The 57,671-nt window shown below is 39.6% G+C and carries 57 protein-coding genes (2 of these 57 cut by a window edge); 28 read left to right on the plus strand and 29 right to left on the minus strand.

Annotation, left to right across the window (positions count from 1 at the left end; all coding sequences use genetic code 11):
* The 3 genes in view from tyrS to ACST15_RS11355 are tightly spaced (at most 59 nt apart) and all read right to left on the minus strand, a layout consistent with a single transcriptional unit that may run on beyond the window.
* On the minus strand, positions 1-670 hold the 5' portion of the coding sequence (gene tyrS, locus ACST15_RS11345) for a tyrosine--tRNA ligase (RefSeq protein ID WP_459454771.1). Its footprint begins 623 nt before the window's first position; 670 of the gene's 1,293 nt are visible here — the first part of the coding sequence; the start codon lies at positions 668-670; its stop codon lies beyond the left edge, outside the window.
* A gap of 59 nt (positions 671-729) precedes the next feature.
* Positions 730-1,953: an S-adenosylmethionine:tRNA ribosyltransferase-isomerase gene (locus ACST15_RS11350; RefSeq protein WP_459454772.1), complete on the minus strand. Its 1,224-nt coding sequence runs from the start codon at positions 1,951-1,953 to the stop codon at positions 730-732.
* On the minus strand, positions 1,953-2,459 hold the full coding sequence (locus ACST15_RS11355; protein ID WP_459454773.1) for a hypothetical protein: 507 nt from the start codon (positions 2,457-2,459) through the stop codon (positions 1,953-1,955). The genes ACST15_RS11350 and ACST15_RS11355 overlap by 1 nt, the downstream gene beginning before the upstream one ends.
* Before the next feature lie 146 nt (positions 2,460-2,605).
* Between ACST15_RS11355 and ACST15_RS11360 the strand changes: the two genes are divergently transcribed.
* Positions 2,606-3,160: a cob(I)yrinic acid a,c-diamide adenosyltransferase gene (locus ACST15_RS11360; protein WP_459454774.1), complete on the plus strand. Its 555-nt coding sequence runs from the start codon at positions 2,606-2,608 to the stop codon at positions 3,158-3,160.
* Between the two features lie 15 nt (positions 3,161-3,175).
* Positions 3,176-4,231, plus strand: coding sequence for a branched-chain amino acid aminotransferase (locus ACST15_RS11365; protein WP_459454775.1), 1,056 nt, complete (start codon positions 3,176-3,178; stop codon positions 4,229-4,231).
* Here the strand turns inward: ACST15_RS11365 and ACST15_RS11370 are convergent.
* The 4 genes from ACST15_RS11370 to ACST15_RS11385 all read right to left on the minus strand — a co-directional run bounded on the left by ACST15_RS11370 (position 4,228) and on the right by ACST15_RS11385 (position 8,932).
* A complete protein-coding gene (locus ACST15_RS11370) occupies positions 4,228-4,749 on the minus strand; it encodes a hypothetical protein (protein WP_459454776.1) in 522 nt (173 codons plus the stop codon). The genes ACST15_RS11365 and ACST15_RS11370 overlap by 4 nt on opposite strands.
* Before the next feature lie 256 nt (positions 4,750-5,005).
* Entirely contained in the window at positions 5,006-6,412 is a 1,407-nt protein-coding gene (locus ACST15_RS11375; protein ID WP_459454777.1) for a BamA/TamA family outer membrane protein, read from the minus strand.
* Positions 6,413-6,460: 48 nt separating this feature from the next.
* The gene (locus tag ACST15_RS11380) at positions 6,461-8,122 is read right to left on the minus strand and encodes an AMP-binding protein (protein ID WP_459454778.1); all 1,662 of its coding nucleotides are present in this window, start codon (positions 8,120-8,122) and stop codon (positions 6,461-6,463) included.
* A 21-nt stretch (positions 8,123-8,143) separates the two neighbouring features.
* On the minus strand, positions 8,144-8,932 hold the full coding sequence (locus ACST15_RS11385; protein ID WP_459454779.1) for a biotin--[acetyl-CoA-carboxylase] ligase: 789 nt from the start codon (positions 8,930-8,932) through the stop codon (positions 8,144-8,146).
* Positions 8,933-9,021: 89 nt separating this feature from the next.
* Here ACST15_RS11385 and rsfS point away from each other — a divergent pair, with 89 nt between their 5' ends.
* From rsfS to ACST15_RS11440, 11 genes are all read left to right on the plus strand, one after another.
* Entirely contained in the window at positions 9,022-9,408 is a 387-nt protein-coding gene (gene rsfS, locus ACST15_RS11390; RefSeq protein ID WP_459454780.1) for a ribosome silencing factor, read from the plus strand.
* A 78-nt stretch (positions 9,409-9,486) separates the two neighbouring features.
* Positions 9,487-11,622: an ATP-dependent zinc metalloprotease FtsH gene (gene ftsH / locus ACST15_RS11395; protein ID WP_459454781.1), complete on the plus strand. Its 2,136-nt coding sequence runs from the start codon at positions 9,487-9,489 to the stop codon at positions 11,620-11,622.
* Positions 11,623-11,656: 34 nt separating this feature from the next.
* Positions 11,657-12,469 carry a UDP-2,3-diacylglucosamine diphosphatase gene (locus ACST15_RS11400; RefSeq protein WP_459454782.1) on the plus strand — a complete coding sequence of 271 codons (813 nt, stop codon included), beginning with the start codon at positions 11,657-11,659 and terminating at the stop codon, positions 12,467-12,469.
* On the plus strand, positions 12,435-13,949 hold the full coding sequence (locus ACST15_RS11405; RefSeq protein WP_459454783.1) for a glycoside hydrolase family 32 protein: 1,515 nt from the start codon (positions 12,435-12,437) through the stop codon (positions 13,947-13,949). Before ACST15_RS11400 ends, ACST15_RS11405 begins: the two co-directional genes overlap by 35 nt.
* 66 nt (positions 13,950-14,015) lie before the next feature.
* Positions 14,016-14,996, plus strand: a complete 981-nt coding sequence (locus ACST15_RS11410) for an acyl-ACP desaturase (RefSeq protein WP_459454784.1) — start codon at positions 14,016-14,018, stop codon at positions 14,994-14,996.
* 15 nt (positions 14,997-15,011) lie between these two features.
* Positions 15,012-15,548 carry a TrmH family RNA methyltransferase gene (locus ACST15_RS11415; protein WP_459454785.1) on the plus strand — a complete coding sequence of 179 codons (537 nt, stop codon included), beginning with the start codon at positions 15,012-15,014 and terminating at the stop codon, positions 15,546-15,548.
* Between the two features lie 99 nt (positions 15,549-15,647).
* Complete coding sequence (locus tag ACST15_RS11420; RefSeq protein ID WP_459454786.1) at positions 15,648-16,061, plus strand: hypothetical protein; 414 nt, start codon at positions 15,648-15,650, stop codon at positions 16,059-16,061.
* 98 nt (positions 16,062-16,159) lie between these two features.
* On the plus strand, positions 16,160-17,068 hold the full coding sequence (locus ACST15_RS11425) for an ABC transporter ATP-binding protein (RefSeq protein ID WP_459454787.1): 909 nt from the start codon (positions 16,160-16,162) through the stop codon (positions 17,066-17,068).
* Positions 17,069-17,078: 10 nt separating this feature from the next.
* Positions 17,079-18,398, plus strand: a complete 1,320-nt coding sequence (locus ACST15_RS11430; RefSeq protein WP_459454788.1) for an ABC transporter permease — start codon at positions 17,079-17,081, stop codon at positions 18,396-18,398.
* A 352-nt stretch (positions 18,399-18,750) separates the two neighbouring features.
* Positions 18,751-19,023, plus strand: a complete 273-nt coding sequence (locus tag ACST15_RS11435) for a DUF4242 domain-containing protein (RefSeq protein WP_459454789.1) — start codon at positions 18,751-18,753, stop codon at positions 19,021-19,023.
* 135 nt (positions 19,024-19,158) lie between these two features.
* Positions 19,159-19,788 carry a trimeric intracellular cation channel family protein gene (locus ACST15_RS11440; protein ID WP_459454790.1) on the plus strand — a complete coding sequence of 210 codons (630 nt, stop codon included), beginning with the start codon at positions 19,159-19,161 and terminating at the stop codon, positions 19,786-19,788.
* 28 nt (positions 19,789-19,816) lie between these two features.
* Here ACST15_RS11440 and ACST15_RS11445 read toward each other — a convergent pair whose 3' ends face one another.
* Positions 19,817-20,167, minus strand: a complete 351-nt coding sequence (locus tag ACST15_RS11445) for a Spx/MgsR family RNA polymerase-binding regulatory protein (RefSeq protein ID WP_459454791.1) — start codon at positions 20,165-20,167, stop codon at positions 19,817-19,819.
* Positions 20,168-20,256: 89 nt separating this feature from the next.
* Between ACST15_RS11445 and fumC the strand changes: the two genes are divergently transcribed.
* Entirely contained in the window at positions 20,257-21,660 is a 1,404-nt protein-coding gene (fumC, locus tag ACST15_RS11450) for a class II fumarate hydratase (protein WP_459454792.1), read from the plus strand.
* 79 nt (positions 21,661-21,739) lie between these two features.
* Here the strand turns inward: fumC and ACST15_RS11455 are convergent, their stop codons facing one another.
* From ACST15_RS11455 to ACST15_RS11470, 4 genes are all read right to left on the minus strand, one after another.
* The gene (locus ACST15_RS11455; RefSeq protein WP_459454793.1) at positions 21,740-22,075 is read right to left on the minus strand and encodes a hypothetical protein; all 336 of its coding nucleotides are present in this window, start codon (positions 22,073-22,075) and stop codon (positions 21,740-21,742) included.
* Positions 22,076-22,096: 21 nt separating this feature from the next.
* Complete coding sequence (locus ACST15_RS11460) at positions 22,097-22,459, minus strand: ArsR/SmtB family transcription factor (RefSeq protein ID WP_459454794.1); 363 nt, start codon at positions 22,457-22,459, stop codon at positions 22,097-22,099.
* A gap of 385 nt (positions 22,460-22,844) precedes the next feature.
* On the minus strand, positions 22,845-25,301 hold the full coding sequence (locus tag ACST15_RS11465; protein WP_459454795.1) for a bifunctional UDP-N-acetylmuramoyl-tripeptide:D-alanyl-D-alanine ligase/alanine racemase: 2,457 nt from the start codon (positions 25,299-25,301) through the stop codon (positions 22,845-22,847).
* Between the two features lie 92 nt (positions 25,302-25,393).
* The gene (locus ACST15_RS11470; RefSeq protein ID WP_459454796.1) at positions 25,394-26,584 is read right to left on the minus strand and encodes a phosphoglycerate kinase; all 1,191 of its coding nucleotides are present in this window, start codon (positions 26,582-26,584) and stop codon (positions 25,394-25,396) included.
* Positions 26,585-26,746: 162 nt separating this feature from the next.
* On the opposite strand from ACST15_RS11470, the gene ACST15_RS11475 reads away from it, so the two are divergent.
* The gene (locus ACST15_RS11475) at positions 26,747-28,423 is read left to right on the plus strand and encodes a VRR-NUC domain-containing protein (protein ID WP_459454797.1); all 1,677 of its coding nucleotides are present in this window, start codon (positions 26,747-26,749) and stop codon (positions 28,421-28,423) included.
* Positions 28,424-28,607: 184 nt separating this feature from the next.
* Positions 28,608-28,943 (plus strand): HPF/RaiA family ribosome-associated protein, encoded by a 336-nt coding sequence (locus tag ACST15_RS11480; protein WP_459454798.1) that lies wholly within the window; start codon positions 28,608-28,610, stop codon positions 28,941-28,943.
* Between the two features lie 64 nt (positions 28,944-29,007).
* Here ACST15_RS11480 and metK read toward each other — a convergent pair whose 3' ends face one another.
* From metK to ytxJ, 5 genes are all read right to left on the minus strand, one after another.
* On the minus strand, positions 29,008-30,264 hold the full coding sequence (metK, locus tag ACST15_RS11485) for a methionine adenosyltransferase (RefSeq protein WP_459454799.1): 1,257 nt from the start codon (positions 30,262-30,264) through the stop codon (positions 29,008-29,010).
* A 92-nt stretch (positions 30,265-30,356) separates the two neighbouring features.
* On the minus strand, positions 30,357-31,538 hold the full coding sequence (locus ACST15_RS11490) for a lycopene cyclase family protein (protein WP_459454800.1): 1,182 nt from the start codon (positions 31,536-31,538) through the stop codon (positions 30,357-30,359).
* A 6-nt stretch (positions 31,539-31,544) separates the two neighbouring features.
* Positions 31,545-32,414, minus strand: a complete 870-nt coding sequence (lipA, locus tag ACST15_RS11495) for a lipoyl synthase (protein ID WP_459454801.1) — start codon at positions 32,412-32,414, stop codon at positions 31,545-31,547.
* A gap of 6 nt (positions 32,415-32,420) precedes the next feature.
* Positions 32,421-33,254, minus strand: a complete 834-nt coding sequence (locus ACST15_RS11500; protein ID WP_459454802.1) for a hypothetical protein — start codon at positions 33,252-33,254, stop codon at positions 32,421-32,423.
* A 1-nt stretch (position 33,255) separates the two neighbouring features.
* Positions 33,256-33,588 carry a bacillithiol system redox-active protein YtxJ gene (gene ytxJ / locus ACST15_RS11505; protein ID WP_459454803.1) on the minus strand — a complete coding sequence of 111 codons (333 nt, stop codon included), beginning with the start codon at positions 33,586-33,588 and terminating at the stop codon, positions 33,256-33,258.
* A 123-nt stretch (positions 33,589-33,711) separates the two neighbouring features.
* Between ytxJ and ACST15_RS11510 the strand changes: the two genes are divergently transcribed.
* From ACST15_RS11510 to ACST15_RS11520, 3 genes are read left to right on the plus strand one after another with little or no spacing between them, the layout of a single operon-like run.
* The gene (locus ACST15_RS11510) at positions 33,712-34,905 is read left to right on the plus strand and encodes a 3-deoxy-D-manno-octulosonic acid transferase (RefSeq protein WP_459454804.1); all 1,194 of its coding nucleotides are present in this window, start codon (positions 33,712-33,714) and stop codon (positions 34,903-34,905) included.
* Positions 34,898-35,836, plus strand: coding sequence for a ribosome small subunit-dependent GTPase A (gene rsgA, locus ACST15_RS11515; RefSeq protein WP_459454805.1), 939 nt, complete (start codon positions 34,898-34,900; stop codon positions 35,834-35,836). The genes ACST15_RS11510 and rsgA overlap by 8 nt, the downstream gene beginning before the upstream one ends.
* A 12-nt stretch (positions 35,837-35,848) precedes the next feature.
* Positions 35,849-36,766, plus strand: coding sequence for an ROK family protein (locus ACST15_RS11520; RefSeq protein WP_459454806.1), 918 nt, complete (start codon positions 35,849-35,851; stop codon positions 36,764-36,766).
* A gap of 72 nt (positions 36,767-36,838) precedes the next feature.
* On the opposite strand, the gene ACST15_RS11525 is transcribed toward ACST15_RS11520, so the two are convergent.
* A complete protein-coding gene (locus tag ACST15_RS11525; RefSeq protein ID WP_459454807.1) occupies positions 36,839-37,945 on the minus strand; it encodes an acyltransferase family protein in 1,107 nt (368 codons plus the stop codon).
* A gap of 6 nt (positions 37,946-37,951) precedes the next feature.
* Complete coding sequence (locus ACST15_RS11530) at positions 37,952-39,562, minus strand: S8 family serine peptidase (protein ID WP_459454808.1); 1,611 nt, start codon at positions 39,560-39,562, stop codon at positions 37,952-37,954.
* A 104-nt stretch (positions 39,563-39,666) separates the two neighbouring features.
* On the opposite strand from ACST15_RS11530, the gene ACST15_RS11535 reads away from it, so the two are divergent.
* From ACST15_RS11535 to ACST15_RS11550, 4 genes are read left to right on the plus strand one after another with little or no spacing between them, the layout of a single operon-like run.
* Positions 39,667-40,074: a hypothetical protein gene (locus tag ACST15_RS11535; protein ID WP_459454809.1), complete on the plus strand. Its 408-nt coding sequence runs from the start codon at positions 39,667-39,669 to the stop codon at positions 40,072-40,074.
* A 50-nt stretch (positions 40,075-40,124) separates the two neighbouring features.
* On the plus strand, positions 40,125-42,359 hold the full coding sequence (locus ACST15_RS11540) for a TonB-dependent receptor (RefSeq protein WP_459454810.1): 2,235 nt from the start codon (positions 40,125-40,127) through the stop codon (positions 42,357-42,359).
* Positions 42,360-42,370: 11 nt separating this feature from the next.
* A complete protein-coding gene (locus tag ACST15_RS11545) occupies positions 42,371-42,589 on the plus strand; it encodes a heavy metal-binding domain-containing protein (RefSeq protein WP_459454811.1) in 219 nt (72 codons plus the stop codon).
* Positions 42,589-42,927: a heavy-metal-associated domain-containing protein gene (locus ACST15_RS11550; protein WP_459454812.1), complete on the plus strand. Its 339-nt coding sequence runs from the start codon at positions 42,589-42,591 to the stop codon at positions 42,925-42,927. The genes ACST15_RS11545 and ACST15_RS11550 overlap by 1 nt, the downstream gene beginning before the upstream one ends.
* Positions 42,928-43,052: 125 nt before the next feature.
* On the opposite strand, the gene ACST15_RS11555 is transcribed toward ACST15_RS11550, so the two are convergent.
* Positions 43,053-45,179, minus strand: coding sequence for a Tex family protein (locus tag ACST15_RS11555; protein WP_459454813.1), 2,127 nt, complete (start codon positions 45,177-45,179; stop codon positions 43,053-43,055).
* 26 nt (positions 45,180-45,205) lie between these two features.
* A complete protein-coding gene (locus ACST15_RS11560) occupies positions 45,206-45,910 on the minus strand; it encodes an XRE family transcriptional regulator (protein WP_459454814.1) in 705 nt (234 codons plus the stop codon).
* 108 nt (positions 45,911-46,018) lie between these two features.
* Here ACST15_RS11560 and dinB point away from each other — a divergent pair, with 108 nt between their 5' ends.
* Positions 46,019-47,206 (plus strand): DNA polymerase IV, encoded by a 1,188-nt coding sequence (dinB, locus tag ACST15_RS11565; protein WP_459454815.1) that lies wholly within the window; start codon positions 46,019-46,021, stop codon positions 47,204-47,206.
* Positions 47,206-50,124 carry a DNA polymerase III subunit alpha gene (locus ACST15_RS11570; RefSeq protein ID WP_459454816.1) on the plus strand — a complete coding sequence of 973 codons (2,919 nt, stop codon included), beginning with the start codon at positions 47,206-47,208 and terminating at the stop codon, positions 50,122-50,124. Before dinB ends, ACST15_RS11570 begins: the two co-directional genes overlap by 1 nt.
* Positions 50,125-50,260: 136 nt before the next feature.
* Here the strand turns inward: ACST15_RS11570 and ACST15_RS11575 are convergent, their stop codons facing one another.
* From ACST15_RS11575 to ACST15_RS11585, 3 genes are all read right to left on the minus strand, one after another.
* The gene (locus ACST15_RS11575; RefSeq protein ID WP_459454817.1) at positions 50,261-51,073 is read right to left on the minus strand and encodes an SMP-30/gluconolactonase/LRE family protein; all 813 of its coding nucleotides are present in this window, start codon (positions 51,071-51,073) and stop codon (positions 50,261-50,263) included.
* Positions 51,074-51,166: 93 nt separating this feature from the next.
* On the minus strand, positions 51,167-51,523 hold the full coding sequence (locus ACST15_RS11580; RefSeq protein ID WP_459454818.1) for a bleomycin resistance protein: 357 nt from the start codon (positions 51,521-51,523) through the stop codon (positions 51,167-51,169).
* A gap of 87 nt (positions 51,524-51,610) precedes the next feature.
* Complete coding sequence (locus ACST15_RS11585) at positions 51,611-52,276, minus strand: SOS response-associated peptidase (protein ID WP_459454819.1); 666 nt, start codon at positions 52,274-52,276, stop codon at positions 51,611-51,613.
* A gap of 214 nt (positions 52,277-52,490) precedes the next feature.
* Between ACST15_RS11585 and msrB the strand changes: the two genes are divergently transcribed.
* The gene (msrB, locus tag ACST15_RS11590; RefSeq protein ID WP_459454820.1) at positions 52,491-52,976 is read left to right on the plus strand and encodes a peptide-methionine (R)-S-oxide reductase MsrB; all 486 of its coding nucleotides are present in this window, start codon (positions 52,491-52,493) and stop codon (positions 52,974-52,976) included.
* Between the two features lie 53 nt (positions 52,977-53,029).
* On the opposite strand, the gene ACST15_RS11595 is transcribed toward msrB, so the two are convergent.
* The 4 genes from ACST15_RS11595 to ACST15_RS11610 form a co-directional block, all read right to left on the minus strand.
* Positions 53,030-53,734: a thioredoxin domain-containing protein gene (locus ACST15_RS11595; protein WP_459454821.1), complete on the minus strand. Its 705-nt coding sequence runs from the start codon at positions 53,732-53,734 to the stop codon at positions 53,030-53,032.
* A gap of 192 nt (positions 53,735-53,926) precedes the next feature.
* On the minus strand, positions 53,927-54,223 hold the full coding sequence (gene trxA / locus ACST15_RS11600; RefSeq protein ID WP_459454822.1) for a thioredoxin: 297 nt from the start codon (positions 54,221-54,223) through the stop codon (positions 53,927-53,929).
* Positions 54,224-54,248: 25 nt separating this feature from the next.
* Positions 54,249-54,551 (minus strand): rhodanese-like domain-containing protein, encoded by a 303-nt coding sequence (locus ACST15_RS11605; RefSeq protein WP_459454823.1) that lies wholly within the window; start codon positions 54,549-54,551, stop codon positions 54,249-54,251.
* A gap of 75 nt (positions 54,552-54,626) precedes the next feature.
* On the minus strand, positions 54,627-55,229 hold the full coding sequence (locus tag ACST15_RS11610) for a class I SAM-dependent methyltransferase (protein WP_459454824.1): 603 nt from the start codon (positions 55,227-55,229) through the stop codon (positions 54,627-54,629).
* Positions 55,230-55,263: 34 nt separating this feature from the next.
* Between ACST15_RS11610 and ACST15_RS11615 the strand changes: the two genes are divergently transcribed.
* Positions 55,264-55,674, plus strand: coding sequence for a DsrE family protein (locus ACST15_RS11615; protein WP_459454825.1), 411 nt, complete (start codon positions 55,264-55,266; stop codon positions 55,672-55,674).
* Between the two features lie 50 nt (positions 55,675-55,724).
* On the opposite strand, the gene ACST15_RS11620 is transcribed toward ACST15_RS11615, so the two are convergent.
* Positions 55,725-56,918 carry an NAD(P)/FAD-dependent oxidoreductase gene (locus tag ACST15_RS11620; RefSeq protein ID WP_459454826.1) on the minus strand — a complete coding sequence of 398 codons (1,194 nt, stop codon included), beginning with the start codon at positions 56,916-56,918 and terminating at the stop codon, positions 55,725-55,727.
* A 118-nt stretch (positions 56,919-57,036) separates the two neighbouring features.
* Between ACST15_RS11620 and ACST15_RS11625 the strand changes: the two genes are divergently transcribed.
* Positions 57,037-57,671: the 5' portion of a c-type cytochrome gene (locus ACST15_RS11625; RefSeq protein ID WP_459454827.1), read on the plus strand. It continues 421 nt past the right edge of the window; only the first 635 of its 1,056 coding nucleotides appear in the window; the start codon lies at positions 57,037-57,039; its stop codon lies beyond the right edge, outside the window.

Genomic DNA, 57,671 nt, shown 5'->3' on the forward strand with positions numbered 1-57,671 from the left:
TAAGGGCAAAAGCACGATCTGCCTCATCTTCTCCGCTTCCTTCTTTCCGACGAATGATTTCTGTACCTGTGGTGATATTACCCCATTGATCAGAACCTCCCATTTGTAAACGAACATTCTTTGTTTTGTACAAATGGTAGAAGTCATAACCCTGTAAGAGTTGATAGGAAAATTCTGTAAATGATAAGCCCGTTTCCAATCGGTTTTTCACCGAATCTTTGGACATCATGTAATTCACCGTTAAAAACTTACCCGCTTCCCGTAAAAATCCTAAAAAACTGAATTCTTTGAACCAATCGTAATTATTGACTACCTCTGCCGAATTTGCTCCTCCATGAAAATCAAGAAACTTCTCCAATTGCTTTTGAATCCCAATTTGATTTTCACGCAAGGTATCTTCCGATAAAAACTCTCTTTCGGCATTCTTGCCTGAAGGGTCTCCAATCATACCCGTAGCTCCTCCCACCAAGGCAATGGGCTTATGGCCAGCTAATTGGAAATGTTTTAACAACATTATGGCGGCTAAATTCCCTATGTGCAAACTAGGTGCCGTAGGGTCAAAGCCAATGTAGGCTGTAGTCATTTCTTTCGCTAATTGCTCTTCTAAGCCGGGAATCATGTCGTGTAACATGCCTCTCCATCTCAATTCCTCGATAAAATTACCTTGCATTTTCTTGGGGTGTATTAAATAAAATGGTCGCAAAAATAAGCATATTTGCTTGAATTCGTCTACTGTTTGAATAACAAAGACGTATCTCCATAACTTAAAAAGCGATAGCCCTCTTGTAGCGCCTTGGTATATACCTCTTTCCAATGCTCACCAATTAAGGCAGCTATCAATACCAATAGGGTCGATTTAGGTTGATGAAAATTGGTCATTAAGGCATCACACAGGTGTAGGGTATAACCCGGCATGATCAGCAGTTCAGTTTCTGCTATCCATTGTTCCTGCTGATTTTCTTGTAAAAACTGGATTACTTTTTCCAAAGACTCGCTAACGCTGTAGGTTTTTTCTCTAGCTTGATAGGCAAATTCTTTCGGCAACACAAAGCCTTCTTTCGGGATTTTTCCTCCTTCTATTAAATATACGCCTGACCAATACAAGCTCTCTAATGCTCTTAAAGCGGTGGTTCCTACGGGAACAATGGGTCCTTTATGTTTTAAAATGGCTTCCATCATGGGAATAGAAAAAATCAGCTGTTCCCGGTGCATGGGATGGTTGGCTACATTTTCCTCTTTGACAGGAAGAAAAGTGCCTGCTCCCACATGTAAGGTGATGAAAGTACTTTGATGTCCTTTGCTAGGAATTTGATCCAATAATTCCTGCGTAAAATGAAGGCTGGCCGTGGGTGCAGCCACTGCGCCTAATTCTTTGGAAAAAATGGTTTGATATCTTTCCTGATCTTCTTGATCTAAATCTCTTCCTAAATAGGGTGGGAGGGGGATTTGACCTAAAGCATTCAATATTTCTGCAAATAAATGGGCGCTATTCCACGTTATTCTCACCCAATTTTGATCGCGGTCAATCCATTCTAAGGCCAAATGGATTTCTTCTCCCTCTATTTGAATGCTTTGTTTTAGGCTTTCACCTGCTTTCCAACGTTTTTTATTTCCAATCAAGCATTCCCATTCTACCTGGTGCTTGGATTCCATGGTTAGTTGGGTTGCTACTCGAGAAGCCAAGGGCTTTAATAAAAATAGCTCAATGGTGGCTCCCGTTGACTTTTTGAGGTGAATTCTAGCTGGTATAACCCGTGTATTATTAAAAACAAGTAAACTGTTTGTCGGTAATAAATCTAGAATTTGGTAAAAATGATGGTGGGTGATTTGGCCATTTCTAGAAACCAATAAACGTGAAGCATCTCTGGCTGGACTAGGATGTAAGGCAATGAATGCTTCAGGTAAGTGGTAATCAAATGCCTGAATGGATAAAGGGGCTATGGCAAGCTTCATTATTCTTCCAAATAATCCGAATATGACATTAAACGAAGAGGGAAATAGGCAATCCAAATAAATAAGATGATGATTCCTGCTAATGGATAATATGAAAAGTCTTGATTGTATGTTCTTTCGTCATTCAATAATAACAAGGCTCTTAATACCAAAATCATGAAGGTATTGACCAAAGCAGGTAACATGTGTAGCCAATTAACCAAGGTTTCTTTGATCTTACTTCCTCCTTTTTTCTTGAAGGTTGAAAATAAGCTAGTGAATTGATTATCAGGTATTTTCTGAATATTCTTAATCAATAATAAGGCTAACATATTAATCAAGGTCATGATTCCTGCCGTTAGGTAGAAAATTTCTTCTTTGGGTAGAAATCCATCTCCACGACCCGTTTCACCGAAATGCACCGCCGTAGGGTCAGGCAGTCCACGGTAGATAAATAGGAGAGAAACGCCAAATCCAATGATGGAAATGATGCGCCATACTCGAGAAAAGAAATGATCGATCGACATACGTTGATTAAAATGTCCACAAAATTAGGTCTGAAAATCTAACTGACCTAATCTTTGTATTCTTTACATTAGGAAAATGATAATTATGCCTCATTCTTGTAATTCAAGCTTGAAAAAAGTAGATTTGTACCTTATATAAAATAGCCATGGCAATCTACACGAAATACGGAGATAAGGGTTTCACTCGTCTTGCTGATGGCATTGGCATACCGAAATCGAATTTAAGAATTGATGCCATTGGTGATATTGATGAGTTGAACTCCTATTTGGGTTTATTGAATACCAAGCTTTCTGACAAGTTGAATGCCAAAGTATTGGGAATTCAAACCAGTTTGTTTGTACTAGGCGCACATGTGGCTAGTGATTCATCCGATTTTTTAGGAAACATGAAACTCATTGAGCTTCATGATATTGTGGCATTGGAAGGATTAATTGATGAAATGGATGAGGTATTAACCCCCATGCGAGTCTTTATTCTGCCCGGTGGTCATGAGACAATTGCCTTGGCGCAAGTTTGCCGCACTGTTTGCCGCCGTGCAGAACGCAGCCTTATTCGATGGGTTCAAGCTGAAGAAAAAGAAGAAGCTTTTCAAATATCCATCGCTTATTTAAATAGATTATCGGATTATTTATTCATGATGTGCCGCTACCTACATCATTCCTTGGGAATCCCTGAGATTCCATGGAACTCTGGCAGGTAGCCTTTACGATTTAATATGATGCAAATAGAAATAAAACCCATAGCCCAATCTCGAATCAATGAGGTTGATTTTGATCACTTAGTTTTTGGTCGCAGTTTTGCTGACCACATGTTAGTAGCGGATTATGCGGATGGAGCTTGGCAACAAGTTAGTATTCAGCCTTATGGCCCCCTAAGCTACCAGCCAGCCATGATGTCCTTGCATTATGGACAAGCCATTTTCGAAGGAATGAAGGCCTATCGTTCCAAACAAGATGAAATCTTGGTTTTTCGTCCAGAAGAAAATTTCAAACGTTTCAATAAATCGGCTGTGCGTATGTGCATGCCGGAAGTACCAGAAGAGATTTTCATGGGTGGTTTGAGGCAATTATTACAATTGGATAAGGCTTGGGTTCCAGCCAAGGAAGGTTGTTCTTTATACATTCGTCCTTTCATGTTTTCAACGGATGAATATGTAGGCGTGTCTCCTTCGAATACCTATAAGTTTATCATTTTCCTTTGTCCGGTGGGTTCCTATTATGCCAAGCCTTTGCGCGTTCGTGTGGAAACACAATACATTCGTGCGGCTAAAGGTGGCGTAGGTTTCTCCAAGAATGCAGGAAATTATGGAGGTTCTTTGTTCCCTACTCAAGAAGCTAACAAAGCAGGATATGATCAGATTATTTGGACCGATGCAGCAACACATCAATATGTAGAAGAAGCGGGTACCATGAATTTGATGTTCGTGGTGAATGGGGCTCTAGTAACCGCTCCTACGGGGGATACCATTTTAGATGGGGTTACTAGAAAGTCAGTCTTACAAATCGCCAAAGACTGGGGAATGAAAGTGGAAGAAAGACCGCTTTCGGTTAAGGAATTAATCGAAGGAATACAATCAGGTGCCGTAACAGAAGCTTTTGGTGCCGGTACTGCCGCCGTGATTGCTCCTATTCAGGTGATTGCTTTTGAAGGTAAGGACTATGAATTACCAGCTAGAAAAGAGAGCGATTTCTCATCTAAAGTATTTCATGAAATCAACCACATTCGTTTAGGTGAGGTAGCAGACACTCGCCATTGGGTTTGGAAAGTCTAATTTATTTTAGAAAATACTACTTGAATACCCGGGTCTTTGGATGTACCAACATCTTCCAAAATGACCTGGGTATTTTCATTTTTCCAAACAAACTTTTTGGCATTTCCTCGCCCATTTCCGTAAATGCTTCCCAGGTATTCTTTGAAATTGGCAGTTAAGTCCAAGACCTCATCTTGCTCTTCCAAAAAGATATTTAATATGATGCCTTTTACTCGGTTGTTTTCATCGGGTAAATAAGTGATATCTACAAAGTTTAAATCCGTATCATCGAAGAATTGGGTATACGATTTTCCTAGGCTCGGTTGGGTTTCAGATAATTCCACTTTTTCTGCAATGGTCGACATATCTTGGCCCCAAGATACATTTCTAATGATTCCTTCTGATCCCAGGGTGATTCGCTGCAGTAGGGGAGTACTCGCATCCCAAGCTTTTTGCTTAGCTTGTTTTTTGGAGTCCACATTTTCCTGATTGGCTTCCTGTTTATCGCTGGTAGTTTGACATGCATATGTAATTATCAAGAAACTGATAATGAAGGAAGATGCAAGAATGTTTCGTATTAGGCTTATTTTAGGGTTCATTTGCTTGTTAATCAACAAAGTGATGTTATCGAATGGCTAAATTTAAAAAATTTCAAATTTGATATATTCTGTTTTTAGAAAAATAGTGTTATTTTTGTTCAACGATTTTTACGTTTGATGTTTCAAACTAACAATATTTAAGATTATTAGTGGTTAGGTATTTTAAAAAGGAGCCGGTCTTTGACTGGCTTTTTTTTTAGAATTCACGTCCCAATCCCACCACAAAGCCATATTTTCCTCCATTATTAAACGGTAAAGCCATCTTCAAAACGAAGTTGTAATAGGTCACGATATCGAGTCCTACGCCATAACCGTATAACCATTTATTGGCATAAACACTTTTTGTTTCTTCCCGATTCTCTTGATTCACATAAGCCAAATCAAAGAATGCTGTCGGAAAAATGGACAATGGCATCTGATTGAATTGCTTGTAGGGAATAAAGGATAATGGGATAATTTGTTTATACAGTTGGTATTTCAAGGTGTTTTTGGACAAGAAATAATCTGTCCCATCCACTACCTTTAATTCAAAGCCGCGCACCACTTCATTCCGATACCCCAGGCCTCTTTGGTTGGCATAAGGGACCGTCGCTCCTTCTTGCGTGATTTTTCCCTTAAATTGACTACTGAAATAAAACTTTTTACCCAAATCGAAATAATAGGAAAGTCCAGCATTCAATTCCCAAAAATTTATTTCATCTTGGGCTAATACGCCATATTTCTGAAAACTGATATCAATTTTTTTGCCCACCAAAGGATACACCACAAAATCCCTGAAATCATAGGAGAAGGTATAGCCCAATTGCATGAAATTTTGCTCATTGGATTTACCTTGAAAATAGCGGGGATTTAATTGGGTGATGGTGTCAGAAACTAGATTATGGCTATACTTGATTTCTAATGTCTGGAAATCATAGAACCGAAAACGCTTTCTAAAGCTTATCCCACCACTCCATTTTTCTCTTAAAATATTGTCAGAACCTAAAAAAACTAAGGTGTCAGCTTGGGTTTTATAAGCGATGTTTTTACTCGTTAAATAGTCCAAATTAAAGCCAATTCCCAAGGTCTTTTTACGGTCCACGTAGGGGTTATTGTAGGAAAATTCTACACGTTGCGAAAAGCCAGTTTCAGCTTTTAGCATCAATCTTTCTGCCCTTCCCCTAAAATTGGTATGCAATAAATGTATTCCATAAACCGCTCTATCAAATGGGTGACCTCTTGCCCACCACTCGTTTAAATTACGGTCGGCTAATTGGAAAACGGGATATGCTAGAAAATACCACTGTTCTAGCATGTCAAAATTGATGATTAATTTGCCTTGGCTGCTTAGGTGGTACTCAGAACGAACCCAAATAAACAAATTGGTATTCATGAGTTTTCGTCTGCTGAATTCCAATTTTTGGTCAATTTCATTTAAATCCAGCTGGTCGCCTTCCTTAAAATCTAATTCCCTTCGTAGTATACTTCTTTTGCTCCGCTCATTACCTTTGAAATGTATGCTATCAACCGTTACCATTTGCCCCCAAGCAAGGTTCGACAAACCTAGTCCAAGGAAAATGAAAACACTGAAAATGAAAACATTAGGCGGTAAAAAACGTCTCATGCCTCTAAATTAGTCAAAAGCACAGCTATTATTTTACCCCTGGATGAATTATTCAAAAAGGATGCTTGCCGGATGCTGGTTCCAAGCTTCCATTTTATCTTGGAATTTTTTCTCAATGGCTTGTCTTCGAATTTTTAAAGTAGGGGTGATGCAGTTGTTTTCGATGGTCCAATCCTCTTTCAAAACAACCATTTTAGACAAATGTTCGTAATTTTTAAAATGAGGTTTTATGCTTGTTTTTATACCATCTAAGGCCATTTCAATCGCCGTTTTGTCGGCCTTCTTGCCTTCTGAATTTAAAATAATTAAGGCGATGGGTTGCGGTAAATTGGTGCCAACCACGCAAGCTTGCTCAATCCATTCATGAGACAAAATCATATTTTCAATGGGTGCTGGTGCCACATATTGCCCCTTACTCGTCTTGAAATTATCTTTCACTCGACCAATAATGGAAATAAATCCTTCGGAATCCAATTCGGCCATGTCGCCTGTTTTTAGCCAAGGGCCATCAAATAGTTCTTGGCTTAAGGTGGGTTCTTTATAATATCCGGTGGTGTTATAGGGTGCCTTCATGAGTAGCTCATGCGTCTCTGGGTCTAATTTGACTTCACAGGTAGGCCATGGTTTTCCAACAGTCCCTAATCGAATTTGATCTCGAGGCATTAAGGAATTGAAACCCATGTTTTCGGTCATTCCATAGGCTTCCTGGATGCGTATTCCTAACTTTTGAAACCATATCAATAGTTCCGTAGGCATGGGAGCCGCCCCAGTCACATTCATTTTGGTTTGATCTAAACCTAAACCGGATTTGATTTTCTTTTGAATGAGCTGTCGAATAATGGGTATGGATAACAATATATCCAAGCGTTTTTGTCCCCCGATTTTCTGTAAAATCCCCTCCCGGAATTTTGCCCAAATGCGTGGAACGGCTAAAAAGTGGGTCGGCCGACAAGCCGCTAGGTTTTCTTTAAAACTATCTAGGGTTTCCACAAAATAGATTGTACCTCCAGAGGCCGTGGCGGCAAATTCCACAAAATTCCGCTCGGCGATATGACACAAGGGTAGGTAAGAGATAAATCGATTATTGGGTTCTTGCAAAAAGGCCGCTTCCTTGGCAAGATTGATGGCTTGCATGATTCCCTTATGCTTGAGCATGACACCTTTGGGAGAGCCTGTTGTACCCGAAGTATAAACGATGGTGCACAATTCATCTCCATCAGCCTGATACATGGCATCCAAGGGTTTTGTTTGAGCTTCTATACTGGTCCAATGTGATTCTGACAAAGGGCTCTGATGTTCTGGTGTGAATATCAAAGTGATGTGCGATGGTATTCCTGCTCGAATACTTTCCCATTGATCTAATTTTCCAATAAAAAGAATTTGGCAGTCGGAATGCACCAAAACTTGGTTTAACTGCTCAGCGCTTAGCGTGGGGTAAAATGGAACAGAAACGCCTCCAGCAGCCGAAATAGCTAAATCTGCCATGATCCAATGAGCACAGTTTTTGGATAATATTCCAATGTGCTTCGGACGATTGGGGTCTAATTTTTGTTGCAGGTAATGGGCAATTTTACTGATTTGTAAAGCCACTTCTCCATAGGTGTAATCTAGGTAATTGGGTCCTACAGGCTGTTTTAGATAAACGGCTTCAGGCTGATGTTCTGCCCAATAAAGAAAATTCTCTAGGTTGCTGTGGTAGTGGTCAATCATGGATTGGCTTTATTTCTAAGGTTAGTCCTTAAAAATAAAACTTAATTCTTTTATTTCATAGGCTTGTTCACCCCCAGGTTTTTCCATGATTAAAAGGCCTTGCGCGTTGACTCTTAGAATTTTACCAACAAAATCATGTTGGTTGTCTTGGTATGGGTGCCACTCTTGGAATCTAAATAGTTTTTGGTGGTAGCTTTCATCTAGCAAATAAAACTTTTGCGCTAAAAAATGTAAATATTCTTGTTCAATTCCAGCGGAAATATGCTTGTAGATGTCGTGCAAGTCGAAGGATTGGGGCGATTTCATCCAAGATTTTAGGGAGCACGCTCGTAAATCTGCGAAATTAGTTTGGTTGATGTTGAGGCCAATTCCTACAATGGCAAAGGTCCATTGGCCAGATTGGAAATTGTTTTCAATCAAAATGCCGCCTAATTTTCTTCCATCCAAATAGATATCGTTGGGCCATTTGATGCTTAAGGGTAATTTTTCACCATAATTTTCGACAGCCCAGGTTTGAATGCCATGCACAATGCCAATGGCCACCGCTTTACTCAGGTAAAATTGGTTTTCCATCAAGGAATGTGGTGGCTTAAGCAGGTAGGATAGTAATAAATTTTGATCTGGCTCGGCATGCCAAGTATTTCCTCTTTGGCCTCTTCCTGCACTTTGATGTCCGGCTACCCAAGCAAAACCTTCGGGAAGGTTCCCTTCCAAAGACTCCTGAAATGCCATGGAATTGGTAGAGGGGCAGCTGGGAATGTATTTCGCCAATTTGCCTACGAACCGGGTTGTTGCGTGGTAATTGTTCAAATTTATTTGTAATTTTAAGCTTGGTAGAACAAATTTAAATCTTTAATCGTTAAGAAAGTTCTCTATAAACATTTAGATCAAAACAATATATGCGTAAAAGTTCCATTAAGTCCCCCAAAGAAGATATCTCGGAAGAAATTGTGAATTGGGTAGTCAAGGGGATGCAAGAAAAGAAGGCACAGGAAATCATGGTATTGGACTTACGCGGTGTACAAAATGCATTCACGGATTTCTTTGTGATTTGTTCTGGTACTTCTGATACCCAAATTGATGCGATTACTGATTCGGTCGACAAAGAAATTTGGGAGGCGGGTAAATTACATGCACATTCCATTGAAGGAAAAGCAAATCGTGAGTGGATATTGATGGATTATTACGATGTCATTGTGCATGTATTTTTGAAAGAAAAACGCTCCTTTTTCAAGTTGGAAGAACTTTGGGGAGATGCTAAATTCACCATCATTCCAGAATTATAATCTGGAAAATTCAGAAATTTTCCTAGAAAAGAAACTTATTCACTCCGCTACATTGTTACAAGCCCAAATAGATAACCAATGGCAAAACAAGTAAACAATTCAAAGAATACTAAGAGGTCAGGAATTCCTCCTCGATTACCTAAAAAACCGGTTGGAGGCATGCAAAGCTGGATGGTCATTGGTTTGATGATCGCCGTGGTAAGTATGTTCTTTTTTACCAAACAGCGTACCCTTCAAGAAATTTCTCAGAAGCAGTTTGAGTCGATGTTGATTCAAAAAGAAGTGGAAGGTGTGACGATTGTGAATGATAAATTGGTGGAGGTGAATCTAAAGCCCAATTTCGTTGCCAAGTATTTTAAAAACTCTCCTCAAGGGCTTATTTCAGTGAAACAAGGCCCACATTTTGAATTTCAAATTATTTCAAAAGAAGGTTTTGAGCGTTTTTTAGAAGATAGACAAAAGGCTTTTCCGCGCAATGAGCAGATCATGGCGAAGCCAGAAACTCGTACGGGACCTTTGGATTGGTTGGGTACTTGGGGCTTCTTTATTCTAATGGGCCTAAGTTTTTATTTCCTTTTCTTCCGCATGGGCGGAGGTGGTGGTGCCGGTGGACAAATCTTCAATATTGGTCGTAGTAAGGCTACGCTGATCGAAGGGGAGTCGAAAGTACGGGTTACCTTCAATGATGTAGCTGGTTTGGATGAGGCGAAGGAAGAGATACAGGAGATTGTGGAGTTTTTAAAATTCCCAAAGAAATTTACAGACTTAGGTGGTAAAATACCCAAGGGTGCTTTGTTAGTAGGCCCTCCAGGTACAGGTAAAACCTTATTGGCGAAAGCCGTGGCGGGTGAGGCCGGTGTTCCATTTTTCTCTCTTTCAGGTTCTGATTTTGTGGAAATGTTTGTGGGTGTAGGTGCTGCCCGTGTGCGTGATTTATTCAAGCAGGCCAAAGAAAAAGCGCCTTGTATCATCTTTATTGATGAGATTGATGCGGTTGGCCGTTCACGTGGACGTGGTTCTATGCCTGGAGCCAACGATGAACGTGAAAACACTTTAAACTCTCTTTTGGTGGAGATGGACGGTTTTGCCACGGATTCAGGAATTATCATCATGGCGGCTACAAACCGTCCAGATGTTTTGGATTCTGCCTTATTGCGTCCGGGTCGTTTTGACCGTACCATTAGCATTGATAAACCCGATATCATTGGTCGTGAAGCTATTTTTAAAGTGCATATTAAGCCCCTTAAATTGGCGAATGGCGTAGATGTAAAGGAATTAGCCGCACAAACACCTGGATTTGCCGGAGCGGAAATTGCCAACGTATGTAATGAAGCAGCCTTAATTGCTGCTAGAAGAAATAAAGTAGCGGTGGAAATGACTGATTTCCAGGAAGCTATGGACCGTGTGATTGGTGGATTGGAAAAGAAAAACAAATTGATTTCCCCTGAGGAGAAAAATATTGTTGCTCACCATGAGGCAGGTCATGCCATTGCAGGTTGGTTTTTAGAACATGCCAATCCCTTGGTAAAAGTGTCCATTGTACCTCGTGGAGTGGCGGCATTGGGTTATGCTCAATACTTACCTAAAGAGCAGTTCCTTTATCGTACTGAACAATTGATGGATGAGATGTGTGTTACCCTAGGGGGACGTGCTGCTGAGGAAATCATTTTTGGAAAGGTTTCTACGGGGGCTCAAAATGACTTGGAGCGTATTACCAAGTTGGCTTATTCCATGGTGACCGTCTATGGTATGAATGATAAATTGGGTAACATCTCCTATTATGATTCCAAAGGAACAGAATACCAATTCAATAAGCCATATTCGGAGACTACAGCGCGTGAAATCGATGAAGAGGTGCGTAAGATTATAGCTGAAGCTTACAAGAGAACCTTAGCTTTACTGCGTTCAAAAAAGGATAAGCTGATTATTTTAGCGGAACAATTGTTGAAAAAAGAAGTCTTATTCCAAAGTGATTTAGAAGCTTTGGTGGGGCCTCGTCCGTTTGAGCAATTAACTTCTTATCAGGAGTATATCAAAGGCGAAACAGAAAAGAAGCGCAAGGAAGCCAAGGATGAACGAGATTTAGCTGAAAAAGCAGAATCGGCACCTCAGGTAGCAGAAGTTAAGAAAACGATTAGAAAGCCAAGAGCGAAAGCGGAAAAAAAGGAAGAGATACCAACTTCCGATGACGCTTCCAGCGAATCGGCCGTTTAACTAATTTTGGGGTGGCTTGGCCACCCCTTTTTTTATGAAACATATTCAAGTAGCTGCTGGTAAAAAAGTCTATTTCGCCTCTGATTTTCATTTGGGTTTTCCGAATGAAAAGGAAAGCCGAGCGCGAGAAGCTTATTTATTGGATTGGCTAAATCAAATCAAACAAGATGCCCAAGCTGTGTTTTTATTGGGTGATTTGTTTGATTTTTGGTTTGAATACCGAAAAGCTGTTCCCAAAGGCTTTGTTCGATTTTTAGGTAAACTCGCCGATTTATCTGATGCGGGTATTGAACTTCATATTTTTGTGGGTAATCATGATTTGTGGATGTATGATTATTTGCAAGATGAACTATCGGCCAAGATTTATCGACAACCTGAGCGCTTTCATTTAGCATTTAGCGACGCTTCAGTAAAATCGATATTCATAGGGCATGGTGATGGATTGGGGCCGGGAGATTACGGATATAAGGCATTGAAACAGGTATTCACGAATAAATTGGCTCAGTTTTTATTTCGTTGGTTGCATCCAGATTTGGGGATTCGTTTAGCCCATGCTTGGTCAAATACGCGAAAAACCCAGGCGATAAGCCAAGGAGAAGTGCCCTTTCATCCGGAGACGGATTATATTCTTCAATATGTTCAAGAGCAATATCAAAAAGACCTAAGTCAACAACAAGTTTCATCCGCGTATATTTTTGGCCATCGGCATCATCCGATTGCCTGGGAACTAGGAAGTGATGCTACTTATTATAACTTAGGGGATTGGTTTAGTCCAGCATTATGTAATGCTTACTTTTTACGTATTGACGCTCATGAAAATTCTTTCCAAAAGTATTCAGCTTCGTAGTTTATTTTCCAGCATTTTGCTGCTCATTTCTTTGACTATTTTAGGTCAAAGTCCAACCGAACAATGGCGCCCTTCCATTCATTTTTCTCCTAAAATGAATTGGACAAATGACCCTAATGGTTTGATATTTTTCAAAGGTTACTATCACCTGTTTTTTCAACATAACCCGAAAGGGAATGATTGGGGAAATATGAGTTGGGGACATGCCCGAAGTAAGGATATGCTACATTGGGAAGAACTGCCTATCGCTATTCCCCATGGAGATGAATATATTTTTTCAGGTTGTGTGGTTTGGGATAAAGAGCATGTTTCTGGCTTAGGAGACCCTAATAAGGACCTATTGGTGGCCATTTATACGGCCGATTACCCCAATAAAAAGCAGGAGCAACATTTAGCTTATTCCAATGATGAGGGTTTAACTTGGAAGAAATATGCAAAAAATCCCATTTTAGATATACAACTCTTGAATTTTCGGGATCCCAATATCATTTGGCATCAAGCTTCCAAGCAATTTGTTATGTCAGTTGCGAAGCCTTTAGAGCGATCAGTGCAGTTTTACGGATCCAAAAATTTATTGAATTGGGAACTGTTAAGTGAATTCAGTAATCAAGGGGAATTGGACATGATTTGGGAATGCCCATCTTTGGTGGAATTACCCATTGTAGGTAAAGAACAAGAAAGCAAATGGGTCTTATTTAATTCTTCTCAAGGTGTACAAAAGGGTTTTGTGGGGATGCAATATTTTGTGGGAGAATTTAATGGTAAGACCTTCATAAATGAAAATCCAAGGGAGACTAAATTGTACGTAGATTTTGGCAAAGATTTTTATGCAGCTATTCCCTTTTATCAAACTGCTACCAAGGATGTATTATGGTTAGGTTGGGCATTAAGTTGGCAATATGCCAAAGAACAACCCACTTATCCTTGGAAGGGTCAAATGTCCTCGCTTAGGAAATTAAGCTTAATTGACACGCAAGAAGGCTTACGATTAAAACAGGAATTTCAACCTGATTTTAATCTTTTAGAACCAAGTTTTCAAGCCAAAGACCTGTCTATTTCAAAGCCTAAAATCTTAAGTGGAATGAAACTTTTGCAAGGGAAATCTTACCTCATTGATTTGGAAGTGGAAGAAAGTAGGGGAGATCGATGGGGCTTAAGGTGGCAATCCTTGGATAATCCACAGGAATACACCTTGCTTGTTTTTGATGAAATTAAAAAACAATGGAGTATTGATCGTTCCCATTCAGGAAAAATATTGAGTCCTGGTTTTTTCAAAGTAGATGCCGCTAATATGGTGGAGGGCAAGCCTAAACACTTGAAAGTCTTGGTGGATCATTCCATGTTAGAGCTTTTGGCACAAGATGGAACCGTGGCGATTTCCTCCCTTCGATTTCCGCTGTCTAGCAAGGAAAATCTATCCATCTTCTCTGAGAATGGTAAATTAGACTTAAAACAAATTACAATTTGGGAGGTCAAATAAGGACAATTAGCCCATATTAATTTTGTATCTTCGTTTAATTTAACAATTCAAACCCAACAAAATCCCATGTCTCAATTTGCTAATCGTGTGGAGGTCATGTCTGAACTTGCCAAAAATATGGACGCTTATGTCCAAGAGTATTTGAATCCAATTGAATCCAATTGGCAGCCTTCTGATATGTTACCTGATTCTACGAAAGAAAACTTTTTGAGTGAAGTTAAATTACTTCAGGAAGCGGCACAGGAGTTACCCTATGATTATTGGGCAGTATTGATTGGAGATACCATTACCGAGGAAGCTTTGCCTACGTATGAGTCTTGGTTAATGGCAATGGATTCGGTGAATCAGGTAGAGGATCAAGGACAAGGATGGGTTCAGTGGATTCGTAGCTGGACAGCCGAAGAAAACCGCCATGGAAATTTATTGAGTACCTATTTATACCTTTCTGGTAAAGTAGACATGCGGGCTATGGCTGTTTCTACCCAGTATTTAATTTCAGATGGTTTTGATATTGGTACATCCTCTGATCCTTATCGAAATTTCGTTTATACCTCTTTTCAAGAGATGGCAACCAATATTTCTCACCGTAGAACAGCCTCTTTAGCCAAGCAGCATGGTAATCCTCAATTATCTCGTATGTGTGCTCAAATTGCTGCGGATGAACTCCGTCATGCCAAGGCGTATCGTCGATTTGTAACGGAAATCTTTAAGTTAGATCCTTCAGAAATGATGTTGGCTTTTGCAGACATGATGAAAAAGAAGATCGTTATGCCGGCACATTTTTTACGGGAGATTAATGGACAGAAAAGTTCATTATTTGAGCATTTTTCAGATGCCGCTCAGCGCATAGGTGTTTATACAACCCAAGACTATGTGACTATTATGCAAGGTCTGATTGAAGATTGGAATGTGGAGAAAATCACAGGCTTAAATGATGCCGCAGAAAAGGCGAGAGATTATGTAGCCGCTTTGCCAGCTCGTTTAGAGCGCTTAGCTGACCGCATCAAAATACCTGAATTGGCTTATCCATTTACTTGGATTGCTTAATTAATTCAAAAAAATATGTCGAAGAAGTTATCCATGGACGAGCTCAATCGGCTCGATGTTCCAGCCTTTAAAGCATTGGAAAAATTCCCTTATGTGCTTGTCATGGATGATATTCGAAGCATGAATAATATAGGTTCTGCCTTCAGGACAGCCGATGCTTTTTGTTGTGAGAAAATTTACCTTTGCGGTATCAGTGCTCAGCCACCACATAGGGAGATTACGAAGACGGCCTTGGGAGCCGATGAATCGGTGGATTGGGAGTATTGCGCCACAGCTTCCGATTGTATTTCGAGATTACAATCCCAAGGGTATAAGATTATATCAGTGGAGCAGGTGGCATTTTCACAATCTCTTCAAGAATTTGTACCAGAAAAAGGGGCTAAATATGCCTTTGTGTTTGGAAATGAAGTTTTCGGAGTGCAGGATGAATGGATTTCTGCTAGTGAAATCTGTTTAGAGATTCCTCAATTTGGTACCAAACATTCCCTGAATGTATCCGTCAGCCTAGGAATTGTGGTTTGGGATTTTGTCTCAAAAACACAGTTTAAATAAGATTCATTCTTATTTATCTTTTTGTTGAAAAACTTAACACAAATAAATTTTTATTACTGTAATTCTTTTCTAGATTTAGGTCTTTAGTAATTAAAATATATGAGCAAAGCTGATAAATCATTAATGGAACAACTAGCCTTATCTATTTTGCCTAAATTAAATGGCTTAAATGATAAGAATGCTAAGAAAATGGTCAATACTGCCGATAAGGCTATAGCCATCATTGTTAAGAAATTTCAAAAATTGAAGGACCAACAGGTGAAAGCCTTGGCGGTACTGAAGGAAAAGGAAGCCAAAAAAGCCAAGAAACAAATTGAAAAGGAGGCAAAAAAGAAAGAGAAAATAGCTAAAAAAGCAGCTAAAGACAAACAAATTGCCTTATTGACTCGTGGAAATAAAGTAATCAGTACGGAAGCTGCAGTCCCTGTTTCAAGTTCTCCCCAAAAAGCTCCAGTTAAATCTAAGGTAGCTGCTGCTCCAGCTAAAAAGAAAAGAACTGTGGTAGCGAAATAAAGCTATCTCATTTATCCCGATAATTTTGCGTTCATCCGTTTTTTCAAAAATGGGATGAACGCATTTTTTATTTTAGTTGAAATTTAACATACCCTAACATGATATTATCTATTCAAGACGTTGTAAAACGTTATTCCAGCCATGTGGCCTTAGACCAGGTAAGTCTTGAGATACCCAAAGGCAAAATCTTTGGATTATTAGGACCCAACGGTGCAGGAAAAACGTCATTGATTCGCATCATCACGCAAATTACAGCTCCTGACGAAGGACAAATTCTCTTTGATGGAGAAAAGTTGTCCTCCAAGCATGTGGAACAAATCGGTTATCTTCCCGAGGAACGAGGTTTGTACAAGAAGATGAAAGTAGGAGAGCAGTTGATTTATTTGGCGCAATTAAAAGGACTTTCCCGACAAGAGTCCATTGCTCGATTGAAGGATTGGTTTATTCGTTTGGACATAAAAGATTGGTGGGATAAGCAGGTAGATGATTTATCAAAAGGAATGCAGCAGAAGACTCAGTTTATTTCTACGGTGGTGCATGAACCCAAATTATTGATTCTAGATGAGCCATTCTCGGGTTTTGACCCCATCAATGCCAACCTATTGAAGGATGAGATTTTGGCATTAAAAGAACGTGGTACCAGTATTTTGTTTTCTACTCACAGGATGGAATCGGTGGAAGAACTATGTGATTCCATTGCCTTGATTAATCACTCCAAAGTGGTTTTAAGAGGCGAAAAAAATGAAGTTAGGAATAGATTTAAGGCACATCAGTTTGAGGTCTTGTTTGAGGGAGATTTAACACAAGATTTTACCGGTGTGGACCTGGTGAGTTTAGAAATGTCAGGGGATGCAAATTCCAAGAAAGGTATTTTTAAGTTACAAGAAGGTACAAGTCCTAATCAACTTTTGGGCCAATTGATCCATCAGGTTCAGGTTCAAAAATTCCAAGAATTGATTCCTTCCTTCAATGATATTTTTATCCAAGTAGTTAAAGAAACCAATTAATCGCATCAACATGAACAAGATATTATTAGTAATAAAAAGGGAGTATTTGACTCGAGTGAGCAAGAAATCCTTTTGGATAGCATCTCTAGCGGCACCATTGTTATTAACGGCTATTTATGCCGTTCCTATCTGGTTGGCAACACGTGATAAAGAAGTAAAGCAGGTCGCCATTTGGGATGGAAGTGGATTATTTGAGCAAAATGATTTAGCTGATAAAGAGATTGCTTTTAAGTTATTGAAAGGTGATGTCAATCAAATTAAGAAATCCTTTGATAAACAAGGATTTGATGCATTTGCAGCTATTCCGGCAGATATTTTAAAGAATCCAGAAGGTCTTAAAATTTACTCTGAAAAGAATTTAAGCTTGTCATTGAAGAATGATATCGAACGCATGGTACAAAATAAAGTAAGGGAGATTTTACTTCGAAATGCGGGTATTTCCACGGTAAAATACAAAGAAACCCAAGTGGATATTTCCAGTGATACCATAACTGTTTCTAAGCAAGGAGAGGAGACTACCTCCAGTTCTGGAGGTGCTATGATTTTGGCGGCTTTCCTAGGGTTTTTGCTCTATTTGACCTTATTACTTTATGGCTCTCAAGTCATGAATGGCGTCATTGAAGAGAAAAGTAACAGAATTATTGAGGTAATTATTTCATCCATTAAGCCCTATCAACTCATGTTGGGTAAGATATTGGGTGTAGGTCTGGTGGGATTAACCCAGTTTTTACTCTGGATTGTATTGACCATAGGCTTGTCTACGGCTACGAGTAAACTATATAATGCCCCATCACGAATGGCCACAGTTGCTAATACCACAAATTCAGAAGAGTTAAAGAAAAGTGTTGCGAAAGCAGAATCTAGTTCCCAACCCATGGCAGAAGTAAATAAGTTGATTGAAAGCACCAATATTCCCCTGCTTTTAGGCTCATTCTTCTTTTATTTTCTGTTTGGCTATTTGTTATACAGCTCTTTATTTGCAGCTATTGGTTCGGCGGTAGAAAGCGCATCAGAAGCCCAGCAATTCACCTTCCCCGTGATGATTCCAATTATTTTAGCCTTTATTTTGGCACAATTTACTATGCAAGATCCAGATAGTAATGTGGCATTTTGGGCCTCGATTATTCCATTTACCTCACCAATCAATATGATGGTTCGTTTGCCCTATGGAGTACCCGCATGGGAGATTGTGCTTTCTATGGTGCTATTGGTCGCAGGTTTCTTAGCATGCAGTTGGTTATCTTCTCGAATTTATCGTGTAGGAATATTGATGTATGGTAAGAAAATGACTTGGAAAGAAATCAGCAAATGGGTGTTTTATAAGGCTTAATGAATTAAATCGAAGTAAACTCATTAATACATATTTGACTCAGTGGTTAAAAAGAGCTTTGGTATACCTTAGCTCTTTTTTGTTATTCAAGAATTGGATATTTATCCAACGGCATACCTTTTAATAAATGATTAATGCATTTGAATAGCATTTTTGCTTGAAAAAATGATTTAATATGCTTTTGTGTATTAGAACACTTGCTAAATTTCTTAAAGTATCCTATATTTTGTTTGTAAATGCCTGTATTTGAGCAAGATAGATTATTTATTTTGTTAGTTGATTTCTGCAGGTGCTTTCCGGGAATGCTGAAAACCGTTTCGAGTAGGCGCAATATGTTCTATAATAATTAATCATGGCAACTTACCTTATTGAAAGAGAAATTCCTGGAGCAGGAAATCTCACCAACGATCAATTAAAATCAATTTCGCAAACCTCCTGCAGTGTTCTGAAAGAATTAGGTCCTGAGATCAAATGGCTTCAAAGTTATGTGACTGGGGATAAAATTTATTGTGTATACAAGGCTCCTAATCCAGAAATGATCATGGAACATGCGCGTCTAGGTGGTTTTCCTGCCAATTTGGTGAGTGAAGTATTTACCATCATAGACCCTGCTACCGCCGATTAGTTTCGTCAAATTTGCCTTAATGATACCAGGGCTTGAAAGGGTGCTTGGTATCATTTTATTGATCAATTCCGTGGATTTATGCCTAATAACTGCGTAATTTGAGCCAACAATTCGCTCAAAAACCATTATTATTCCTTGGAAAACTATTTCACCATTTTAATTGATTTCATCGGAACCTTTGCTTTTGCTGTCAGTGGAATACGATTGGCATCAGGAAAGCAAATTGATTGGTTTGGAGCCTATATCATAGGCTTAGTTACGGCAATTGGAGGTGGAACGGTGCGAGATTTACTGTTGGGTATTCGGCCCTTTTGGATGTTAGATAGTCGATATTTCTTGATTACAGCCCTGGCTTTCATTGCCATGCTTTTATTGAAAGATCAATTGGTTAAGTGGTGGAATACCCTATTTTTATTTGATGCGATAGGTTTAGGTTTAGTTACTATCGTTGGAATTAGTAAGTCGATCGACGCCCAATTGCCATTTTGGGTTTGTATCGTCATGGGAACCATCACAGGTTCTGTGGGAGGTTTATTGAGGGATGTATTGTTAAACGAAGTCCCTCTTTTATTACGTAAAGATATTTACGCTTTGGCATGTGTTGCAGGAGGATTGGTCTATTTTACTTGCCAATATTTCGAGCTTTCGGTCCCTTTAACTGAAATGGTGGCCGCATCGGTAGTCATTACGGTAAGGATTTTAGCCTTTCGCTTGCATTTGCATTTACCTGTTTTACCTTCTATACAATCCCAAAAGGAGAAATAAATGTTTTGACTATTAGGCTTTTTTAAGCTTATAAGTTCAACCAGGCCGCCAGTTTTATCTCATCAAAACCAGCTATGATTTTTTGGCCATCTACCATAATAGGTCTTTTGATGGCAGAGGTTTTTTGTTGCAGAAATTCAAAAAGGGCATCAGTGTTTTCTAGATTTTTTTTGGTGGAATCATCCAATTGCTTGTAGGTACTTCCATTTTTATTCAATACCGTGGCAGGGCCCAGTTTTTCTAAAAAGAGCATTAAGGTTTCTGGGCTGATTCCTTTCTTTTTGTAATCATGAAATTCATAAGAAACACCTTGGTTTTTTAAATATTCAAAGGCCTTTTTCATGGTATTGCAAGCGGGAATTCCGTAAATGGTGATCATAATAGCTATTTATTTTAAAAAGGTGTGCGACTTGTTTGATTTGGTGGTATTTTTGTTTTTTCCTTACAAATTTAACACAAAGCTACCTTATGGAGTATAGAATAGAAAAAGATACTATGGGTCAGGTGAAAGTGCCTGCACACGTGTATTGGGGTGCACAAACCCAGCGTTCCATTGAGAATTTTCCCATTGCTCAAGACATTAATAAAATGCCTAAAGAGATTATTCGTGCCTTTGCCTACTTGAAAAAAGCAGCAGCCATCACGAATTTTGAAGCTGGTGTTTTGGATGGGACAAAAAAAGACTTAATTGCCCAAGTATGTGATGAAATTTTGGCGGGTCAATGGGCAGATCAATTCCCATTGGTGGTATGGCAGACAGGTTCAGGGACGCAATCTAATATGAATTGCAATGAGGTTATTGCCTACCGTGCCCATGTGTTACAAGGTGGAAATTTGATGGATGAGAAGAAGGTGGTTCATCCCAATGATGACGTGAATAAATCCCAGTCATCTAATGATACTTTCCCAACGGCCATGCACATTGCAGCCTATCAAATTTTGATGGAAACAACCATTCCAGGCATTACTAAATTACGTGATACTTTGGCTGCTAAAGCTAAAGCATTTAAGGATGTGGTGAAGATTGGTCGTACGCACTTCATGGATGCTACTCCATTGACCTTAGGTCAGGAGTTTTCAGGCTATGTTTCCCAATTAAACCACGGTTTAAAGGCCATTCAAAATATTTTAGACCACTTAAGCGAATTAGCGCTAGGTGGTACTGCGGTAGGAACAGGTATCAATACACCAGCAGGTTATTCAGAAAATGTTGCCAAACACATTGCTACACTAACAGGATTGCCATTTAGAACGGCTGAAAATAAGTTTGAGGCCTTGGCTGCTCATGATGCAATTGTAGAAGCTCACGGAGCCTTAAAGACCGTTGCTGTTAGTTTAATGAAAATTGGTAACGATGTGCGTATGTTATCCTCTGGTCCGCGTTCAGGGATTGGTGAGATTTATATTCCAGATAATGAACCAGGTTCATCCATCATGCCTGGTAAAGTAAATCCTACGCAGTGTGAGGCAATGACCATGGTGGCCGCACAAGTTTTAGGTAATGATGTAGCTATTAATATCGGGGGAGCTTCCGGTCATTTTGAACTCAATGTATTTAAGCCAGTCATGATTTATAATTTCTTGCACTCGGCTCGATTGATAGGAGATGTATGTGTGGCTTTCAATGATAAGTGTGCCGTGGGTATCGAACCATTGAAAGAGAACATTCAAAAGCACGTAAATAATTCCTTGATGCTTGTTACTGCATTGAATACGAAGATTGGTTATTACAAAGCCGCTGAAATTGCCCAAACGGCCCATAAAAATGGCTCTACCTTAAAGGAAACAGCGATTTCCCTAGGTTATTTAAGTGCTGAGGAGTTTGATGAGTGGGTTCGCCCTGAGAATATGGTAGGAGAAATTAATCTGTAATTAGCTCTTAAATACGCGATTCTCAGCGATTTATATGAAAAATGCCCCATACGCAATGTATGGGGCATTTTTTTATGCTTTAAGCCATTTCTCGTAGTTCAATGCTGTAAAAAGGATTAACAAAGGGAAAACTTGCGGCAATTCGCTGAGCTTCTTCCCAGTCGGATAAAATCAAGGTCACTATTTGTGAAATTTCTCCGCCGTCAATTTGATTGATCCATTTGGATTCCAATGTTCCGCTTGCCGACAAGTGCAATTGTTGGCCTGAAAATTTCTGATACAACATGTCTTCATAGGTGGATTTTAATCCTTTCAGCCACGTTCTAATTTGCTCCAATTCCTCCTCTTTGGCTAGGGAATTTTCTCCTGAAATTCCGGCTACTGGCCCCCGAATGATGATGACAAATCGTTTCATTAAATTAGTATTATTCTAAGATTAAAATTCGCTTTGAAATTTCTCAAAGGGATTACTTTCTGTTTTAATTTTTGGTTTTTGGATCCGCTCCTTAGGGCTTGATTTTACTTTCTCCACAGGAGTCCCTAGGAGGGTGGTTAACCAGTTTTGAATCATTTGTAAGGCTTCCTTTTCTAAGGAATAATATATGAACACTCCATTCCGACGAGTGCTCACTAATCCCGCCTCTTTCAAGACAGACAGGTGCCTAGAAATAGTAGGGGCAGCGTAGCTAAACTGTTCAAAAATGGTACTGGCAGGCAGCTCTCCATCTTTTAAAAGCTCTATAATCTTACGCCTTGATTCATCACCCAAAGCTTTGGCTATAGCCTCTACTTGCATCATAAATTTATCTATTTAGCTAATTTAGTACATTCCAAGATATTATCCAAAATAGGCTTCTAATTAAGTTGTAGGTAGAATATTTAGCTTATCAAACAATTAATTAGCGAAATAGATAATTATATTTACCTGTTTTGCTAATTAATTAGTAGAATCGATGATATTAATTAGTTTTAATGCTAAATAATGTTTTGAGTCTACAATGCTTGATTTTTGATTGGTGAAATCTTTATCAATTTTCATTTGGGCAGCTTTGTTAAAACCACAGCTATTTTTTTTTCTTTAATGTGCTTCTTTGGAACAAAAAAATACCCCAGAATTTTTTCTGAGGTATTGGTGTTTTAAACTTGGCTTAGTACCCTAAATGTTTCGGATCTTTCTTTATTTTTTAATTTTTAACGTAGACTCTTTTTACCCGTTCACTGATGTTAGTCATTAACTCATAAGGAATCGTTTTTGCTTGATGTGCCAAATCAGTTAATTGTATTTTTCCGCCAAAGGCTATGGCTTCATCTCCTTCCTTTACCAAGGGTAAATGGCTAATATCTACCATGCACATATCCATGCAAATAGAGCCAACCGTTGGACATAAGTATCCATTGATTTCGAACAAACCTTTGCCCATTCCTAGGCTTCTAGCATAGCCATCTGCATAGCCTAAAGCCAACGTTGCAATGCGGCCATTCGACTTTAATTTTCCTTTTCTTCCGTAACCAATGGTTTCATTTTTCTTAATCTCTTTGATCTGTGATATGTAGGTTTTTAAGGTTAATACATTTTCCAAAGATTTCTTTTCAATTTTATTTTCCGAAATTCCGTACAAACTGATGCCTAAACGAACCATTTCATAGCGAGCCTGAGGGTAATTTTTAATGGCTGCAGAATTAGCAATATGTCTTAAAGGGGTATAGCCCAGTGTTTGAATGATTTTTAGGGTCATTTTATCAAACAATTCGACTTGTTTTTCAGTGAATTTTTGATGTTTTTGTGACTCTGATGCCACTAAATGACTAAGTATACTAGCTACCCATACTTGAGGCATACTGGCTATTTTTTTCGTTAATTCTTTGCATTGATCTGGACTAAAGCCCAGTCGTTTCATGCCCGTATCTAATTTAAGATGAATTTTTATGCTTTTGTTATGGGCATGGCTATATTCATCGATAGCTTCTAACATGGTCATGGAATATACTTCCGGTTCAAGCGCGTAATTACTTAGACTATCTAGTTCACCGATTTGTGGATTCATGACCATAATAGGGCAGTATATTCCATTTTTTCGTAGTTGTACTCCTTCGTCCGTATATGCAACGGCTAAGTAATCAATGCCTTGTTGCTGCAATACTTGTGCTATTTCAATGGCACCCGCACCATAGGCAAAAGCCTTAACCATGACCATCAATTTAGTATCTGGTCCTATGGTTTCCTTAAAATAGGTCAGGTTGTTTTGTAGAGCATCTAAATTGACTTCTAGTTTCGTGCAATGCGTTTTAGTTTCGAGTAATTGGGTTATTTGCTCAAAGTTGAATTTTCTTGCTCCTTTTAATAGAATGACAGCATCACTAATTTGATGCAGAATTCCGCTAGTAATTAGGTCTTCTGTATTATAAAAAACCTCAATTTCTTGAAATGATTCTTGATACTTAATCAATTGATCGCCTACACCTATTAATTGATCAATTTTTTGAGATTGAAGTAAGGTAGCAATTTTGGGATATAGTTCCTGTGCCGGAATTCCAGCTTCGATGAAGTCACTGATGATCAGTACCCGCTTTTTATGTTCATATTTTTTGAGCAGCGGGAGGGCTAATTGTAAGCCATCCAGATCGTTATTATATGAATCGTCGATAATTTGATTATTCCTTAGTCCTTCTTTGATTTCTAAGCGCATGGAAATAGGGCGAATCCATTTGGTTCTAGCTTGGATTTCTTCTGCGCTTAGACCAGCCACATGTGCCATGATGAGGCAGTGGCACAGGTTTTCTAAATATGCTTCATCGGTCAACTCTGTTTTTACGTCTAAGAAAGCCTCACTTTGTGCCGGTTTTTTTATTCGAATATGTGTTTCCTTGGCCCCAATTTTCCAATAGACAAACAAGCAATTAGCTATATCTTCTGTACTCCAAGCAATGAGCTCTGCCTGAGGATTTATGGATTGCATTTCTGCCTTTATCGCATCATTTTCTTTGTTTTTGCATCGGTATACTAATTTTTCAACCCCTGAAAAAAGCTTAATCTTTTCCTGAAGTTTTTGATGTTCTGATTCAAAATTTTGCCCATGGGCTTCCCCAAAATGCGTGAATATCCCCCAAGTAGGTTGAATGATTTTTTCTATACGTTCCATTTCTCCCACTCGGGAAATACCTGCTTCAAAAATGGCTATCTGGTGTTGAGCTTTCAAACCCCAGACCGACAATGGAACGCCAATTTGGGAATTAAAACTTTTGGGACTCTTCACCACAGAAAATTTACTTTGTAACAAAGTAGCTAACCATTCTTTGCAAGTTGTTTTACCATTGGAACCCGTAATGCCAATAACCGGAATAGAAAAGCTCTTCCGATGAATACTGGCAATTTCCTGAAGGCAATTGATACTACTTTCGACTATCCAAAAATCAGCCTGTGTCCATTTTTTGGCTTTTTCAGCCAATAATCCAGACCAGGCATCACGTTCAACAATGAATTCTCGGATACCTAAATGGTATAAAGGTTCAATGTATTGATGTCCATCATGATGCACTCCTCTGACGGCAAAAAATGCCGTTTGTTGGGGTAAATATATCTGGCGGCTATCAAGACTTAAGATGCTTGATTTTAATTGGGTAGGTGAAGAAAAATGAATCATGTATGCAAGTCAAATTGACAATTAGCTAAAATACAAAAAGGCGAGGAATACATCCCTCGCCTTTCCAGCTATTTTCAAATTTTATATGAGGCTTAAGCTTCTAAGGCTGCTACACCAGGTAAAACTTTACCTTCCATGTACTCTAATAAGGCTCCTCCACCTGTAGAAACGTAACTAACGCGGTCGCCATATCCTGCGTTATTAATAGCCGAAGCGGAATCTCCACCGCCAATCAAAGAAAATGCACCATTTTCTTCAGTGGCTTTTACTACTGCATCAGCAATGGCATTGGTTCCTTTGGCAAAATTAGGGAATTCAAATACTCCCATAGGTCCATTCCATAAGATTGTTTTTGATTCAGCAATAACTTGTTGGAATAGTTCAATGGACTTTGGTCCAATATCTAAGCCTTCCCAACCATCAGGAATTTCTCCACGATTAACAGTCTGTCTGTTGGCGGAATTACTAAAATCATCTGCCACGACATTATCTACTGGCATGTATAAATTCACACCTTTTGCTTTTGCTTTTTCTAATAAACTTTTGGCCAAATCTACTTTATCTGGTTCAGAAATCGATTTTCCAATTTTTCCTCCTTGTGCTAAAGAAAAGGTATAGGTCATACCTCCACCAATGATCAAATTGTCAACTTTATCTAGTAACTGTTCAATGATCAAGATTTTATCTGAAATTTTAGAACCACCCATGATAGCGGTAAAAGGTCTATCGGCAAATTCTAAGATTTTTTTAGCGTTATCAATTTCGGCTTGCATCACATATCCACTAACTCGGTCCTGCAAGAATTTACCCATGACAGCCGTAGAAGCATGAGCACGGTGGGCCGTACCAAAGGCATCATTTACCCAAACATTACCTAAAGAGGCTAGTTTCTTAGCAAATTCCTCATCACCTTTTTCTTCCTCCTTGTAAAAACGAAGGTTTTCTAATAAAAGAATTTCTCCTGCCTGAAGTTCACTGGCTAATTGAGCAGCCTCTTCACCGATACAATCCGGAGCAAATTTTACTTTGATACCAAAAACAATAGACAAAGGTGTCACCAAGTGTTTCAATGAATACTTTTCTGTTGGACCATCTTTCGGTCTACCTAAGTGTGACATCAAAATTACCGACCCTCCATCTTTCAGAATTTTCTGAATGGTAGGGATCGTGGCTTTTATACGCGTATCGTCGGTGATTTCGTACCTTTCGTTTAAAGGGACATTAAAATCAACACGAACTAAGGCTTTTTTACCAGAAAAATTGAAATTGGCGACTGTTTGCATACTATTTTTGTTTCAAATTGTAAGTGGATACGTATGCCTCAGATAAGGCAGGCAAATATACCCAAGTTTTGTTAATTGTTGAAAAAATCTAATTTTCTGTTGAAAATCTCGAAATTAATAGTCGAATAGTACAATTTTTACCCTTTGGAAGTTTCTCAGCACATGGATAATAGTCCCACACCCAATTTGTCTCCTACTTATTATTGGGAATATTTTCAATATGTACTACGCTATGTAGCAAATCATTATGCCTTACTTTTAGACGAGCGAGAGCAAGCTTTCATTCAGACTTTTGAGAGTTCTTCCTTTTCGGCTCAATGTTTGTATTTACGATTGGCTTCTAGGAGAACCCTTTGGTTTCAGGAAGATTTGATCCATTATCCTGAAATTCCTGATTTAGAAGAGGCAAAGACAGCATTGTTTCATATGAATTTATTGGAACGAATAGGTCAGAGCGAAGATCAGTCGGTATACACTTGTCTAAGCAATTTAAATAAAACCATTTGTTTTCAACTGTTACAGGTGCCCGGAGAAAAAAGTCCTCTGCCTAAATCAGTCTCTAAGCCACATTTGGTTCAATTTATCCTTGACAATTTAAGTGAAGAGGATGTATTATCACGCCTTGAAGACTTGCAAATTAGCCTAATTAGGCCATTACAGACTACCTATTTTCATTTCATTCAGTTTTTGTTTTTTGGTAGCCGAAATCATGATTTAACTGACTTTGTGGTTCGTGATTTAGGGCATCGACAATTCATCGAGATTGATGAGGCCGATTTAGTGCCTTATTTTTCAAATCGAGAGGAAGCTATTCAGAAGTGGCGCATCAGTATTTGGCGTGAATGGTTTTTTGAGAAGTCAAAGGAGGATCATGCTATCGAAGAAGTGATGGCCAGTTGGCAGTTGAATATGTGGCCCTTGGTGCCAGAACTATTGGAATTGTGCATAGGCAGTTTTGAGCGTACTCTGTTTCATGTGGCTCGATGGCTGGAGCGACAAGGGGAATTAGAATTAGCCCTATCCTTATATGAGGAGAGTTTAGCTGGCGCATCCTTGGAAAGGCGTGTGCGTTTATTGGTCAAACTAAAACGTTTGGATGAGGCTAAAATGTGGGCTAGAACAGGCTTGGAATTGATTACTAATCCAAGGGAAAGACATTTTTTTGAAGATTTTCTTTGGAAGCAAGAATCAAAAAAACAGGTAAAGCAAGTGACAGCTAGTTTGAAGGAAGCAGAGAAATTAATGATTTCAATAGATTGGAAAGATCGGGTAGAGGAGGGAGTTGCCGATTATTTTAGGAATCAAGGTTATTATGCCGCTTTTACCGAGAATCGTGTTTGGAAAAATTTGATAGGACTTTGGTTTTGGGATTTGATTTTTCATCAAAATAAAACAGGTTTTCATCATCCATTTCAATATGCCCCCAGTCATTATGCTCGGGAAAATTTTGCTTTGGATTTACAGGAGGAATTTCAAAGTTTATTGCCACTTTTGGATGATACCGAACAATGGCTAAGCTTTTTACAGCAAAATGCAGCGCGAAATCAAGGAAAAATGAATCCTTTAGTGGATTGGCAAAATTTAGATTTTGAATTAATTCAGCGCTTGGTTGGGGTGATTCCTCGCCCTGCTTTACTGGAAGTTGTGAATTATTTATGGCGGAATTTAGCGACGCACGCCAAAGGCTTTCCTGATTTATTTATCCAAAAAGGAGAGGAATACGCATTGGTGGAGGTGAAATCTCCCAATGATCACCTATCGGCTATTCAATATTTTTGGCATGATTTCTTCCGTCAGCATGCTATTTCCATCCGAGTCATACGGGTGGAATGGGTTTAAAATGGCCAGATTTTGGAATTTAGCACTATTTTTTCTTGGTCTAGAGCATATTTGTAAAATTATTGATGAAATGCTTGACATCGTTTTGAAAATATTCTACATTTCACATGAATCTAGAACGTTCTTTATGTTGTAGGCTTTGTCGGATTCCCAAAGCATTATTTCACCTTTAAATTTCAAGCTTATGAAAGTGCAAGTTCATGCCATCCACTTTACAGCGGATCGTAAATTAGTCGAGAGTATCCAAGCTAAGTTGAACAAATTAGAAACCTTTTATGATCGAATAACCAGCGGAGAGGTATTTCTTAAATTAGAACAAGGGGAGGGGAAAGTCAAAGAAAAGTTACTTGAAATTAAAATTGCTGTACCTGGAGCCATCTTGTTTGTGAAAGAGAAAGCTAGGTCTTTTGAAGAAGCCTTGGATTTAGCGTTAAATGCCATTGCGGAGCAGATTAAACGATTTAAGGCAAAAATAACCCAAGTGAAAGCAGCCAAAACGGCTATTGATATATCAGAATAGTCTGAATATGAAATGTAAAAAGGGGACTTATGGTCCCCTTTTTTTATGCATAACATGAGTTAAATTAAATCTGGAAGGCCGTTTTTACCGCATCCACATAATCTAATTTTTCCCAAGTAAATAATTCAACTTCTTTATTGATGGTTACTCCGTTAGGACCCACGAAGGATTTATTAACAACTTCGTTTTTACGTCCCATGTGGCCATAAGCAGCTGTTTCTGAATACATCGGGTTTCTTAATTTCAATCGTTGTTCGATGAAATAAGGACGCATATCAAAAATCTCCTCTACTTTTTTAGCGATTTCACCATCTGTCATGTTTACTTTGGCAGTACCATAGGTATCGATGAATAAACCGCAAGGCTTAGCAACACCAATCGCATAAGAGACTTGAACTAATACCTGATCACATAAACCAGCTGCCACTAAGTTCTTGGCGATGTGACGCGTAGCATAGGCTGCTGAACGGTCTACTTTAGATGGATCTTTTCCTGAAAATGCGCCACCACCGTGAGCTCCTTTTCCTCCGTAGGTATCTACGATAATCTTGCGGCCTGTAAGACCTGTATCTCCGTGTGGACCACCGATTACAAATTTACCTGTTGGGTTAATGTGGTAGGTGATTGCATCGTTAAACAAGGCCTGCAATTCAGGCTTTAAGCTAGCTTTCACACGAGGTATCACTATTTCAACGATATCTTTTTTGATTTTAGCTAACATTTCTGGTTCAGCGGCAAAATCATCATGCTGTGTTGAAACAACGATAGTGTCTATGCGCTGTGGTACATGATCATCTGAATATTCAATGGTAACTTGTGATTTAGCGTCTGGACGTAAATAGCCAATTAAACCTGGCTCATTATTTCGTATGAAAGATAATTCTTGAAGAATTTTATGAGCTAAATCCAATGCCAAAGGCATGTAATTATCTGTTTCCTTGGTAGCAAAACCAAACATCATTCCTTGGTCTCCAGCACCTTGCTCTTCAGGCTTAGCACGTTCTACACCTTGGTTAATGTCAGCCGATTGTTCATGGATAGCAGATAAAATACCACATGAGTTAGCTTCAAACATGTATTCTGATTTGGTATATCCAATTTTACGAATCACCTCACGCGCAATAGCTTGTACGTCTAAGTAAGTATTAGTTTTGACTTCACCAGCTAAAATGACCTGCCCTGTTGTTACAAGTGTTTCACAAGCTACTTTGGAAGTAGGATCAAAAGCCATGAAATGATCTATGAGTGCATCTGAGATTTGATCGGCCACCTTGTCCGGATGTCCTTCAGATACCGATTCCGACGTGAATAAGTATGCCATTGGCGAAACAGTTTATATGTTTGATGTTAAAATTCTGACAAAAATACAATTTATCTTACGAAGCCACAAATGCAATTTGGGCTTTTGAATACTTATTTTGAGTGACTTATTAAATGGTATACAGCTCGGATAAAAGGTAGCGTTGGAACAGTTGCCATCAGGCTAATATCCTCCCAAAAACTAGTTTTTTCATCCAAAAAACGGAGCATTTTACTTCCTTTGTTTTTTTGAAATAAGGCCTCAAAAACCTCGCTTCCCGCTACGGATTGTTCTAAGAGTACTTGTATGAAGATTTTATCTAGCCAGGTTTTGAATGGATTGTTAGGTAAAACTAGGCGGCTAGAATTAGCTTTTTCCAATTCTTTAACCAAAGCTTGGTTAATTCGTTGGGTGCGTAAAAAGCTATATCCTGTGGATGCCTTCACAAAGCCCCCCGAGGTGCCAATTCGGATGATGGGTTCGGCTACTTTTTGACTTGCTCTTGTGTCCAAACACATTGGAATAATCCCTTTTTCCTCTTCTTTAATTTGAAAGTCTTCCTCACTTAAATTATAATAGGCTTGTATATAGGATTTGATTTTATCTTGGTAAAAGCCAGCTTCTCTTACCTGAGATGAGAAAAAAGTGTATTCAAATAGGGCATTTTTTTTACTGGTAGGAAGCACGTACATAAATTCACATTCAGTGCCTTGGGCTACTCGGAAATCAAATAAATTAATTGCCTCTGGTTTAAAAATAGGGAAATGGCATTCTATCTCCCATCCTAAAAAATGCTGTTTTAGGTGATTGGGATTATTGATTTCACAAGGATAAGGGGAAATGGAATCAAATACTTTATCTGTGGCGATAAATTCGCCTTGGGTACAACATACGCGTGCACCCTTTTTTTCTGGAATGATTTCTGTTACCTCTGCTTCTAAAAATTCAATGTTTGGGAATTGACTTAATCGTTTTTTGATAAATCGATACCAATCTATACTTCGAATTTTATGGTACTCAAAGGGGGCAATATCCAATGCGATACTATTTCCTTTTGGACCATGAAACCATAAGTTTTTCCAACTTTTTTGGGCTATTCCATCAAACTCTTCTGACTGATCGGACCAATAACACCAGGTTTTATCGTTGACTAATTTTAAGGAAGGGTCAATGATTAGCATTGGCTCCTGGGCTCTGGAGCTTTGGCTTAGGTAATAAACTAAGGATAAGGCAGACATACCACCTCCAGCGAAAATGTATCGATACGACTTACTGGAAAGTGGAGCAACACTCATGAGGCATTAAATATGGCGTTCCGCATGATAACTAGAACGAACCAATGCTCCAGATTCTACATAGGCTAATCCTCTTTTCAGTCCTTCTTCTTTATACATGGCAAAGGTATCCGGATGTATCCATTCAATCACCTCATGGTGCATTTTAGTAGGTTGTAAATATTGCCCTAGGGTTAAAACATCCAAACCATGCGCCACTAAATCATCCATGGCCTTAAAAACTTCTTCTTTGCTTTCCCCTAATCCCAACATGATGCCAGATTTTGTTCGTTTACCAAAATCTTTGGTGCGACGGATTTGTTCCAAGCTTCGTTCATATTTAGCCTGAGGACGTACATAACGATAAAGGCTAGCAACGGTTTCCATGTTGTGGGAAACTACTTCTTGACCCGCTTCAATCATACGAATTAAGGCATCCCAGTTTCCTTTGGTATCAGGAATTAAGGTCTCAATGGTTGTCTGAGGTGTGCTCTCTTTGACAGCTCGTACCGTTTGATACCAGATTTCGGCACCCTTATCTTTCAGTTCATCTCGATTGACCGAGGTAATAACAGCATGTTTTACTTTCATCAATCGAATGGCCTCAGCTACACGCCTTGGCTCATCCTCGTCATATTCTGGGGGTCTACCAGTTGCTACGGCACAAAAAGTACAAGACCGAGTACATACATTTCCCAAAATCATGAAAGTAGCGGTACCCTCACCCCAACATTCCCCCATATTAGGGCAATTTCCCGATTGACAAATCGTATGTAATTTATATTCATCCACAATCTTCCTGACGTTGGTGTACTTTTCACCAATAGGAAGTTTTACACGAAGCCAATCTGGTTTTCTTGTGTTAGCTGCTGGATTTATTTGCGGTAATTCAATCATCTTATGTCAATATGTTCTTCCAAAGAAGAAAGTTAAGTAACCAGTTGTGTAAACTGATCTTTGGTTAGTTTGGTTAAGAATTTCCACTGGATTTTGAAATACATCCACAATAAAGCCTACTTCCAAACTTAAATAATTATGTTTTATGGTATTTAGTTCAATATCAAAACCTGATTTTAAATGCCAACCTGGGACCATTTTAGCATCGCTGCTTCCTGCAAAATAGCCTCCTTCGCCAATGATTACGGACCTTCCTGTAGTATTGCTTAGCGTCTGAGTATAGGGAATGGATTTAATGATGGTCCTTCCGGTATTGGGATCTAGAAAGGATACATCCACATAATATGGGATTTGCATACCAAGACTAGGTCCGGTAGCCAAAATGCCCTTCAGGGCTGCCCCCCCTTCACTGGATTTTTTAAATAACATCCATTGCATGCCAAATTCAGGTCTTACAATCAAAAGGTTATTTAATTTTCCTTCAATGTAGTTTCGCCCATTGTAGGAAAAAGGGGAGGTGAACTCACGGTAATCTTTCAAATTCACAATATCTAAACCGATTATGGGTTGTCGATTCGGATTTCTATTCCAAGATTTTCGCAAATTCAGTCCACCAAAAATGCCGGAATTGGTAGTAGTTGTTAATCCAATAGCCCAGGTTCCTCTTTCAGTCAGAGAACTTTGGCTCCAATTTTTGTTGGCTGTTGTATTGGAATTTATGGCTTTACTCGGGGTTGAATTGGGACTAGTCGTTGAACTAGCACTGCCGCTTCGTTGTGCCCACAATAGATTGGGCATCAATAAAAGCGCTAATACATACTTAGGTAAAGCCTGCTTCATGTTAACGGCTAATATATGGTTTCAAATCCTCATTGGATATGTCCCAATGAGAGGCATGATAAGTACACTTACCTCCATCAATCACCAAAAGTTGTGGAGATTGATGTTCCACTTGAAAAGTTTCAGCAATTTGATTAGAAATAGGGCGAAAAGCAATTAAATCTAACAAATATGCCGGTGTATTTTCTTGATCCCAGGCTCTTTCTAATCGATTTAAGGAAGTAGCCGAGATGGAACAACGGGTGCTGTGTTTGAAAATGACAATGGCTTGTTTTTGAGAATCTTCTAAGATTTGATCAATTTGTTGAGCTTCGTTTAAGGTATTCCAGTTCATAAGAATGATGCAGGTTTTCTGCTTATTTCGTAATTTTAAAGATTCACCTTCAAATTTAAGAAAAACTTGAGAGTTTGGCTTTATTCTTTTGCCTTGTTTTTGTATCGTCAAACCATCAGGGTTTTGGCAAAGTTCCATTCCAAGGCTAAACTTTGGAACCAAGGTCAAAATGAAGTCTGGCAAGGATTAGAAAAGGCGTTCACACATCAGCATAAGCCTGTAGCTTGGTTTCATACGGCTTCATTGGGTGAGTTTGAACAAGGCAGGCCCATCATTGAAGCCTACAAAAAGCAATTTCCATCCCATTTTATACTAGTAACCTTTTTTTCGCCTTCTGGTTATGAGATTCGTAAGAATTTTGGAGGTGTCGATTATGTTTCCTATTTACCCTTCGATGGAGCCCAATCCAGTGCTCGATTTTTGGACTTGGTAAAGCCACAAATTGCCATTTTTGTCAAATATGAGTTTTGGCACTTTTATTTAACAGGCTTAGCTAGTCGACAAGTAACTTTATTATTGGTTTCAGCCATATTTAGACCTAAACAAATCTTTTTTACCTGGTATGGAGGTTTTTACAGAAATCTACTAAAGCAGTTTAACCATTTATTTGTTCAAGATTTAGCATCCAAAAAATTATTAGAGGATATAGGTATTCAGCAGGTACAAGTAGCTGGTGATACACGATTTGACCGAGTTTACGCGCAATCCAAACAAGTAAATGCTTGGCCTTTACTAGTTGAGTTTTTGAATGGGCAAAGATTTGCCGTTTTGGGTTCTGTTTGGCAAGCTGACATGGAAAGGATCATCCCCTTGATTAATAAACGAACCTTACCCATTAAATGGATTATTGTTCCACATGAAATACATGAGGCGGAATTAGAAAAATGGAAAAATGCCATTCAATTACCTTCCGTTTATTCCTATGGAAGTACTGAAGAGGATTGGTCTACTTACGATGTTTTATTCGTCAATGAAGTGGGACGCTTATCTTCCATTTACCAAGGTGCAGATTTTGCCTTCATTGGAGGGGCTTATGGTGCCGGATTACATAATACGCTGGAAGCAGCGGTTTTTGGTCCTGTCATGGCTTTTGGTGATTTGAACTACCTGAAATTCAGAGAGGCCTGCGCATTAATTGAAGAAGGAATTGCTCAAACGATATCTAGTACAGAAGATTTAGAAAAATATTGGTTGGACTTATGGTATAATTCTAGCCAAAGAGCTAAAATAAAAACACAATCTGAGGCATTTATTGCTAAGAATAGGGGGGCGACAGATGCCATTATGCACGTTTTAATAAACCATCAACATGACTGAGCCAAAGAAAAAAGGTTTGATAGTTCGTTCCACTGGCTCATGGTATGAGATCCGCTCAGAGGAAGGGAAGGTCTATGCTGGGCGTTTGAAAGGAAAGTTTAAACTGAAAGGTCCGCAAACCTCCAATCCCATAGCAGTAGGTGATTGGGTGATGTATGAAATGGAGGATGAGGTTCATCAAACAGTTTTGATTGTAGAGATTTTACCCCGACAAAACTATTTAATCCGTAAATCTGTCCATAAAACAGGTCAAGGCCAATTGCTGGCAGCTAACATAGATCAAGCGATTTTCATCATGACCTATAAAATGCCTAAGACTTCCTTGGGTTTTATGGATCGTTTTTTAGTAACAGCAGAGGCATTTCGTATTCCTGTCCAAATCGTTTTTAATAAAATGGATTTGCTCAATGAGGAAGAGCAGGATCAGGTTTTTGAATGGGCTGGATTGTACCAATCTTTAGGTTACGGCATTTTGTTTACCTCCATACCTAATAATCAAGGGATTGACGAGTTTAAGGAAATGTTTCAAGGAAAAGTGTCACTCATGTCAGGCCATTCGGGTGTGGGTAAATCTAGCCTAATGAACATGGTTGCTCCTGATTTACATATTAAAACCAAGGAAGTATCTGATTTTGCCCAAAAAGGAGTTCATACTACAACCTATGCCACCATGTGGGAATTGGGTAAAGACACCTATTTGATTGATAGTCCGGGAATCAAAGAATTAGGGATTTTAGAAATTGAAAAAGAAGAATTAGCGCATTATTTTCCGGAAATGCGCGAACTTTTAGGCAAATGTAAGTTCAATAATTGCATGCATTTGTCGGAACCGGGCTGCGTTGTGCGAGAAGCTTTGGAGGAAGGGGAAATAGCCGAGTCTCGGTATTTTAGTTATTTGAGTATGCTTGAAAATAATGATAATAGACGCTAAACCTAAAAAACGATGAACAAAGAATTATTATGGGGGATTGATCTAGGGGGGACGAAAATTGAGTGCGCTGTATTGGATAAACTGAATCCAAGTCAAGTGGTAGTTAGGGAAAGAATTGATACTGAATCGGCCAAAGGCTATGATCACATCATTGCTCAAATAAAGGTCTTAGTGGACCGGGTGTCAGGAATAATAGGCGAGAAACCTAAGGCCATTGGATTTGCTACTCCGGGAGTGTTGAATCCTTTGACCAATACCATGAAAAACTGCAATACAGTATGTTTAAATGGTCAAGCCCTAGCCACCGATTTGGCTACTACCTTAGGATGTGAAGTGAAATTGGCAAACGATGCGAATTGTTTTGCTCTAGCTGAAACCTTGTTGGGCGCGGTTCAGGATGTAAATCCTCATGCTGAAGTGGCTTTTGGTGTTATTATGGGTACGGGTGTCGGTGGAGGCTTAGTCGTTCATGGTAAAATCATCAATGGATTGCATGGAATTGGTGGTGAATGGGGACATAATATTTTGGAGGATGACGGCGATGCTTGTTATTGTGGTAAATCTGGATGTGTAGAAACGGTTATTTCGGGTCCTGCTTTAGAGAAATACTATGAAAAGCACTCCGGAAAAAAAATGAAATTGAAAGATATTTTACTAGCAGCAAAAGATCAATCAGATGCGGCGGCTGAAGCAACAGTTGAACGCATGGTGGATTATTTTGGAAGGGCTATTTCTACCTTAATCAATGTGCTAGATCCCGATGTGATTGTGATTGGTGGAGGTGTTGGAAATGTAGATTTATTGTATTCTGAAGGCTATGAGCGGATTAAAAAGTATATTTTCAATTCGAGAGAGGTGCATACACCGGTGGTTAAACCTAAATTGGGCGACAGTGCGGGGGTGTTTGGAGCGGCCATGTTATACAGTTAGGCTTAGATTAGTTCATAAAAAAAGCTCATTAGAATCACTAATGAGCTTTTTTTGTGGGCAGTAAATCTAGTTCTAGACTTTTAAAAACCATTTTTTGCGATAAAATACATAGCAGATTAGCCAGCATACCAATACGAAACTAATTGCATAAGCTAAGGAACCATTGTATTTGCCCAATACTGGTTCAAACAGATGCCAATACATCCAATTACTGGCTGAGGTAGTCCCATCTCCTTCGGCAATTTGCCATTTGTTTAATTGTATGGCCAAGAGTTCGGATATACCATAAGCTAGGATGGAATTGGTACCAAAAACTAAGAAAAAAGTATTGGCAAATTTTCTTTCTTTGATTTCAATCCACCAATAGATTAATGCAATTAAGATAAAGTCGATACCTGCACAAAGCAACACAAATGAGCTAGACCATAATTTTTTATTGATAGGAAAAGCTAAGTGCCAAATTAATGCCAAGACGATAAGGACAATTCCTGCACTCACCAAAGGAAAGGTAACCTCCTTGCCATCTTGCTTCCTTTTTTCTAAAAAAAGACTCACTTGATATCCAAATAGACAGGTAGAAAAGGCTGGCAATGTGCTTAAAAGTCCTTCTGGGTCAAATGGAATACCGTCACCATGGTATAAATGAGTAGGACCAAACAAGAATAAATCGAGTTTCCGAACGGCGTTTGTACCTAAATCAAAGGCGGCACCATGGTCGCCAAATACGAGCATTAATACCCAATAAAGTAATAATATGGCAATGTTAACTCCAGTAAGCCAATTCTCTTTTACGAGGAGTACAATAAACGAAACGGCACAGTAGGACAAGGCGATTCTAGGTAGCACATTTAGGAAGCGCATATTCTCCAATGAAAAATCAAGGAAGGGAAAATAGAAAATCAAATAATTGATCAGAAACAGAAGAAGGGTTCTTTTGATAATCTTGTTTCTTAATGCAGGGCTTAACTGAAATTGGAATGATTTAAAAGCAAATCGCATGGCCACACCCACCATAAATAAGAATGAAGGAAAGACAAGATCTGTTGGGGTAAAACCATGCCAACTAGCATGCTTTAATGGGGCATAGGTGTATTCTCCATTTCCAGAGGTATTCACCAAAATCATCATGGCTAGGGTTATACCTCGAAATATGTCTAAGGAAAGAAAGCGTGTTTTCATGTAGGTTTAGTTTGAAAAATAAAAAGGGATCACATGTTGCGTGATTTTATCCGTAAATCTAAAATAATATTTGCCAGAAACGAGGGGAGGAGGAAAAAAATCTTGTGCTCCATTTGTCCACCAAAATTCATGAATAATGGCTCCCCAGGCGCTTATTAACTCTACTTTAAGCTCTGAGTTAAGTTCCTTTTCCATATGGATGGCTTCTCCCAAATGCACGACATTGGGGTAAAGTGAAATCTTGGGTTTTTCTGGTGCCAAGGTACTTAAAATAGGGTTCAATAATTTGTCGATGCGAGTAAAATTAGGCACGCCATATCCTAAGGAATTATCGGGATTAGAGCTTTGATGGCCAGATTGTCTGACAGCATTCATTATTTGCCAAGGGGTTTTCTTTGGGTTGGCTTGAATGGTTCCTGCAACTAAACCGGCTAATAAAGGTGCGGCAAAAGAGGTCCCATTGGAGGTAGTAAAGGTGCCTAAATAAGTGCCAATGACGGTCGATTGGCCCATAGCAGCCACATCTGGCTTTATGCGGCCGTCTGAACTTGGTCCCCAAGAACTAAAGTTTGCTCTTAGCAAGGATTTGTCCACTGCGCCAACTGCTAAAATGGAGTCTGCATCGGCAGGAGAAGCAATGTATTTCCAACTCGCAGCTCCTTCATTACCTGCCGAAATGGTACAAATAATGCCTCTTTGCGCTGCCCAAGTTGCGGCTTTACTACTTAATGCGGTTTTACCATTCATGTCTGCATAGGAATGATTACTGAGTTTAAGGTCAAAAACAGTATATCCTAATGAAGAATTGATAATGTCCGTCCCCAAACTATCTGCCCACTCAGCTCCTCTTAGCCAATTTACCTCTTCCACAATTTTTTCGGTGCTTCCTTCTTCTGTTTGAGCTAGGGCAAATTGGGCTTGGTAGGCTGTACCAATGAGTTTACCTGGGCTAAAAGCGGCTATGGTACTCAAAACATGGGTACCATGTGAACCCCGACTGTAAACGTCACTCAATCCTGGGGTGGTGGCCAAGGTTGCGAGGATTCTTTTTTCTGAAAAGGCATTGGCCAGATGAGGGGTATTATTGGCATTTAAAAAACCTTCATCCAATACCGTGATTAATATTCCTTCTCCCCGAAAGCCTTTGAGATGCATGTTATTGACCCCTAGTTGACTGATTTGTACACTCGAATTTCCGTAGTTGAGACTATCAGCCAGGATGATATTGGCCTGAGGTACATCTTGGAGTTTTACTTTTTTATTTAAAACTTGAAAACTAGCACTAGAATCAATTGGATAGGTATAATACAGGCCTTTGACCCCAGTTTGATTTAGGGTTTTAGCTAAATCTTTAGGCTTCTGTTGAATAAGAGCCCCATTGATCCATTTCAATGGAAATACTATTTTTGCTCCCGAATTTTGAACCTGTAAGAGGTATTCTGGGTTTACTGGTAAATCTTGTTCTGTAAGGGCAACTTGATGTTTTTTTCTTCGTTCAATAGCACGTGGACTCAGAAACTTCTCGGGTTGTGAAAGTGAGAAGGGAGACTTGGCTTTATCTTTAAATAAAATGAGGTAACGATAGCTGTCATTTTGAGCCGAGATTGGACTTCCCATGAACAGTAGACTGCTGAAAATGAGGAAAATAATGGGTTTAATGCATGTCATTAAGCTAATATATTTAATTAATGTGTAAATTTGATTGTTTCTAATAGAATTTGATGAAAAGCGCGATTCAACGTTTTTTCTTGGTGTTTTTGTCGGCATGGCTTTTATTAGGTCATGTGGGCTTTGCTTACCAAATATCAAATTGCTTAGTGACTGGCAAGAAGGAGCTTACTTGGGCTGCTCCGGCAGCATCACCATCCTCCTCAACATCGAAAGAAACGCGTATTTCTCGGGCAGCTTGCTATCAATATGCCCAAGTTCAAGTAAAATTTACGTTTGATCAGCAGGTCAAAAAAAATCTAAAATATGTTCTAGAGGCGCAGCCTTTAGCCTTATTGGATTATCCTACATCTACATCAGTTGCTTATACTTTTTCAGAAAGAGATCAACCGATCATCGAATGTACTTATTGCAGGCCATTGCCTGAGCAATTAGCTTTCATGCAGCGTTACAATATATGATTTGAATCAAATTCGCTTTGAATTTTTTTCTCATATCTTATTGTAATCTTATGTCAATTTACCGAATTATATGCTTGGGATTGCTTTTTACCTTCACGGTAGAAATGCCCCAGAGCTTTGGACAAATCGTACAAGGCCGCGTAATGAGCTTGGATGCTCAAGGAACCATGGAAGACCTATTAGGAGCTTCTGTCTATTTTAGGCCCACAAAAAAAGGAACATTAACGGATGCCAAAGGTGCATTTTCTTTGGATGTACAAGGTAAAACGGGATGGATGCTTTTCAGTTCCAGTGGTTTTATCAGTGATTCTATTTTTGTGGATAAAAATGAATTTTTACACGTTCATTTAAAGCCGGCCAACAAAGAGCTGAACGAAGTACGCGTCACGGCTACTCCAGGAAATCAGGATAATGTGGCTACGCTGCATACGGAAATACTGACCATGAAGACTTTGGCTAAAGCAGCTTGTTGTAATTTGTCGGAAAGCTTTGAGACCAATGCATCGGTATCAGTGAGTTTTGCTGATGCTGTGACGGGAGCTAAGCAGATACAATTACTGGGCCTGTCGGGTACTTATGTACAGACCAATGTGGAAAATGTACCATCCATAAGGGGCTTGAAAACCACATATGGCTTAAATTATTTACCAGGAACATGGATTAAATCCATTGATTTAGCCAAAGGACAGAGTTCCGTAGTCAACGGATATGAGTCCATGACGGGTGGAATCAACGTAGAATTGGCCAAACCAGATACTTCTGAAAAATATTTTTTGAATGTTTATGCCAATTCCCAAGGTCGATTCGAGATTAACCAGCAAGGAGCTCATCGATTTAATTCAAAATTATCTGCGGGGCTTTTTACCCATTACTCAAAGCAAACAGCACGCTTAGATGGGAATAAAGATGGATTTATAGACTTACCCTTATTTGATTTGTGGAATGTATTAAATCGCTGGAAATATGCTACGGACCGTTGGATGCTTCAATGGGGCGCCTCGTATTTAATGGAGAATCGTTTGGCAGGTCAAAATACCTTTGATGAAAATAGATCTAACCGTTATTTAATTTATGGATTTGGTAGTAAGACCTCTCGTTTTGAAACCTTTGCTAAAATAGCTCGCTTGTTTCCTGATAAACCTTACCAAGGCTTAGGATTGATATTAAATACGGCGCAGCACCAAAATGACTCATATTTTGCTTTCAAAAATTATGTGGGAAGGGAGCAAAGTATGTATGCTAATTTGATCTATCAATCAATTTTTGATAATACCAACCATAGCTGGAAGGCGGGGGCCAGTTTTTTATATGATTCCTATCAAGAGCGCTATATAGATTCTACTTTTGCTCGGACTGAATTAGTTCCCGGGGCATTTTTTGAATACACCTGGACGATTCCCAATCATGTAACCATGGTAGTGGGCAATCGAATCGATTGGCATAATCAATTGGGAACGCAATGGGTTCCTAGGTGGCATTTAAAATGGGACGCAGCAGAAGACTGGATTGTCCGTTTATCAGCGGGAAAAGGGTGGCGCCGAGTGAATCCTTTGGCAGAAAATATGGGTTTCTTGGCTAATGGACGCAGATTGGTGCTTATGGGAGATTTGAACCCTATGGAGAAAGCTTGGAATTTTGGGGCCACCTTGACTAAGAATTTTCAAATTGGAACAAGAAAGGGGAGTTTGGTTTTAGATGCTTTTAGAACGGATTTTGAAAAGCAGTGGATGGTGGATATGGAGAATGGAGGGGAGATTAGAATGTATAGTAATCCAGGAGTATCCTTTGCCAATAGTTGGCAGGCAGAAATAAATTATAGCCCTGTGAAGCGTTTTGAACTGAAGGCGGCATACCGCTACCAAGATGTTCAAGCGGATTATTGGACCGCCAAAGGAACCTTAAGTCGTTTACCCAAAGCCTATTTGAATAAGGAGCGATTATTAGTGAATTTGGCCTATGCTACCCCCTATGAAAAGTGGAAGTATGATCTTACTTGGCAATGGAATGGAAGTCGAAGAATACCCAATGGAAGCTTATCTCATGTGCATGATGGAGCTAGCCCCTTGATAACAGCACCGGCATTTTCTACGGTTTATGCCCAGGTAACTCGACAATTCAAAAAGTGGGAAATGTACCTTGGTGCAGAAAATCTTTTTAATTTTACTCAAGCAAATCCAATTATGTCTGCTAAAGACCCGTTTAGTCGGGGCTTTGATGCAACCATGGTTTGGGGACCTATCGTAGGTCGGATGATTTATACAGGAATGCGTTATAAAATTCAATAAATAGAAAAACAATGAAAAATGTAATCATGATGGCAGGTCTTATGTTGGGAACATATGGCTTGATGGCACAAGAAAAGCAAGAGCATAAGCACGACACCAGCAAAGCGGGTGCGGATAAAAAAGAAGTATATCAATGTCCGATGAAATGTGAGGGAAATAAGACCTATGCTAAAAAAGGTAAATGCCCGGCATGTACCATGGAATTAAAAGCAGTTAAAAAATCAGCCTAATGAAAAAACTAATTTTAGCAGCATTATTGGCTTTGCCATTTGTTAGCTTGGCAGGACCGAAACAAACGATTAAGATTAAGACTTCGGCTATTTGCGAGATGTGCAAAGAGCGTATTGAGAAGAATTTGGCCTTGAGTAAGGGTATTTCTAAGTCGGATTTAGACCTGAAAGACAAAACCATTTTAGTAGAATACAATCCTAAAAAGACTGATGTGGCAGCTATAAAGCGGGCCATTGCAGAAGTAGGATATGATGCTGATGAGGTGGTGGCAGATGGCAAGAGTTACGAAAAATTGCCATCTTGTTGCAAGAAAGGTGCGGCGGCTTCAGCTCATTAATTAGAACAAAAAAAGAAAAAATCAACGCTATTTTCTAACGCTGGCAAGGTTCCAAACCTTGACAGCGTTGAGCGTTGTAACGTTTTTCAATACAATTTTGTTGTCCAATAACTTGATAAAGAAAGTTAACGGGCCTTCATGCTCAAGGCAATACGTTTGCGAGCTTCATCTACTTCCGTGACGGTCACTTGTACTTTTTGCTGGACTTTCACCACCTCATTGGGATCTTTGACGAATTTATCGGCCAGCTGACTTACATGCACTAAACCATCTTGGTGCACCCCAATATCCACAAAAGCACCAAAATTGGTGATGTTGGTCACAATACCTGCTAGCTTCATGCCTATTCGCAAGTCTTTGATGGAATTAACCCCTTCGGTAAATTCAAATGCCTCAAATTGCTCTCTTGGGTCACGTCCTGGTTTAGCTAATTCCTGAACGATGTCCGTTAATGTTGGAATACCTACTTCGGCACTGACATAGCGACTGATCTGTATTTGTTTTCGAAGGGCTTCATTTTGTAGGAGGTCGGCTACCTTGCATTGTAAATCTTTAGCCATTTGTTCTACAATAGGATATCGTTCTGGATGAACCGCACTGGCATCCAAAGGATTACTCGCTTTGCGAATACGTAAAAATGCAGCGGCCTGCTCAAAGGCTTTTTCCCCTAAACGCGGTACTTTCTTTAAGTCAGACCTACGCAGGAAAGGGCCATTTTTTTGTCGATAATCAATGATATTTTGGGCCAATTGAGGTCCTAAACCTGAAATATAAGATAGAATTTGCTTAGAGGCGGTGTTCAATTCCACTCCCACTGAGTTTACGCAAGAAATAACGGTGTCATCCAAAGAAGCCTGTAATTTCTTTTGGTCTACATCATGTTGGTATTGACCTACGCCAATCGACTTGGGGTCAATCTTCACTAATTCAGCCAATGGATCCATGAGTCGGCGACCGATGGAAACCGCACCACGAACGGTGATGTCTTTATCTGGGAACTCTTCGCGCGCTACTTCTGAGGCCGAGTAGATGGATGCTCCGCTTTCATTCACCATAATAATGCTAATGCCTTCTAAATGGAGATTTTTCACAAAGCTTTCACTTTCCCTGCCTGCTGTGCCATTACCTATTGCAATGGCCTGAATTTGGTATTTCTTTACCCAAGAACGTAGAATTTGCTCGGCTTCCTGTGCTTGCCCCGGCCCAGTATGTGGGTAAATGGTCGTATTTTCCATCAAGTTGCCCTGTTCATCCAAGTAAACCAATTTACATCCGGTTCTAAAGCCCGGATCAAGTGAAAGAATACGTTTTTGTCCAAGAGGAGCTGCCAATAGTAGTTGGCGTACATTCTCGGCAAATACTCGAATCGCTTCTTCATCTGCTCGTTTTTTCGCCTCTGCCCGCATTTCGGTCTCCATGGCTGGTTGTAAAAGCCTTTTGTAACCATCTTGTATCGCCAATTCCACTTGGTCAGCGCAGGCATTTCGGCCTGTTAGGAATCGACGTTCCAATCGCTCTAATACGTCATCGTCGGGGCCTTCTAAGGACAGCGTTAAAACACCTTCATTTTCGCCTCTAAATAGGGCTAAAACCCGGTGGGAGGGTGCTTGGGCTAATGACTCAGCCCAATCAAAATAATCTTTGTATTTCATGCCAGCTTCTTGCTTGCCTTTGCTGACTTTCGATTTCACTTGGGTTTTTCGTGCAAAAAGCTGACGCGCATCTTCTCTCGCTTCTGCTTTTTCCATCATTTCTTCTGCCATAATATCCCTCGCACCGGCTAAAGCGATATCCACGGAGAGTACTCCTTTTTCTTCATCCAAAAACTTTTCAGCTAAATCTTCTGGCGAAAGGTTCCTTTGTTGAAATAGGACATTGGCTAATTCTTGTAAGCCCTTTTCTCGAGCGGCCATGGCACGGGTCTTACGCTTTGGTTTATAAGGAAGGTATAGGTCTTCCAATTTAGCTAAGGTTTCTGCTGCACGAACAGCCCTTTCCAGCTCGGGACTTAGTTTGTCCAGTTCTTTCAAAGATTTTAAAATCGCTTCTCGGCGTTTTTCTAGTTCTATGGACAGCTCCATGGCGTCACGGATATCGCGTATTTGAACCTCGTCCAAACTTCCTGTCATCTCTTTTCGATAACGAGCAATGAAGGGGATCGTGGCGCCTTCTTCCAAGAGGGCAATGGTTTTGCGAACGGCATTTTCGCTCAGCTGTAAGCTAGCGGCAATTTTTTGAAAAGGAATGGACATAAAAGAAAAGGGAAACGGGTCTTACTTTATTCGTTGGTTTCAGGGAATTCATTGTAGAAATAGCCAGCGAATTTCCAGATTTCTTGGATTTCTGTACCAAGAATCGGGTAAGGGTCGTATAGTTTGTTGGTCGACTTTAAAATCAATACATTTTTTTCTTGCAGGTGGTTGATGACTTTTTTCAAAACCACCCCATCTTCGCGCGTCACCACAATGCAGATGGTACCATCTTTGATATCTTTCCAGTCTTCTACGTATTCAGCAAATACCAAAGAGCCAGATTGTAGGGGTAGCATGGAATCTCCTTTGATTGGGAATACACGGTATTTACGGTCTTTACTCAAAAAAGGCACCTGAAAGGTTGGTAGTTCTTTGATGAATTCTAGGTCGTCATAGGAAGTTGTATACCCTGCCAAAGCTTTTACAGGTACCATTTCGATGTTCTCCTCATTATCGTCGTTTACCGTGGTGGCTAAAATACGTAGCTTCGGTTTATTGGATATGCCTGGGATGCGTTTCGACAAATCCTCCTTGAGTAATTCATCTACTTCAACTTCGAAAAAATTAGCTAAAAGGATTAAATCAGCATATTTGGGTTCTGCTCTTCCGGACTCATAAGAGCCCAAAGTCGGTTTTTTTATTTGTAAAATTTCAGCCAGTTTTTCTTGAGAAGTTTTCTCTGTCATTTTGCTGCGTAAGAATCGTAAATTCTGGCTAAAAAAAGTGCTCATGTATATTGCTTATTAATGTAAAATGAATAAAATTCGTATCCAATTTCGGATATCATTTGTATCGAAATTACAAAAGGTATTCAGAATACCCAAATATCTATCAATTTTATGCAAGACCGCGCCATTGTTCACATGGATTTGGACAGTTTCTTTGTCTCTGTCGAAAGACTACGCGACAGTAGCTTAGTGGGTAAGCCTGTGATTGTCGGGGGCTTATCTGACCGTGGTGTGGTGGCGGCTTGCAGTTATGAAACACGGGCTTTTGGCGTTCGTTCTGCCATGCCCATGCGTATGGCTACGCGGCTTTGTCCAGATGCGATTGTATTGCGTGGTGATTTGGAAGCTTATACTCAGTATTCGGAAGCGGTGACATCCTTGATTATGGAGCGGGCTCCTTTGGTAGAGAAAGCTTCCATTGATGAGTTTTATTTGGACATGACTGGTATGGAGCGCTTTTTTGGATCTTATCGTTTTGCTACTGATTTACGGGAACGTATTCAAAAACAAACAGGCTTGCAGATTTCCTTTGGTTTGTCTGTCAATAAAACGGTCTCTAAAGTAGCTACTAACCATGTGAAACCTGCGGGTCAGTACCAGGTCTTGGCTGGGGAAGAAAAGGCTTTTTTGGCCCCCATGCCTGTGAGTAAAATTCCCATGATTGGGTCGGTAACGGCTCAAACGCTACGGAATATGGGCATTGTTCACGTAGGAACATTGAGTCAAATGCCTTTGAAAGTCTTAGAGCGTAGTTTTGGCAAGTCGGGCGTTATGCTCTGGGAACGAGCTAATGGCATCGATCTACGGCCGGTGGTGCCATACTCTGAGCAGAAGTCTTTGTCGAAGGAAATGACTTTCGACCAAGATAGTACCGATGTGGTTTTGTTGAATCGTATACTTGTTTCCTTGACAGAGCAGCTGGCCTATGATTTACGGACTTTGGGGCAGTGTACTTCCTGCGTAACAGTGAAGTTGCGTTATTCCAATTTTGATACACATACGCGACAAATCACCTTACCTGCTACCGCCAGTGACCACCGCTTGATTCCCGCAGTAGTGGAATTGTTTGAGAAGCTCTATGATCGCCGTTTGCTGATACGTTTGATAGGGGTTCGTTTCTCGAAGTTATTGCAAGGGCAGGAGCAGTTGAATCTATTTGATGATGGCGCTCGTTTGGCACCTCTTTACCATGCCATGGATGGCCTAAAGAATCGCTTTGGCGAGTTTTCTATTATACGAGCGAGTGGTTTGATGGGTCGCCATGAACGCCGTAATATTTTGCCTAAATCAGATCAGTAATGTACCTCAACTGCCATTCATATTATAGTTTGCGTTATGGAACGCTATCTCCAGAGGCTTTGGTGGAGGCGGCTGCGGCATTGGGTATCAAGGCTTTGGCATTAACTGACATACATCGAGTATCAGGTATTTATGATTTTTTTCAGGCTTGTCGGCTAGCCCATATCAAGCCTGTCGTGGGGATGGAGTTTCGGCAGGGAGATGCTTGTTATTACATCTGTTTAGCTAAAAATGCTACAGGATTGGCTCAAATCAATGCTTTTGCGAGTCAATATCTATTATCAGCTAAGCCTTGGCCAATCAGGCCCCCTAGTTCACCGGATGTCTGGACCATCTTTCCTTTGGCACGTCGAGAACAATTGAAAAGCTTAGGTCCGCAGGAGCGTTGGGGAGTGAGAGCGAGCGACCGAAATAAGTTGTGGAAGGAGCAGGATTTCTCTTCGCTGGTTTGGTGTCATCCTTTTACTTTTTTGGATAAGCGAGCTTATTCGATGCACCGCTTATTGCGGGCTATCGATCATAATGTGCTATTGAGTAAGCTGCTGCAGGAGGCACAAGCAGCTGAAGATGAGCGTTTGTATAGTCCAGAAGCTTTAGCCGATTTTTGTGCTGATTATCCTAGTTTGTTAGAAGAGGCGGCTAAGATTTTGGATAGTTGTGAATTTCACTTTGAATTTAAGCTAACGAAAAACCGAAAGCTATTCAGCGCTAGTGTTGAGGATGATCAAGCATTATTGGCAAAACTAGCCTACGAGGGAATGCTTTACCGTTATCCGCATCGTTCTAAAGAGGCCAAAGAGCGGATCAAAAAAGAGCTTCAAGTGATTCATGACCTTGCTTTTGAGTCCTATTTTCTGATTACTTGGGACATCATTCGTTATGCTCGTTCTAGGGGCTATTTTCACGTGGGTAGAGGAAGTGGAGCTAACTCCATTGTGGCTTATTGCTTGGGTATTACGGATGTGGACCCTATTGAGCTGGATTTGTATTTTGAACGTTTTATTAATCCTCATCGTACCAGTCCGCCTGATTTTGATATTGATTTTTCTTGGGATGAACGAGATGAAATCATTGATTATATTTTCAAACGCTATGGTGCGCAATACGTCTGTCTATTAGCCACTTATGTTACTTTTCGGGATCGTTCTATTTACCGGGAATTGGCGAAGGTTTTTGGTTTACCCAAAGCGGAGATTGATGCCTGGATAGCCCCAACGGCAGAATTGAGGCAGTCGAATTCCCAGATTCATCAATGGATTATCAAGTATGGTAATTTGTTGATTGATTTCCCCAATTACCTGAGTATACATGCTGGGGGAATATTGATTTCGGATAAACCTTTGTCGGAATATACTGCCCTAGAGCCTATGCCCAAGGGTTTTCCTATCTGCCAATTTGATATGTATGTTGCCGAGGAAATTGGTTTTGCCAAGTTTGATATTTTGTCGCAAAGAGGTTTAGGGCATATCAAAGAGGCGGTGGAGATTATTCGTCAAAATCGAGGGATTGACATTGATATACATCGAGTGTCTGATTTTAAGCAAGATGAGCGCATCAAAATGCAGTTGGAGTGCCACGAAACGATGGGCTGTTTTTATGTTGAATCTCCTGCGATGCAACAGTTAATCAAGAAGTTACATTGTTCGGATTACTTAACCTTGGTGGCGGCCAGCTCCATCATTCGGCCAGGAGTGGCAAGTTCAGGCATGATGAAGGCCTATATTGAAAGACACCATGCTCCTCATTCCTATCAGCCCGTTCATCCTTTGATGGGGGAATTGATGCAGGAGACGTATGGAGTGATGGTGTATCAAGAAGATGTGATTAAGGTGGCACATTATTTTGCAGGTTTGAGCTTGGCGGAGGCCGATGTCTTACGTCGGGGGATGTCAGGTAAATACCGTTCTAGGGGGGAGTTTGAACGTATTAGGGAGCAGTTTTTTCTTAATTGTGCCCAAAAGGGCTATGAGGAGGCGGTGGCCAAGGAGGTTTGGCGACAAATGGAGAGTTTTAGTGGTTATTCTTTTAGTAAGGCGCATTCGGCCAGTTTTGCGGTGGAGAGCTATCAAAGCTTGTATTTGAAGGCCTATTTTCCTTTGGAGTTCATGGTGGCGGTGATTAATAATTTTGGAGGTTTTTATCGAACGGAGTTTTACGTACATGAGGCTCGTAGGGCAGGAGGATTGGTGGAGGCACCCGAAATCAATGAAAGTAATTATTTGACTCGTTTGGACGGCCGGGTTGTGTATTTGGGTTGGGTACATGTCAAAGGTTTGGAGAAAGGATTGATTCGAGAGCTATTGGAGGCTAGAACCCAGGGCCCTTTTCTATCTTGGGAAGATTTTGCTCGAAGGGTGAGTATAGGTTTGGAGCAAGCCATTATTCTGATTCGAGTGGGGGCTTTTAGACGCTTGGGAACAGGGAAAAAGAATTTGATGTGGGAGGCTTATGCTCGTTTCCAAGGGAAAGTATCCGAGGTAGTAGCTATGGAAATGTTTGAGGATAGCACGGAGATAGGGGTTTTACCTACGCTGGTGCATGAGCCTTTGGAAGATGCTTTTGATGAGTGGGAAATACTCGGTTTTCCCCTTTGTTCTCCTTTTGATTTATTGGACGAATGGCCTGTGACGAGTTTAGATGCCCGCTTATCAGCAGACCGAGGCGATATTTTAGGTTATTTAGTGACCTTAAAGCCTACTTGGACGAAGAAGGGTGAGCGGATGTATTTTGGCTATTTTTTGGATGCACAAGGTGCCTTTTTTGATACGGTACATTTCCCCTCAGATTTAAAGAAATATACCTTCAAGGGTGGAGGCGTTTATTGGATGCAAGGACAAGTCATGGAAGAATTTGGTCATCGCTCTTTACGGGTTTTGCAGATGAAAAAATTAGGCTGGAAAGCCGACCCGAGGTTTTAGGAATGTAGAATGGAGAATGTAGAATGTAGAATGTAGAATGTAGAATGTAGAATTTCACATAGATATTTAAGTGATGAAATAGTTAAAAGTAAATATTAACCCAAAATTCCCCATTCTACATTCTACATTCTTCATTTTATTTCAATTTATACGCAACCACCGATTTTTTGAAAAACGTAGGAACATAAACGATGCGCTGATCTGGGTTATAGCCAATATCAGCTGAATTGTATTTTTTATCGCGCGTGTCCAGCATGGTAGTTAATTGACCAGATTTATCCAGGTAATAAATGATACCAGGCCAGCAAGTAACCACAAAATCACCATTTCCTACAGGCTCTATGCCATCTCCACCTACTTCAGTAGTGGCCACAGATACGAGTTTCTTATCGGCACCAGCTTTGAAAATAACGTTGGCAGTAAGCATATACAATGCGTCACCCACCGCTTTTAGCCCATTAACTCCCTTAAGGTCACTTAAATAAAGCGCTGCCTTACCATTTTCTATGCGGTGAACTTTTCCCAATTTAGAGTCAGAAACATAGACAATACCTTGCTGGTCTACCGTAATATCATTTAAGCCAGTAGCTCCTTCAACAGGAATTTTAGTCATTATTTTACCGGAATTCGTATTAATTACGACCACTTCTGATACATCAGCTACGTATAATTGCTGCTTCCAAATCCCCATACCTTTGGGCGCATTTAAACCTGTGACCCATGTTGCATTCAAAATTTTGCCATTTTTATCGAGTTTGGCAATTTCACCCTTACCATCTACATCCCATGGTTGTCCATCAATTAATGCTGCATAAAGACTACCTTGATGGTATAAAACAGACTCAGGAACGGCGAGGGTAGTATCACTCTCCCATACTTTTTCTAGTGTATGTTGGGCTTTTGCAGTCCAAGAAAGTACTAAAAACAGAGCAAATAGTAAGTTTTTCATTGTTAACAAGATAAATGGATTAGAATAATATGTTTTCAAATGTTTAATTTACAAATTTTTGATTGTCTTGCTAATCATGGGCCATACCTAGCCTTAGATAGTTTCACCAAAAGTCAATAAATTATAATCAGGATCAAGTAATGAAAATTCTTTTTGTCCCCAAGGTTTAACATGAAGATGCCCATTGGGATGGATTTTTACTTGATTATTTACCAGGCTTTGGTATAGTTCATCTATTTGCCGGGCTCTGATATAAACCTGTCCATAATTTTCCTCGGGAATTAAATCCTTAAATTCAAAAAAATGGATTTGAATTTGATCTTTTTGTAACATCAAATATCCTTCAAAGTCTGCTTGGCCAACTTCCTGAAATCCTAGTTGGTTTACATAATAATCCCTAGTAAGGGCTTTATTTCGCATAGGTAATTTGGGATGTATTTCGGAGAGCATGTGTCTTTATTTTTTCAAAAGATAGTTTTTATTATTGGAATAATAGGTTCATTTCTGGATAAATCGCTTGAAAGAAACGAGGGATATTTATCCAAATAGCAGCGTTTGTTCTCCAATATTTTTCACGCGCTGAGCCTGCATTTTAGAACTATCTAATGGTTTGAAAAAGGATTTGATTTCTTCACTCGACAAATCTGCTAGCCAATTTCTTTCTTGTTCTGCCTCAAGGATTAAAGGCATTCGCTTTTTGGTATTGTGAATTTCCTCCATCAATTCATTGGCGGGGGTGGTAATGATGGAAAAGGAGGGTTGAAGGGATCTTGTTTGTGGATTATGCCAAATGGCATAAACTCCAGCCAAAGCAAAGGACTCATTTTCTTTCAAATGTATGTGGTATTCAATCTTATCTTTACCAAGGTGTTGCCATTCATAAAAGCCATCTATTAGAATTAAACAGCGTTGTTTTAAGATGGAAGGCTCAAAAGAAGGCTTTTCAAATATACTTTCTGATTTGGCATTTAGGGTGTTTTTAGGCAAATCTCGGGCTTGCTCTGTGTTGGCCCATGCTGGAATTAGGCCCCAAGGAATTAATTGTATGAGTTCCGGTTTTCCTTGGGTGATAATAGGTAGCGCCGCTCGGGTGAAACCAGAAATTTTCCCTTGTGGTGCTTGGGATTCATCATATTTTGCCTGCGCTTTGAACCTTGCTTCTAAGGCTTTTTTAGAACTAGTCTGGTCGGTATAATAACACATGCAGGTAAATGATCAAAAATAAGCGGTAAATTTCGCTCTCAAATTACTACCTTTTTTTGATTTTTGGGGAGGTGATTTTTAATGGCTAATATTTCTCCTTTTGCGTATCGTGCAAATCATTTATTGATTAGCATTCATGATGGAACTGTCAGCATTTTGCCTTAGACTTTGAAACAATCGAGTTATTTTCTCGTTATTTGTAAAAAAAGCATTTATGAAATCATTCTTTATTTCTTGCATCGTTTTTTTATGTTTTCAAGCTTGTGGTCAAAGACCCAAGGATGCTGCTCAAGCAAATATACCTATGAAAGATTTACCTAAGTCAGAGGCCGAATGGAAGGCCAAGTTAACACCCGATGAATATTATATATTACGTCAAAAAGGTACAGAAAGACCTTTTACGGGGAAATTTTTAATGCACAATGAAAAAGGCATTTACACATGCCGTGGTTGTGGGGCTCATTTATTTTCCTCCAATTCCAAATTTGATGCTCACTGCGGATGGCCTAGTTTTGATAAAGAAATCAAAGCAGGCGTGATTAAAGAGACGGTTGACAATTCCTTAGGCATGCGCCGTATCGAAATTACCTGTGGAAAATGCGGTGGACATTTAGGCCACGTATTTGATGATGGTCCTACAGATACGGGTTTACGCTATTGCGTTAATTCAGTTTCCTTGAGCTTTGAACCAAGTAAATAGTCTTTGAAATTCCTGGTCAGTCAAGCTAGTTCGCAAAAACCGACCAGGATTTTTTATAATTTATCCAATTCAGAACGTCCAATTAATCCAACGTTTTTCCAGGTTAATTTTCCATCTTGATATAGCTCCAAATAGGGAATTGCTTCGATATTTTTAGCTTTTGCCAATTCAGGATTAGCATCTACATCGATTTTAATAAGTTCGACTTCGCCTTTTTGATCCTTAACATAAGCTTCTAATATGGGGCTTAATTGTTTGCATGGGCCGCACCAAGTGGCATTGTAATCAATAATTACCTTTTTCTTGCCTTTAATTTGGGTTTCGAACGCAGCTAAACTCATCCCTTCTTGCCTGCTAGCTCTACCAGATTCTGTCGATAAAGGCAAACTAGCAGCATTCCATGCCAAGATACCTCTACCTAAATTATATACCTGCTTGAAGCCCATCGAAATCAATTGTTGGGCTGCTTGAGATGAACGACCTCCCGACAAACAGTAGACATACACGGCTTTGTTTTTATCTAATGTAGCAACTGTTTGTTGGAATAGTTCTGAACTAATATCTGCTGAAATAGCACCAGCAATGTGTCCACCATCAAATTCTTCTGGGGTTCTTACATCCAAAACTTGATTGGAAGCACCAGTTTGGATGGCTTGCTGGAATTCGGTAGCACTTACATCTTGTAATCCTTCGCCTGCAGGCTGGGAGCAAGAAAAAAGTGTAAGTGAGAAAAGGAGGGAGAAGAGGAGGGATTTCATAATAATGTAGAATGAAGAATTAAGAATGTAGAATGGAATGAAGAATGAAGAATGTAGAATGTAGAATGTAGAATGGAATGAAGAATGAAGAATGTAGAATTAAGAATGAAGAAAAGCTAGTAGTTTGTTTAAGTCAAGTGACCTGAAAATAAGCAATAATTCTACATTCTACATTCTTCACTCTAAATTGATTTAACTATACTGTTGAATGATCCCCACCAAGGTATGGGCAGGAATAACACCCGATTGTCGCCAAACTGATTTACCATTTTTGAATAGAATCATGGTAGGAACAGAGCGAATCTGGAATTTTTCCGCAGTTTTTCGGTTTTTGTCCACATCTACCTTGATGATTTTTGCGGAATCGCCAATTTTGGCTTTTACTTGCTCCAAAATAGGCTTTAATTGTTTACATGGTCCACACCATTCTGCTGAGAAGTCGACCAGCACTGGCTGTTCTGATTTTAGTAATTCTGAAAAATTGCTCATAATAATGGCTTTTATATAGACTAAACTATCTTAATGACATCCAAGTTCCACCATTGTGAACTTCTTGGAACCCATGAGATTTCAATAAGCGTTTGGCGGCACCACTACGCATACCAGAGGCGCAACAAGTGATGATAACATCTTCTTTTTTTAATTTATTTAAATTGCTGGCCAAGGTTTGTAAAGGTAGATTGATAGAACCTTTCACATGCCCTTGCTTGTATTCGGCTGCAGTTCGAACATCCACAATTTTTGCCCCAGATTTAATGAGTGCTGCCACATCTACTTTAGAGCCTAAGCCAAATAAATTTTTTAGAAATTCGATCATGATTTTGATTGTTTATGTCACAAAGCTATGCGGTATTTTGCTTGTTTGGCGTGACAATTGTCTCTTTGTTTTTTCTTAAACTAAACTCTTGTTGGCAACAATATCAATGACAAAAGCCTTGCCTTGGTGCAATGGACCTTCGTTTAATACCCTTGCATTTTCTTGGCAAAATTCTATGTTTAATCCAGCAAAATCTTCTTTCAACTCATCTAGGTGAAATAACATGTTTACATCCTTGGGTCCGCCAGAATCCAGGCCCAATTGATTTTTAGAAAACCCTTCTAGGATAATTTTCCCACCTGGTTTTAGCCATTTGATACATTGTTGATGGAATTTTCTACGCTCTTCAGGCGGTAAATGAAAGTAAACCAAGGCGATTGCATTAAATGACTCTAATGGATATCTAACATTGTTTGCATCAATGCATTCATAATGTAGGTTAACAGACTTTTCACTCGCCAACCTAATGGCTTTTCCTTGGGCGGTATCACTGCTATCAAAGGCATATACTTCCCATCCTAATTGTGCCGCAAAAACTGCGTCACGGCCTTCACCTGCTGCAGGAACAAGTAGGCGGCCTATGGGTAATTGGGATAATTGATCTTTTAAAAAATCATTGGGTTCAATTCCATATTGGTATTCTTTTGAGTTATACCGAGAATTCCATATTGTTTTCATGTGTAGATTGCTTACTTTCGAAAAAAATTAGAAAATGAAAAAAATCCTTGTTACTTCTGTTTTTGCGTTACTATTCACTTTTCATTCTTTAGCGCAGTCGCCTGCTCACAAAATTGTGATTCAGGTGAACACCTCGGACACCACTGCTTGGCATGGTGTGGTTCGTAATATTGGTAATCTTCAAACCGCCTTGGGTCCAAATACTTCCATTGAAGTGGTTGCTCATGGTTCAGGTATTGGTTTATTAATAGATTCAAAAACTACTCAAAAGGCTAAAATTGCAGAATTAGCGGCTAAAGGAGTTTCATTTGTGGCTTGTGAGAATACCATTCGCATGAATAAAATTGATAAAGCAACTATACTTCCTCAATCAGGTTTTGTGCCTTCTGGCGTGGCTGAAGTGGTTTTAAAGCAAGAAGCAGGTTGGTCCTACTTGAAACCATAATCAACTTCCTATTTCTTATCAGCTGGAAGCAATCAAGGTTTCCAGCTGCTTTACATTCTTCCAGGTAATATCTCATTCCAGTATAACCAAGGTAAAATTTTCGTTTTTAATTGGTACATCGACCACCTTTCTTTGGATTGATCAAAAGGAAAGGTCTCCGTTGGGACATTATTGTAATCAAATTCGGCCAAGACTAATTTTCCGTATCCCGTGATAATCGGGCAGGAAGAGTAGCCATTGTAAAATGCCATCAAATCCTCTCCTTTAATCAGCGAAAGTAAATTAGCCACCACTACTGGTGCCTGTTTACGTATAGCGGCACCTGTTCTGGAAACTGGGATTCCTGCTACGTCTCCGCAAGAGAAAACATTCGGGAATCGTAGGTGTTGAAGGCTATGTTTGTTGACCTCTACCCATCCAGCCGCATTTGCCAAGCTGCTTTTTCGAATAAAATCTGGGGCAGATTGTGGTGGAGTCACATGAATCATGTCATATGCTACCCAATATTCTTGATCTTTATTACTATCTCCAATTCCTACAAACTTAGCTTTTTTGGCTAATCCATCAATCTCTACCAACTTGACAAAGAAATGGGTTTGGATACCGTAACGTTGAATGACTTTTTTAAGTGTTTTCTCATATTTTTCAACTCCAAAAACACGTGTTCCTCCACTCCAAAATGATACTTGAGCAGCTTTATGATGTTTTTTGAAATAGTCTGAAGACATATACATCACTTTTTGCGGTGCTCCTCCACATTTTACGGGAGTGGGAGGATTGGTAAATACCGCCTTGCCATTTTTGGGTAAAGATTGGACACATTCCCAGGTATAGGGAGCTGTTTCAAAACTATAATTCGAACAAACCCCATTTTTTCCTAGGCTTTCTTCTAATCCCTTTATTTCAGACCAATTAAGTTGAATACCTGGGCAAACGATGAGGTAGTCATAATAAATGGATTGCCCATTGTTTAAGTCTAGTTTATTTTTTTCTGCTTGAACTTCGCTAACCATGGCTTTTATCCAAGTAACTTTCTTAGGCATCACGGAGGCTTCATCTCGTACAGTTTTTTGAATGTCAAATACTCCACCACCTACTAAAGTCCATGCTGGCTGATAATAATGTTTCTCTGCTGCATCAATCAAGGCAATATCTAAGTTGGAATCCTGGCGCAATAATTGACTGGCCACGGAAATACCCGCATTACCGCCACCAATGATGATGATTTGATGATGAATTCTCATGTGGATTTTGTTTTAATTATATGTAATATTAGGATATTCAAGCTTAGTGAATCGTGATATTTGTCACTATGATAGGTAAATAGACTTGCTATTTTTGATGTATTATAAACTTATCACAATGAAATCACCAGAATCACCTATAAATTCCTTCGATACCCTCATTCGGTTCCTATATGGCCTAGTTGTTGTACTATTTGCCTTAATGATTTATTTGATTTTGGACCCCGATGAGGTAAAAGAGAAAAATCTGTCAGGAGCGGATTCCACGGCCAGATTTGTGCCTGTTGATACCAATTTTACCCATGTTTGGACGGCACCTTCCGACTGGCGTATGATGTATTTATCGGCATCTCAAAAGGAATTGGTACTTTATGGTCGAGAGTTGATAGCGCATACTTCAGATTATTTGGGTCCCAAAGGTTCGGTTAGAGCTATGTCAAATGGCATGAATTGCCAAAATTGTCATTTGAAGGCCGGCACTCAGCCTTGGGGGAATAATTATTTTGCTGTAGAATCTACCTATCCCAAGTTTAGAGCGCGTTCGGGTACCGTTGAGAATCAAATTAAACGGGTTAATGATTGTTTTGAACGGAGTTTAAATGGGGCTAAATTGGACTCCACCAGTAAAGAAATGCAATCGATATTGGCTTATATAGCTTGGTTAGGTCAGGATGTTGAAAAAGGGAAAATCCCTAGGGGAGCTGGAATATTTAAGTTGAAGTCAATGAAACGCGCCGCGGATCCTGAGAAGGG

Source organism: Aquirufa sp. Wall-65K1 (genome assembly GCF_054558475.1).

Bases quoted from the DNA above. Each gene is read 5' to 3' on its own strand.
- ACST15_RS11350 (WP_459454772.1), bottom strand. From the start codon at position 1,953: ATGAAGCTTGCCATAGCCCCTTTATCCATTCAGGCATTTGATTACCAC.
- ACST15_RS11355 (WP_459454773.1), bottom strand. From the start codon at position 2,459: ATGTCGATCGATCATTTCTTTTCTCGAGTATGGCGCATCATTTCCATC.
- ACST15_RS11360 (WP_459454774.1), top strand. From the start codon at position 2,606: ATGGCAATCTACACGAAATACGGAGATAAGGGTTTCACTCGTCTTGCT.
- ACST15_RS11365 (WP_459454775.1), top strand. From the start codon at position 3,176: ATGATGCAAATAGAAATAAAACCCATAGCCCAATCTCGAATCAATGAG.
- ACST15_RS11375 (WP_459454777.1), bottom strand. From the start codon at position 6,412: ATGAGACGTTTTTTACCGCCTAATGTTTTCATTTTCAGTGTTTTCATT.
- ACST15_RS11380 (WP_459454778.1), bottom strand. From the start codon at position 8,122: ATGATTGACCACTACCACAGCAACCTAGAGAATTTTCTTTATTGGGCA.
- rsfS (WP_459454780.1), top strand. From the start codon at position 9,022: ATGCGTAAAAGTTCCATTAAGTCCCCCAAAGAAGATATCTCGGAAGAA.
- ftsH (WP_459454781.1), top strand. From the start codon at position 9,487: ATGGCAAAACAAGTAAACAATTCAAAGAATACTAAGAGGTCAGGAATT.
- ACST15_RS11400 (WP_459454782.1), top strand. From the start codon at position 11,657: ATGAAACATATTCAAGTAGCTGCTGGTAAAAAAGTCTATTTCGCCTCT.
- ACST15_RS11405 (WP_459454783.1), top strand. From the start codon at position 12,435: ATGAAAATTCTTTCCAAAAGTATTCAGCTTCGTAGTTTATTTTCCAGC.
- ACST15_RS11410 (WP_459454784.1), top strand. From the start codon at position 14,016: ATGTCTCAATTTGCTAATCGTGTGGAGGTCATGTCTGAACTTGCCAAA.
- ACST15_RS11415 (WP_459454785.1), top strand. From the start codon at position 15,012: ATGTCGAAGAAGTTATCCATGGACGAGCTCAATCGGCTCGATGTTCCA.
- ACST15_RS11420 (WP_459454786.1), top strand. From the start codon at position 15,648: ATGAGCAAAGCTGATAAATCATTAATGGAACAACTAGCCTTATCTATT.
- ACST15_RS11425 (WP_459454787.1), top strand. From the start codon at position 16,160: ATGATATTATCTATTCAAGACGTTGTAAAACGTTATTCCAGCCATGTG.
- ACST15_RS11430 (WP_459454788.1), top strand. From the start codon at position 17,079: ATGAACAAGATATTATTAGTAATAAAAAGGGAGTATTTGACTCGAGTG.
- ACST15_RS11435 (WP_459454789.1), top strand. From the start codon at position 18,751: ATGGCAACTTACCTTATTGAAAGAGAAATTCCTGGAGCAGGAAATCTC.
- ACST15_RS11445 (WP_459454791.1), bottom strand. From the start codon at position 20,167: ATGATCACCATTTACGGAATTCCCGCTTGCAATACCATGAAAAAGGCC.
- fumC (WP_459454792.1), top strand. From the start codon at position 20,257: ATGGAGTATAGAATAGAAAAAGATACTATGGGTCAGGTGAAAGTGCCT.
- ACST15_RS11455 (WP_459454793.1), bottom strand. From the start codon at position 22,075: ATGAAACGATTTGTCATCATCATTCGGGGGCCAGTAGCCGGAATTTCA.
- ACST15_RS11460 (WP_459454794.1), bottom strand. From the start codon at position 22,459: ATGATGCAAGTAGAGGCTATAGCCAAAGCTTTGGGTGATGAATCAAGG.
- ACST15_RS11465 (WP_459454795.1), bottom strand. From the start codon at position 25,301: ATGATTCATTTTTCTTCACCTACCCAATTAAAATCAAGCATCTTAAGT.
- ACST15_RS11470 (WP_459454796.1), bottom strand. From the start codon at position 26,584: ATGCAAACAGTCGCCAATTTCAATTTTTCTGGTAAAAAAGCCTTAGTT.
- ACST15_RS11475 (WP_459454797.1), top strand. From the start codon at position 26,747: ATGGATAATAGTCCCACACCCAATTTGTCTCCTACTTATTATTGGGAA.
- ACST15_RS11480 (WP_459454798.1), top strand. From the start codon at position 28,608: ATGAAAGTGCAAGTTCATGCCATCCACTTTACAGCGGATCGTAAATTA.
- metK (WP_459454799.1), bottom strand. From the start codon at position 30,264: ATGGCATACTTATTCACGTCGGAATCGGTATCTGAAGGACATCCGGAC.
- ACST15_RS11490 (WP_459454800.1), bottom strand. From the start codon at position 31,538: ATGAGTGTTGCTCCACTTTCCAGTAAGTCGTATCGATACATTTTCGCT.
- lipA (WP_459454801.1), bottom strand. From the start codon at position 32,414: ATGATTGAATTACCGCAAATAAATCCAGCAGCTAACACAAGAAAACCA.
- ACST15_RS11500 (WP_459454802.1), bottom strand. From the start codon at position 33,254: ATGAAGCAGGCTTTACCTAAGTATGTATTAGCGCTTTTATTGATGCCC.
- ytxJ (WP_459454803.1), bottom strand. From the start codon at position 33,588: ATGAACTGGAATACCTTAAACGAAGCTCAACAAATTGATCAAATCTTA.
- rsgA (WP_459454805.1), top strand. From the start codon at position 34,898: ATGACTGAGCCAAAGAAAAAAGGTTTGATAGTTCGTTCCACTGGCTCA.
- ACST15_RS11520 (WP_459454806.1), top strand. From the start codon at position 35,849: ATGAACAAAGAATTATTATGGGGGATTGATCTAGGGGGGACGAAAATT.
- ACST15_RS11525 (WP_459454807.1), bottom strand. From the start codon at position 37,945: ATGAAAACACGCTTTCTTTCCTTAGACATATTTCGAGGTATAACCCTA.
- ACST15_RS11530 (WP_459454808.1), bottom strand. From the start codon at position 39,562: ATGGGAAGTCCAATCTCGGCTCAAAATGACAGCTATCGTTACCTCATT.
- ACST15_RS11535 (WP_459454809.1), top strand. From the start codon at position 39,667: ATGAAAAGCGCGATTCAACGTTTTTTCTTGGTGTTTTTGTCGGCATGG.
- ACST15_RS11540 (WP_459454810.1), top strand. From the start codon at position 40,125: ATGTCAATTTACCGAATTATATGCTTGGGATTGCTTTTTACCTTCACG.
- ACST15_RS11545 (WP_459454811.1), top strand. From the start codon at position 42,371: ATGAAAAATGTAATCATGATGGCAGGTCTTATGTTGGGAACATATGGC.
- ACST15_RS11550 (WP_459454812.1), top strand. From the start codon at position 42,589: ATGAAAAAACTAATTTTAGCAGCATTATTGGCTTTGCCATTTGTTAGC.
- ACST15_RS11555 (WP_459454813.1), bottom strand. From the start codon at position 45,179: ATGTCCATTCCTTTTCAAAAAATTGCCGCTAGCTTACAGCTGAGCGAA.
- ACST15_RS11560 (WP_459454814.1), bottom strand. From the start codon at position 45,910: ATGAGCACTTTTTTTAGCCAGAATTTACGATTCTTACGCAGCAAAATG.
- dinB (WP_459454815.1), top strand. From the start codon at position 46,019: ATGCAAGACCGCGCCATTGTTCACATGGATTTGGACAGTTTCTTTGTC.
- ACST15_RS11570 (WP_459454816.1), top strand. From the start codon at position 47,206: ATGTACCTCAACTGCCATTCATATTATAGTTTGCGTTATGGAACGCTA.
- ACST15_RS11575 (WP_459454817.1), bottom strand. From the start codon at position 51,073: ATGAAAAACTTACTATTTGCTCTGTTTTTAGTACTTTCTTGGACTGCA.
- ACST15_RS11580 (WP_459454818.1), bottom strand. From the start codon at position 51,523: ATGCTCTCCGAAATACATCCCAAATTACCTATGCGAAATAAAGCCCTT.
- ACST15_RS11585 (WP_459454819.1), bottom strand. From the start codon at position 52,276: ATGTGTTATTATACCGACCAGACTAGTTCTAAAAAAGCCTTAGAAGCA.
- msrB (WP_459454820.1), top strand. From the start codon at position 52,491: ATGAAATCATTCTTTATTTCTTGCATCGTTTTTTTATGTTTTCAAGCT.
- ACST15_RS11595 (WP_459454821.1), bottom strand. From the start codon at position 53,734: ATGAAATCCCTCCTCTTCTCCCTCCTTTTCTCACTTACACTTTTTTCT.
- trxA (WP_459454822.1), bottom strand. From the start codon at position 54,223: ATGAGCAATTTTTCAGAATTACTAAAATCAGAACAGCCAGTGCTGGTC.
- ACST15_RS11605 (WP_459454823.1), bottom strand. From the start codon at position 54,551: ATGATCGAATTTCTAAAAAATTTATTTGGCTTAGGCTCTAAAGTAGAT.
- ACST15_RS11610 (WP_459454824.1), bottom strand. From the start codon at position 55,229: ATGAAAACAATATGGAATTCTCGGTATAACTCAAAAGAATACCAATAT.
- ACST15_RS11615 (WP_459454825.1), top strand. From the start codon at position 55,264: ATGAAAAAAATCCTTGTTACTTCTGTTTTTGCGTTACTATTCACTTTT.
- ACST15_RS11620 (WP_459454826.1), bottom strand. From the start codon at position 56,918: ATGAGAATTCATCATCAAATCATCATCATTGGTGGCGGTAATGCGGGT.